The 45,533-nt window shown below is 66.7% G+C and carries 36 protein-coding genes (1 of these 36 only partly in view); 25 read left to right on the forward strand and 11 right to left on the reverse strand.

Annotated features, from left to right (window positions below):
- The 8 genes from DFR29_RS23995 to DFR29_RS24030 form a co-directional block, all read left to right on the forward strand.
- Window positions 1–212, forward strand: the final stretch of a protein-coding gene (locus DFR29_RS23995) for a response regulator (protein ID WP_133821175.1). 769 nt of this gene lie to the left of the window's left edge; the window shows 212 of its 981 coding nt (coding positions 770–981); its start codon lies beyond the left edge, outside the window; the stop codon is at window positions 210–212.
- A 37-nt stretch (window positions 213–249) separates the two neighbouring features.
- Window positions 250–1,110 carry an NAD-dependent epimerase/dehydratase family protein gene (locus DFR29_RS24000; protein WP_133821176.1) on the forward strand — a complete coding sequence of 287 codons (861 nt, stop codon included), beginning with the start codon at window positions 250–252 and terminating at the stop codon, window positions 1,108–1,110.
- Window positions 1,111–1,408: 298 nt separating this feature from the next.
- Window positions 1,409–3,604 (forward strand): Ig-like domain-containing protein, encoded by a 2,196-nt coding sequence (locus tag DFR29_RS24005; protein WP_133821177.1) that lies wholly within the window; start codon window positions 1,409–1,411, stop codon window positions 3,602–3,604.
- Window positions 3,605–3,634: 30 nt separating this feature from the next.
- Complete coding sequence (locus tag DFR29_RS24010) at window positions 3,635–5,533, forward strand: DUF1302 domain-containing protein (RefSeq protein ID WP_133821178.1); 1,899 nt, start codon at window positions 3,635–3,637, stop codon at window positions 5,531–5,533.
- A gap of 20 nt (window positions 5,534–5,553) precedes the next feature.
- Complete coding sequence (locus tag DFR29_RS24015; protein WP_208113701.1) at window positions 5,554–6,939, forward strand: DUF1329 domain-containing protein; 1,386 nt, start codon at window positions 5,554–5,556, stop codon at window positions 6,937–6,939.
- Between the two features lie 425 nt (window positions 6,940–7,364).
- Window positions 7,365–8,510: a WD40/YVTN/BNR-like repeat-containing protein gene (locus DFR29_RS24020; RefSeq protein ID WP_166654306.1), complete on the forward strand. Its 1,146-nt coding sequence runs from the start codon at window positions 7,365–7,367 to the stop codon at window positions 8,508–8,510.
- 88 nt (window positions 8,511–8,598) lie between these two features.
- Window positions 8,599–11,103 (forward strand): efflux RND transporter permease subunit, encoded by a 2,505-nt coding sequence (locus DFR29_RS24025; RefSeq protein WP_133821180.1) that lies wholly within the window; start codon window positions 8,599–8,601, stop codon window positions 11,101–11,103.
- A gap of 661 nt (window positions 11,104–11,764) precedes the next feature.
- Entirely contained in the window at window positions 11,765–12,979 is a 1,215-nt protein-coding gene (locus DFR29_RS24030) for a hypothetical protein (RefSeq protein WP_133821181.1), read from the forward strand.
- An 18-nt stretch (window positions 12,980–12,997) separates the two neighbouring features.
- On the opposite strand, the gene DFR29_RS24035 is transcribed toward DFR29_RS24030, so the two are convergent.
- Window positions 12,998–13,405 (reverse strand): VOC family protein, encoded by a 408-nt coding sequence (locus DFR29_RS24035; RefSeq protein ID WP_133821182.1) that lies wholly within the window; start codon window positions 13,403–13,405, stop codon window positions 12,998–13,000.
- Window positions 13,406–13,513: 108 nt separating this feature from the next.
- Between DFR29_RS24035 and DFR29_RS24040 the strand changes: the two genes are divergently transcribed.
- The 3 genes from DFR29_RS24040 to DFR29_RS24050 all read left to right on the forward strand — a co-directional run bounded on the left by DFR29_RS24040 (window position 13,514) and on the right by DFR29_RS24050 (window position 14,754).
- On the forward strand, window positions 13,514–13,723 hold the full coding sequence (locus DFR29_RS24040) for a VOC family protein (protein WP_133821183.1): 210 nt from the start codon (window positions 13,514–13,516) through the stop codon (window positions 13,721–13,723).
- Between the two features lie 109 nt (window positions 13,724–13,832).
- Window positions 13,833–14,372, forward strand: a complete 540-nt coding sequence (locus DFR29_RS24045; protein WP_133821184.1) for a DUF1697 domain-containing protein — start codon at window positions 13,833–13,835, stop codon at window positions 14,370–14,372.
- A 34-nt stretch (window positions 14,373–14,406) separates the two neighbouring features.
- Complete coding sequence (locus DFR29_RS24050) at window positions 14,407–14,754, forward strand: GFA family protein (RefSeq protein ID WP_133821185.1); 348 nt, start codon at window positions 14,407–14,409, stop codon at window positions 14,752–14,754.
- Between the two features lie 24 nt (window positions 14,755–14,778).
- On the opposite strand, the gene DFR29_RS24055 is transcribed toward DFR29_RS24050, so the two are convergent.
- Both DFR29_RS24055 and DFR29_RS24060 read right to left on the reverse strand, forming a co-directional pair.
- On the reverse strand, window positions 14,779–15,993 hold the full coding sequence (locus DFR29_RS24055) for a matrixin family metalloprotease (RefSeq protein WP_133821186.1): 1,215 nt from the start codon (window positions 15,991–15,993) through the stop codon (window positions 14,779–14,781).
- Complete coding sequence (locus DFR29_RS24060) at window positions 15,983–16,588, reverse strand: hypothetical protein (RefSeq protein ID WP_133821187.1); 606 nt, start codon at window positions 16,586–16,588, stop codon at window positions 15,983–15,985. Before DFR29_RS24060 ends, DFR29_RS24055 begins: the two co-directional genes overlap by 11 nt.
- 281 nt (window positions 16,589–16,869) lie before the next feature.
- Here DFR29_RS24060 and DFR29_RS24065 point away from each other — a divergent pair, with 281 nt between their 5' ends.
- Window positions 16,870–17,139, forward strand: coding sequence for a DUF2845 domain-containing protein (locus DFR29_RS24065; RefSeq protein ID WP_133821188.1), 270 nt, complete (start codon window positions 16,870–16,872; stop codon window positions 17,137–17,139).
- On the opposite strand, the gene DFR29_RS24070 is transcribed toward DFR29_RS24065, so the two are convergent.
- The 4 genes from DFR29_RS24070 to DFR29_RS24085 all read right to left on the reverse strand — a co-directional run bounded on the left by DFR29_RS24070 (window position 17,140) and on the right by DFR29_RS24085 (window position 20,370).
- Window positions 17,140–17,997 (reverse strand): leucine-rich repeat domain-containing protein, encoded by an 858-nt coding sequence (locus DFR29_RS24070; RefSeq protein ID WP_133821189.1) that lies wholly within the window; start codon window positions 17,995–17,997, stop codon window positions 17,140–17,142.
- Complete coding sequence (locus tag DFR29_RS24075; RefSeq protein ID WP_133821190.1) at window positions 17,994–18,491, reverse strand: Mpo1 family 2-hydroxy fatty acid dioxygenase; 498 nt, start codon at window positions 18,489–18,491, stop codon at window positions 17,994–17,996. The genes DFR29_RS24070 and DFR29_RS24075 overlap by 4 nt, the downstream gene beginning before the upstream one ends.
- A 77-nt stretch (window positions 18,492–18,568) precedes the next feature.
- The gene (locus DFR29_RS24080) at window positions 18,569–19,336 is read right to left on the reverse strand and encodes an oxygen-binding di-iron domain-containing protein (RefSeq protein ID WP_133821191.1); all 768 of its coding nucleotides are present in this window, start codon (window positions 19,334–19,336) and stop codon (window positions 18,569–18,571) included.
- Between the two features lie 137 nt (window positions 19,337–19,473).
- Window positions 19,474–20,370: a phosphoribosylaminoimidazolesuccinocarboxamide synthase gene (locus tag DFR29_RS24085; protein WP_133821192.1), complete on the reverse strand. Its 897-nt coding sequence runs from the start codon at window positions 20,368–20,370 to the stop codon at window positions 19,474–19,476.
- Between the two features lie 80 nt (window positions 20,371–20,450).
- On the opposite strand from DFR29_RS24085, the gene DFR29_RS24090 reads away from it, so the two are divergent.
- The 3 genes from DFR29_RS24090 (at window position 20,451) to rpe (ending at window position 22,323) form a co-directional block, all read left to right on the forward strand.
- Entirely contained in the window at window positions 20,451–20,765 is a 315-nt protein-coding gene (locus DFR29_RS24090; protein WP_208113702.1) for a c-type cytochrome, read from the forward strand.
- Entirely contained in the window at window positions 20,762–21,565 is an 804-nt protein-coding gene (gene djlA, locus DFR29_RS24095; RefSeq protein ID WP_133821193.1) for a co-chaperone DjlA, read from the forward strand. Before DFR29_RS24090 ends, djlA begins: the two co-directional genes overlap by 4 nt.
- 89 nt (window positions 21,566–21,654) lie before the next feature.
- Complete coding sequence (rpe, locus tag DFR29_RS24100) at window positions 21,655–22,323, forward strand: ribulose-phosphate 3-epimerase (protein ID WP_133821194.1); 669 nt, start codon at window positions 21,655–21,657, stop codon at window positions 22,321–22,323.
- A gap of 7 nt (window positions 22,324–22,330) precedes the next feature.
- Here rpe and DFR29_RS24105 read toward each other — a convergent pair whose 3' ends face one another.
- Together DFR29_RS24105 and DFR29_RS24110 are read right to left on the reverse strand one after the other, a co-directional pair.
- Window positions 22,331–22,933 (reverse strand): class GN sortase, encoded by a 603-nt coding sequence (locus DFR29_RS24105; protein ID WP_133821195.1) that lies wholly within the window; start codon window positions 22,931–22,933, stop codon window positions 22,331–22,333.
- A gap of 23 nt (window positions 22,934–22,956) precedes the next feature.
- Complete coding sequence (locus tag DFR29_RS24110) at window positions 22,957–24,960, reverse strand: marine proteobacterial sortase target protein (RefSeq protein WP_166654307.1); 2,004 nt, start codon at window positions 24,958–24,960, stop codon at window positions 22,957–22,959.
- A 272-nt stretch (window positions 24,961–25,232) separates the two neighbouring features.
- On the opposite strand from DFR29_RS24110, the gene DFR29_RS24115 reads away from it, so the two are divergent.
- Window positions 25,233–26,402, forward strand: a complete 1,170-nt coding sequence (locus tag DFR29_RS24115; protein ID WP_133821197.1) for a serine hydrolase domain-containing protein — start codon at window positions 25,233–25,235, stop codon at window positions 26,400–26,402.
- Window positions 26,403–26,699: 297 nt separating this feature from the next.
- On the opposite strand, the gene DFR29_RS24120 is transcribed toward DFR29_RS24115, so the two are convergent.
- A complete protein-coding gene (locus DFR29_RS24120; protein WP_133821198.1) occupies window positions 26,700–26,879 on the reverse strand; it encodes a hypothetical protein in 180 nt (59 codons plus the stop codon).
- 337 nt (window positions 26,880–27,216) lie between these two features.
- On the opposite strand from DFR29_RS24120, the gene pdsR reads away from it, so the two are divergent.
- The 4 genes from pdsR (at window position 27,217) to DFR29_RS24140 (ending at window position 33,876) form a co-directional block, all read left to right on the forward strand.
- The gene (pdsR, locus tag DFR29_RS24125; protein WP_133821199.1) at window positions 27,217–27,906 is read left to right on the forward strand and encodes a proteobacterial dedicated sortase system response regulator; all 690 of its coding nucleotides are present in this window, start codon (window positions 27,217–27,219) and stop codon (window positions 27,904–27,906) included.
- A gap of 282 nt (window positions 27,907–28,188) precedes the next feature.
- Complete coding sequence (locus DFR29_RS24130) at window positions 28,189–30,225, forward strand: ATP-binding protein (RefSeq protein WP_133821200.1); 2,037 nt, start codon at window positions 28,189–28,191, stop codon at window positions 30,223–30,225.
- A 122-nt stretch (window positions 30,226–30,347) separates the two neighbouring features.
- Window positions 30,348–31,823 carry an anthranilate synthase component I gene (gene trpE / locus DFR29_RS24135; protein ID WP_133821201.1) on the forward strand — a complete coding sequence of 492 codons (1,476 nt, stop codon included), beginning with the start codon at window positions 30,348–30,350 and terminating at the stop codon, window positions 31,821–31,823.
- 247 nt (window positions 31,824–32,070) lie between these two features.
- Complete coding sequence (locus DFR29_RS24140; RefSeq protein ID WP_133821202.1) at window positions 32,071–33,876, forward strand: DUF885 domain-containing protein; 1,806 nt, start codon at window positions 32,071–32,073, stop codon at window positions 33,874–33,876.
- Window positions 33,877–33,954: 78 nt separating this feature from the next.
- On the opposite strand, the gene DFR29_RS24145 is transcribed toward DFR29_RS24140, so the two are convergent.
- Complete coding sequence (locus DFR29_RS24145) at window positions 33,955–37,305, reverse strand: VIT domain-containing protein (RefSeq protein WP_166654308.1); 3,351 nt, start codon at window positions 37,303–37,305, stop codon at window positions 33,955–33,957.
- A gap of 304 nt (window positions 37,306–37,609) precedes the next feature.
- Between DFR29_RS24145 and DFR29_RS24150 the strand changes: the two genes are divergently transcribed.
- From DFR29_RS24150 to DFR29_RS29410, 5 genes are all read left to right on the forward strand, one after another.
- Entirely contained in the window at window positions 37,610–40,444 is a 2,835-nt protein-coding gene (locus DFR29_RS24150; protein ID WP_166654309.1) for a DUF3160 domain-containing protein, read from the forward strand.
- Complete coding sequence (locus tag DFR29_RS24155) at window positions 40,420–41,841, forward strand: CapA family protein (RefSeq protein WP_208113703.1); 1,422 nt, start codon at window positions 40,420–40,422, stop codon at window positions 41,839–41,841. Before DFR29_RS24150 ends, DFR29_RS24155 begins: the two co-directional genes overlap by 25 nt.
- Window positions 41,842–42,005: 164 nt before the next feature.
- Window positions 42,006–42,584: an anthranilate synthase component II gene (locus DFR29_RS24160; RefSeq protein WP_133821206.1), complete on the forward strand. Its 579-nt coding sequence runs from the start codon at window positions 42,006–42,008 to the stop codon at window positions 42,582–42,584.
- The gene (locus DFR29_RS24165; protein WP_133821207.1) at window positions 42,581–44,740 is read left to right on the forward strand and encodes a tetratricopeptide repeat protein; all 2,160 of its coding nucleotides are present in this window, start codon (window positions 42,581–42,583) and stop codon (window positions 44,738–44,740) included. Before DFR29_RS24160 ends, DFR29_RS24165 begins: the two co-directional genes overlap by 4 nt.
- A gap of 137 nt (window positions 44,741–44,877) precedes the next feature.
- Complete coding sequence (locus tag DFR29_RS29410) at window positions 44,878–45,051, forward strand: hypothetical protein (protein WP_166654310.1); 174 nt, start codon at window positions 44,878–44,880, stop codon at window positions 45,049–45,051.
- The last annotated feature ends 482 nt before the right edge of the window (window positions 45,052–45,533 follow it).

Consider the following 45,533-nt stretch of genomic DNA (forward strand, 5'->3'; position numbering starts at 1 on the left):
TGATCAAGCCGGTGCGCATGGGCTCGTGCCGCCTCAGCGTCGATTCGGCCCTCGGCCGCTACTGGAAGCTCAAGCAGACGCCCAAGGCGGTACGCCGCTACGGCGTAACGCCGACCGCGGCCACCCTGCAGGCCCAGGCCAAGCTGCCCAACTCCCTGCTCAGCCGCATCCGCTCGCTGCCGGCGCGGATCTTCGGCGGCGTACGCATCTGAAGCGCGCGGCGCAGTCGCGCGCAGGCTGAGGCCGGCCATGCAACGCGTTCTGGTCATCGGCGGCAGCGGAGCGGTCGGCGGGTTCCTGTTGCAGCGCCTGGGCGCGGCCGGCCAATCCGTACTCGCATTGAGCCGCCAGCCGCAATTGCCCCGCACCGGCGTGCAATGGCTGCGCGCCGGACTGGCGCCGGACCTGGCCGTGCCCGCGATCGATGCGCTCATCTGCGCCGGACCGCTGGACGCCTTCGTCGACTGGCTCTGTGCGGCCGCACTGCCGGGCCTGCAGCGTGTCATTGCGCTGAGTTCCATGAGTGCAGCGAGCAAACAGACATCGGTCGACGCGGCCGAACGCGAACTCGCCGCACGCCTGGCCGCATGCGAACAGCGCCTGGCGCAGCATTGCCAGGTACATGACGTGGCCTGGACCGTGCTGCGGCCGACCCTGATCTACGGTGCCGGTGTCGATCGCAGCCTCAGCCCGCTCGCGCGCCAGGCGCAGCGCTACGGCGTATTCCCGCGTATTGCCGGCGCGCGCGGCCTGCGCCAGCCGGTGCATGCCGACGATGTCGCCGCCGCCTGCGTCGCCGCACTGGCCGGCGCCGGGGCAGGGCAGCTGTTCGAACTGGGCGGCGGCGAGCGCCTGAGCTACGCGCAAATGCTCGAACGCGTGCGCGCCGGCCTGGGACGGCGCACTTTGCCGCTGCCCTTGCCGATTTATCTTTTGCGCCGCATCGCCCGTTTGAGCGGCCGCGGCGGCGGAATGGTGCAGCGCCTCACGCAGGATTTGCTCGCCGACAACGCGCCGGCGGAAGCCGTGCTCGGCTATCGGCCACGCCCATTCCAACCAGGGCCTGAATGCTGGGCGGCGGTATCGCCGGAACGTGACGGCGTTCAATAAACGCGGCCCCGCAGCCACAGTCGCGATTCTGACTGGCTCAGCGCGGCGGCAGCCTCGGCGCGGCGGTGTGTGCGGGTAGCGAGCGGCGCGGGGCCGCCGCCTTCGCCGGCCCCGGTACGGGCTGCAAACCGGCGTATTGCGCTTTTTGTGAAAAGTGAACTAGGCGGCAAATCAGGCGAAATATGTTGCGCCGCAACAGCAAAACTGTCCCGGCCAGTTCGTTAAATCAACGTTGCCAACGAGCGTTTGAACTCCCTAAGATACGGAGCGTTGCGCATCCACCTTTAAGGAATTCCCTATGCAGGCCCGAAAGAGTTTGGCACTGGCATTGTCGTCTGCACTGCTTGCCGCATGCGGCGGCGGTAGTAACAGTCCCCGCGCCACACCGACGCCGCCGGCGAACAACGGCAACGGCACCCCCGTGACCGGCGTCATCGCGGCCCGCTTCGATCCGTCCAATGCCGATGCCGCGCAGCGCGTTATCCCGCTGCCGAACAATCTGCTGCTGTCGGGCACCACCGACCTGACCCTGAACATCCCGGTCGCCAATCCGAACAACTTCAACGATCCCCAGGTCGCGGTGAACGCGCTGGACGGCTGGAGCACGGTAGGCCCGGGCCAGGTGCAGTTCAGCGTGCCGCCCAAGACCAGCACCCTGGTTGCCGGCAGCACCATCCGCCTGTTCGAAGTGACCTTGACCGGTCCCGGCGGCGGCGTAACCGGCGTGGTGCGCGAACTCGCGACCCCGGCCGATTTCATCGTCGCCCCGGCGCCGTCCGACACCACCGCGCGCACGGTCGCGATCGTGCCGACCAAGCCGCTCAAGCAGCTGACCAGCTATATGGCGGTCGTCACCACCGGCGTCACCGACGCCAACGGCAACGACGCCACGCCGGACCAGACCTACTTCCTGTCCAAGCGCACCGCGCCGCTCTGCGTCAACGGCGCCTCCACCGAACCGCTGTTGCCGGCGGCCACCGCCTGCGCCCTGGAGCCGCTGCGCCAACTGACCAATTCGCACCTGGCTGCGGCAAACAGCAAGGGCATCACGCCGGACAAGGTCGTCGTGAGCTGGGTCTTCACCACCCAGTCGATCACACCGGTGCTGCAGGCCGCCGTCGGCAAGGTCGGCCAGTCGCCGGCACCGCTGACCCGCGTCGCGCCCACGGGCAAGACCATTGGCGATCTCAATCTCGGCCTCGCGCCGATCGCTGACATCTTCATCGGCACCATCGATCTGCCGTATTACCTCAAGGCACCGGCCAACAGCACCTTGCCGGCTCGTGCGGCTGCCGTGCTCGGCGGTTTCTGGCAGGCGGCACCCGGCGCCTACGTGCCGCCGTTCAATGCGGCCGGCCTGTCGCCGACCTCGACCAACGTCACCTTCGCCAATCCGTTCCCGGTCGCGACCAAGACCGAGACCGTGCCGCTGCTGCTGACCGTGCCGAATGCCGCCTCGGGCAAGACCCGTCCGGCCCAAGGCTGGCCCATCGTGATCTACCAGCATGGCATCACGCGCAACCGCACCGACGCGTTCGCGATTTCGCAGACGCTGGCTTCGCAGGGCTATGCGGTCATCGCGATCGACATTCCGCTGCACGGCCTGCCGCCGGGTCATCCCTTCAATATCGAATCGACCCCGCTGGCCGCGACCGGCGCGCACGAACGCACCTTCAATGTCGATCTTCTCAAGAACGACGGCACTGCTTGCCCGACCGGCCAGTCCGTCTGCGAAGACGGCATCCCCGATCCGTCTGGCGCGCACATGATCAACCTGGGCAGCCTGCTGACCTCGCGCGACAACCTGCGCCAGGGCATCGTCGACCTGTTCTCGCTGGCCAAGGCCATACCGACCATCAGCTACGACGGCGCCGCCGGTGCCGATTTCGACAGCTCGCGCGTCCAGTTCGTCGGCCAGTCGCTGGGCAGCATCCTCGGCATCAGCTTCGTCGCGTTCGAACCGACCATCAACACGGCCGTGTTCAGCGTGCCGGGCGGCGGCGTCGCGCGCATGCTCGATGGTTCGGCCACCTTCGGTCCGCGCATCCGCGCTGGCCTTGCGGCGGCTGGCGTGAATGCCGGCACGCCCGACTTCGACCGCTTCCTCGGCGCAGCGCAGCAGGCCATCGACGGTGCCGATCCGCTCAACACCGCGTTCGCCCTGGCCGGCAAGCGCGTGCTACTGCATGAAGTGGTCGGCGGCGGCACGGTACTTCCCGACCAGGTAATTCCGAACACGGTCGCCGGCGCTCCGCTGGCCGGCACCGAGCCGCTGATCCGCGCGCTGGGACTGGCCTCGATCACCGCGACCACGCAGTCCGCTACCGGTGTGCGCGGCGCGACACGCTTCATCCAGGGCAACCACGGCTCGCTGCTCGATCCGAGCGCTTCGGCAGCGGCAACGGTAGAAATGCAGAAAGAAATGGCGAGCATGCTGGTCAGCGGCGGTACCGCAGTCCAGGTGAGCGACACCTCCGTCATCAAGACGCAGTAAGCGACGACCAGGAACTTGGGGAAAACCAATATGAAGAAGAACACCAACTTCCGCGCCGGCCTGCGTCCCATGGCCGTGGCCGTCGCCGTAGCCCTGAGCGGCGCGGTCATGGCACCGGCGGCCCAGGCTTTCGAGTTCGGCAGTTCCGACGGCTTCCACGGCACGGTCAATTCCACCCTGACCTACGGTGCGGCCTGGCGCGTGTCCTCGCAGGACGACAACCTGATCGGCAAGTCGCAGTTCAATCCAGCCATCAGCCAGCCGCCGTTCGCCCTGGGCAGCCCGGAACAGCGCGCCGCCCGCGGCCGCTACTCGGTCAACGGCGACGACGGCGACATGAAGTACGACGACGGCGACGTGTTCACCAACGCGGTCAAGGCCACGGTCGAGCTGAGCCTGCTCTACGGCGCCAACAGCGGTGCGTTCTTCCGTGCCTACAGCTTCTACGACTGGGAAAATGCCAACCGCTACGACCTGTCGCACGAGGCCAAGGAAAAAGTCGGCAAAGATACAAAAATCCTCGACGCCTTCGTTTTCCACAACTTCAATATCGGCAGCAAGTCGGCCTCGATCCGTCTCGGCCAGCAGGTGGTGAGCTGGGGCGAAAGCACCTTCATCCAGGGCGGCGTGAACGTCATCAATCCGATCGACGTGTCCAAGCTGCGCGTGGCCGGTGCCGAGCTGAAGGAAGCCTTCCTGCCGGTCAACATGCTGTGGGGCTCGGTCAACATCACCGATTCGCTGTCGGCCGAAGCGCTGTACATGTTCGAATTCGAGCAGACCGAAGCCGATCCGGCCGGCACCTATTTCTCGACCAACGACTTCGCCACGCTCGGCGGCAGCTACGTGATGCTGAATTTCGGCACCATTCCGCAGCCGGTGATCAACCCCGATTTCTACTACGGCTACTGCTTCGGCAATGGCGGCACCGACAATCCCAACCTGCCGCCGCAGCTCAAGCCGGCCGCCTGCGGAGCGGCCGTGCCGCGTTCGCCGGACCGCTTCGCCAAGGACTCGGGCCAGTACGGCTTCCGCCTGAACTACCTGGCCGACTGGCTCAACAACTCCGAGTTCGGCTTCTATGCGCTGAACTACCACAGCCGCCTGCCGCTGCTGTCGGGCACGGCGGTGACCAGCACCAACGTCAACAGCGGCCGCTACTTCGCCGAATACCCCGAAGACATCCGCATGTATGCGGTCAGCTTCAACATGCCGCTGGAAGGTCCGGGCGTCGCGTTGCAGGGCGAGTTGTCCTACCGGCCGAACCAGCCGCTGCAGATCGACGACGTGGAATTGCTGTTCGCCGCCCTGAGCCCGCTCAATGCGGTGATCCCGGCGCCGGGCCTGCGCTTCGGCAGCCAGCTCGGCCAGTTCGCGCCGGGCCAGGAAGTGCGCGGCTGGGAACGCCACAAGGTGTCGCAGCTGCAGGTAACAGCGACCAAGGTGTTCGGCCCGGGCAACTTCGTCGGCGCCGACCAGATCTCCCTCGTCGGCGAAGTCGGCTTCACCAATATCTGGGATCTGCCTGACCCCTCGGTCATGCGCTACCAGGGCGACGGTACCGATACCGGCGGTGGCTACGACGTGACCTCCGGCGCGCTGCGCAACCCGCAGACCCAGACCGACGGCTTCCCCACCTCGTTCTCCTGGGGCTATCGCATCGCCGCACGCGCCGACTACAACAACGCCTTCGGCGGCGCCTTCACGCTGTCGCCGCGCATCGCTTTCAATCATGACGTCAACGGCATCTCGCCGGGTCCGGGCGGCAACTTCATTGAAGACCGCAAGTCCGTCACCCTGGGTGCCGAAGCGAACTACCTCAACAAGCTGGCCTTCGATATCAGCTACACGAACTTCTTCGGCGCCGGCGCCCTGAATTTGATCAGCGACCGCGACTTCGTCGCGTTCTCGGTCAAGTATTCGTTCTAAGTTCTGCGGGAGGGAAATACATGACGATGCTCAAAAAGACCAAGACTGCGGCCCTGGTGGCACTGGCTCTGGTGTCGACCGCGGCCCTGGCCAAGGTCAGCCCGCAGGAAGCGGCCAAACTCGGTGTCAGCGGCACGCCGCTCACGCCGATGGGGGCCGAACGCGCCGGCAACAAAGACGGCACCATTCCGGAATGGAAGGGCGGCATCACCTCGCCGCCGTCGGGCTACAAGGTCGGCGACCACCATCCCGATCCCTATGCCGACGACAAGCCAACGCTGACCATCACCGCGGCCAACTACAAGGAACAGGGCGACAAGATCGGCGCAGGCCAGATCGCCATGTTCGAAAAATACAAGAACTGGAAAATGGTGGTTTATCCCACCCGCCGCAGCGCGTCGTATCCCGCCCGCACCTACGAGACCACGATCAAGAACGCCAGCACCGGCGAGCTGGTCGATGATGGCGAAGGCGTGGACAACGTGGCCGAAGGCGTGCCGTTCCCCATCCTCGACAAAGATCCGGTGAAGGCCGGCTACGAGGCCGTCTGGAACCACAAGCTGAAGTTCAAGGGCGTGGCCGGCCTGCGCTGGGCCAACCAGGCGGCACCGACCGCCAGCGGCGCGTATACGCTGACCCGCATCAAGGAAGAGCTGCTCGGCCTGTACTACAAGCCCGGCAACACGCTCAAGGACATCAACAACATCCTGATCTACTTCTACCAGGAAGTGGTCGCGCCGCCGCGTCTTGCCGGCCAGGTGCTGCTGGTGCACGAAACCCTGGATTCGAAGAAAGAGCCGCGCCAGGCATGGGTCTACAACCCCGGCCAGCGCCGTGTGCGCCGCGCACCGAACGTGGCCTATGACAATCCGGGCACCGCGTCCGACGGCCTGCGCACCAACGACCAGACCGACATGTTCAACGGCGCGATGGACCGCTACGACTGGAAGCTGGTCGGCAAGAAGGAAATGTACGTTCCGTACAATTCCTACAAGGCGCACAGCGACAAGACCAAGGTGGAAGACCTGGTCAAGCCTGGCTTCATCAATCCCGACCTGCTGCGCTACGAACTGCACCGCGTCTACGTGGTGGAAGCCACGCTCAAGGCCGGCCAGCGCCATATCAATCCGCGCCGTACGTTCTACATCGACGAGGACAGCTGGCAGATCCTGGTGATGGACCACTACGACACCGCCGGCAAGCTGTGGCGTTATTCCGAAGCGCCGAGCGTGAATTACTACGAAGTGCCGCTGATGTGGTCGACGCTGGAAACCCATCACGACCTGAAATCCGGCCGCTACATCGTGTCGGGCCTGGACAACCAGGAGGCGATGTACGACTTCTCCTACCAGACCACGCCGGACATGTTCACGCCGCAATCCCTGCGTCAGCGCGGCTTCCAGTAAGCCGTAGCACGATGCCGTATCGATCAGCCGCCGCCGTTCCGGGGCGGCTGATTTCGTTTGCAGCACGGCAAATTCCCGTTGTCGTGCCAACGCATGCGCCATGCCGGCCTGCGCCGGCATGGTTGCGCTTTTTGCGCTGCTGCCGGGGAAATTGAAAAAAACGTGCAACGGCCAAAAAGCATTCCGCGACAGCGGCGGATTGCGCTAAGGTGAAGCAGCGGTAAACGCAGGTGAAAAGCGACACACGCAAGCGCCGGCACAGCCAGGCGCTGCAGACGAATACCGGCCGTCGCCATCGATGCGGCGGCAGCTCGGAACGAGAGGGCGCGGCCAGGTTCGCGCCTGCGACGGGAAGGAACAGCAAGCAGCCTTCCCCACAGACTGCGAGGGGCGTGCAGATGGGACGTTTGGGTAGAACTGGGGTGATGTCGTGGCGCCGGCTGTTGCTGGCATCGGCGCTGCTCAGCAGCATGGCCGTCGCACAGGAATCGGCTGCGCCGGCCGCGGCGGCAGCGCCGGCGGCAGTAGCAGGCGCCAGCGCGGGCAGCGCCGCAGCGCCTGCAGTGGCCTGGCCGGAGCCGGTCGGCAGCAAGGCCGAGATAATGCCGCTGGTAACCCAGTCGCTGCTGCTCGATCTGGTCGAGTCCGGCAATCGCGCCATCGCCGTCGGCGAGCGCGGCGCCATCGTGATCTCCGACGACCGCAGCAACTGGCGCCAGGTCGCCGACGTGCCGACGCGCGCGACACTGACCGCCGTCAGCGCGGTCGGCAACGCCGTCTGGGCCGTCGGCCGCGATGGCGTCATCCTGGCCAGCAGCGATGCGGGCGAGCACTGGCAGGTGCAGCGCAAGGATCCGTGGCAGCCGCCTGGCGCCGACGCTGGCCCCAGCGATGCGCGCCATGGCGCGCCACTGCTCGATGTGTTGTTTCTCGACGAGCGCCACGGCTTTGCCGTCGGTGCCTACAGCCTGTTCCTGGAAACCAGCGACGGCGGCGCGACCTGGGGCGAACGCAAGATCCTGGCTGAAGCCGCTCCTGCCGCCGCTGCCGCCGGCGGCAGCGGCAAATGGACCTTCTCCCGGGAAGAACTGAAGATCGAGGACGAAAGCGAGCCGCACTTCAACGCGATTGCACGCACCAGCGACGGCTCGCTGCTGATTGCCGGCGAACGCGGCAGCCTGCTGCGCTCGCGCGACAACGGCGCCAACTGGCAGCGCCTGAAGCTGCCCTACGATGGCTCCATGTTCGGCGCGATCGGTTTCGAAGGGCAGCGCGTGATCGTGTTCGGCCTGCGCGGCCATGCCTTCGAAACCGACGACCTCGGCGACAACTGGAAAGAGCTGGCGACCGATACCGAACTGAGCCTGCTCGGCGGCACCAAGCTGGCCAACGGCGGCGTTGCCCTGGTCGGCGCCAACGGTCTGGTGCTGCTGCGCCGTTCGGCCGGCGAGCCGCTGCGTGCCGGTGCCATTGATCCGGCCGGTGCGCTGGCGGCAATACTCGGCATCGAGGGCGGCGGTGCCTTCCTCGTCGCCGGCGAGAACGGCATCGCGCGCTACCAGCCGCGCTGAAGTCCGGCAAAGTAGACAAGTCTAGAACTCCAGAATTATCCGCTGCCGCCGCACTGTGGCGGCCGGACGCAAAGCACGAGGGGACGACATGGCGGGTTCGATCAAGGCGGTAGACAATCCCAGCGCATTCCACCGCTTGGCCGAGCGCGCGATCTTCGGCAACCGCATCGTCGTGCTGGCGCTGTTCGCGCTGGTCACCGTGGCGATGTGCTGGTTTGCCGCGCAGCTGCGTGTCGACGCGGGCTTCAAGAAGCAGATTCCGCTGGCGCACGAGTACATGCAGACCTTCCTCGACTACGAGAAGGAGTTCGGCGGCGCCAACCGCATCCTCATCGCGGTGATGGCCAAGAACGGCGACATGTTCAGCCAGCCGTTCATGCAGACCATGGAGCGCATGACCCAGGATGTGAAGACCATCGACAACGTCGATGAGGCGCGCATCCGCTCCATCTTCACGCCCAACGTGCGTTTCGTCGAAGTGGTCGAGGACGGCTTCGCCGGCGGCAACGTCATCCCGCAGGACTTCACCCCCAACGCCGAAGGCTTCGAAGCGACGCGCGAGCAGTTCGCCACGATCAAGGCGAATATCGAGAAGGCCAATATCGTCGGCCGCCTCGTGGCCAAGGATTTCTCCGGCGCCATGGTCTGGGCCGAACTGGTGCCCGAAGGCGGCGAAGGCCAGGTCAAGCTCGACTACCAGAAAGTGGCCGCGCAGCTGGAAGCGATCCGTGCCAAGTACGAGAACGACGCCACCAGCGTCCACATCATCGGCTTCGCCAAGATGGTCGGCGACATCAGCGATGGCGCGCGCTCGGTCATCCTGTTCTTCTTCCTGACCATCGCCTTCACCTGGATACTGCTGTTCCTGTATTCGTCCTCGGTCAAGCTGGCCTCGCTGACCGTGTTCTGCGCGCTGATCGCGGTGCTGTGGATGCTCGGTGCGCTGCGCCTGCTCGGCTTCGGCATCGATCCGATGAACATGCTGACGCCGTTCCTGATTTTCGCCATCGCGGTCAGCCACGGCGAGCAGATGATCAACCGCTTCCGCGGCGAGATCTTCTTCGGCGGGCTGGAAGAAGGCAGCGTCGAAGAACTCAGCCAGCGCCGCGGCGTCGATGCCCAGACTGCCGCGCGCCTGGCCTTCCGCATGCTGCTGGTGCCGGGCTCGGTCGCGCTGATTGCCGGCTGCATCGGCTTCGCCACCATCCTGATCATCCCGATCCAGATCATCTACGAGCTGGCCATCACCGCGACCGTCGGCGTCGCCATCACCATCCTCACCGACCTGGTGCTGCTGCCGGTAATGCTGTCTTTCTGCAAATTGCGCAATCTGGAAAAGAAGCGCCAGTACCGCCTGCGCCAGCTGACCCAGTTCGACAAGATCTGGTCGCTGCTGGCCAAGTTCAGCCGTCCGGTGCCGGCGGCCATCATCATCCTGATCGGCCTGACCATCTGGTTTTTCGCCAAGCAGTACGGCCACCAGGTGATGATCGGCGATGCCGAGAAGGGTGTGGCCGAGCTGCGTCCCGAAGCGCGCTACAACAAGGACGCCGTGCTGATCAGCGAGAAATTCGCCCTCGGCGTGGACATGCTCAACGTGATCGCCGAAGCGCAGCCCTCGGCCTGCACCACCAGTTATCCGGTCATGGAAACCATGGACCGCTTCGCCTGGCACATGCGCAATGTCGAAGGCGTGGAACAGGTGATGACCCTGCCGATGGCGGCCAAGATCGTCAACGCCGGCTGGAACGAAGGCAACCTGCGCTGGCGTGCGCTGCCGCGTGATCCCGACACCTTGCGCCTGGCCACGCAGGGCTTCGAGACCGACTCAGGCCTGCTCAACAGCGACTGCAGCGCCATGCCGATCATGATGTTCCTCGGCGACCATCGCGCGACCACCATCGACCGTGTCGTCGCGGCGGTGAAGGACTTCCGCGAAAAGAACGGTGCCTGGGCCGGCGGCAATGCCAACGTGATGAAATCGCTGACCGAGCAGGCTGCGGCCGCCACCGAAAAAGGCGAAACCTTCCATAGCGACCAGATCAACCTGCGACTGGCCACGGGCAACGTCGGCGTGCTGGCGGCGATCAACGACAAGGTGCGCGAAGTCGATGCGGTCATGCTGTATCTGCTCTATGGCGCGGTCTTCCTCATGTGCCTGCTGAGCTTCCGCAATCCGCTCGCCGCGCTGTGCATCGTGCTGCCACTGGTGCTGGTGACCGAACTGGGCCATGCGCTGATGGTCAAGCTGGGCATAGGGCTGAAGGTCAACACGCTGACCGTCGTCGCCCTCGGCGTCGGCATCGGCGTGGACTACGCCATCTACATCTTCGCGCGCATGCGCGAATCCATGCAGGCCGGCGCGCCGCTGACGGAAGCCTATTTCGCCGCGCTCAAGACCACCGGCATCGCGATCTTCTACACCGCGCTGACCCTGGCCGTCGGCGTGGCCATGTGGATCTTCTCGGAACTCAAATTCCAGGCCGACATGGGTCTCATGCTCACCTTCATGTTCGTGGTGAACATGTTCGCTGCGCTGATCTTCCTGCCGGCGCTGTGCCGCTGGTTGCTCAGGCCGTTCGAGAAAACCTGACGCAACGGCGGCGGTGCAAACTGGCCGGTCGAAGGCCCGGCAGAATAGCGGCGGTGCAGATTCGTAGGGTGCGATGAGCAACGCGAATTTCACCGCCGCCAAGCGTGTGTCATACGGCACCTGGTTGCCGGCGGCACGGTCCGACGCGCGATCCGGTGGTGAGATCCAGCGACGCGATCCGGTGGTGCGAAGCCACTGTTTTTGCAGCAAGGTCAGGCGCCCGGCTGTCGCCGTAAAGTCGCATTACGGCTTTCGTAGCAAATCCAGCCTGCCAGGATGGCGCCTGGGTGCCTGCACTATCCTCTTGTCGCGTACGCTCCTGGGGCTTGGCAGCTCCGTGGCGTCGCCAACACCAGCCGTTCCACCGCCAGCCCTGCGGCGTAAGCGTCAACACCTTGCGGCGCAATTCGCGGCGCTCATCGCGCCCTACGTTTTCGGCCAAGTTGCTGCAGTGCGAGCCGATCGCCGGATTCGATCGAATCCGGTTGCGGTCTCCGTATCTTCGCATTGCGAAAAACGCGCGGAAATGAATGTTGTACAGATCGTTGCGGCCACCGCTTCCAAGCGGCGGTGAGAGTCCGCTCGCGCTAGCGGCACTATCTGTGTCCGCCCGCTGGAGGTGCGCCAGCCCGACGGTATCGTCGTGGCACGAAGGAACCCTATGCCAGACCGGTTTTCGCAGACGCTTGCCCGCTTCTTTCTGCTGACGCTGCTGTCGGCCTTGCCTGGCTTTGCTGCGGCAATGGAACCGCTGATCGGCTGCCGCATTCCCACCAACGATGCGGTGTCGGGCCTGGTCGCCGGCAGCGACAATACCGTTATCGCGCTACGACCGGACGGCCGTCCGGTGATCGCTTACTTCGATCCGCCGCCGGCCAACCTGCTCAAGCTGTTGCTGTGCGACGATCGCGAATGCACCAGCGGCACTACGCGGCTGATCGAGGCCAATGCCGTGGCTTCCAGTGTTGACCTGAGCCTGGTGCTGAAGCCCGGCGGCGAGCCGGTGCTGAGCTACTACAACAAGCTTTCCGCGCCGCAGGGTGCGCGCGTTTACGTCTGCAGCGATGCGGACTGTTCCAGCGGTGCGTCGCTGCCACTGACCAGCGGCGTCGGTTTCGGCATTACCACGAATGTATCCCTGTCGCCGGGCGCGCGCCCCTTCGTCACCCTGTGCGATCGGCGTAATGTGGTGGACGACCTGGTTGCCTGCCGCTGCGGCGATTCGTCCTGTACGAATGCACAATGCCGCGTCGTGCATGACGCAGCGCCTGCCGGCCTGTACTCCGACACGCTGTGGCGCGCCGACGATACCGCGCTGATCGCCCATGTCGGCTACTCCGGCGCGAATGTCTACCAGTGTTCCAATGCCGACTGCTCCAGCGGTGTCAATCATCTCGTGGTGCCGCCGACTTCGGGCGGTACTGGCTACTCGGCCATCGCGGCGCGTCAGGATGGCCGTCCGCTGATGGTGTTTGGTGCATTCTATGGTTCGGACCCTCTCCAGCCGGCCGTTGCCATGCTGGCCGACTGTGCCGACTCGAACTGCACAACGGCGACGCCACGTGTACTGGATGCGACCCAGCGCTATCTGCGCATCGTACGCATGGCCATGCGTCCCAACGGCCGCGCGTTCATCGTTTACGGCGAAGCCCAGGGGCAGAACTCGCTGTACTTCCACCAGTGCCTCGACCGGAACTGCAGCAGCGGTCGCAACGGCATCGTCACCGCAGGGGCGGAATACGGTCACGACCTCGCCATGCGCGACGACGGTGTCGCGGTTGTCGTCTATCGGCCGCGGAATTCCGGCAAGATCAAGCTGGCCTTCTGCTCACTGCCCACTGACCTGATCTTCTTCGACGATTTCGATCCGCGCTAATGCTGTGCCGCCGAGGCTTCAGGGCGATGCGACGCTGGCGTAGCCTTCGGCGCTGAATTCGATCAGACAGAAGCCATGACCGAACGGATCGGCGAAGCGTGCGCTGCGGCCCCAGCCCGCTGTGTCGACGTCGCTCTCGGCCAGGGCGCCGGCCGCCAGCGCCCGTTGTATTGCCGGCTCCAGTGCGTGCACGACAAGGTCGAAATGCAGCGGTGTCCAATGCCGTGCATAGTCACGCTGCTGCGCGCCGGCGGCCATGCTGCCGGAAGGTTTGTGTAGCAGATAGATCGCGATGCCGGCGCCGCTCAGTTCGGCAACCTGATGCCCGAACAGGTGGCGGCTGAGCGTTAGGCCCAGGGCCTGGCAGTAGAACGCCGTGGCGCGGTCGAGATCGGGTACGTCGATATTGAGCAGCAGTCGGGTCATGGCGATGGCCGGTTGCAGTGGCCTTGCAAGCTTATGCTTGCGGCCATTCGCTCGGCCATTCGCTCGGCCTGCGGAGCTTGCGGCAGTTTTGTCCGCGCAGGTATCGCCATGCCGACGCATCTCCTTTCCGTCACGCTGCTTGTGCTGGCTTCGCTGGCGTTCTGTATCGGCTGCCGCGACCTGGATGCGGCCTACTTGCGCCTGTGTGCGCGAGGCATCGCGGTCGACACGCCGGTGGCCGCCCACTACGGCATGCAGCAGCGGCGCCTGTGCGATCCCGGCGGTTGCGGCGTCTGCCTGCCATGGCGTGTGGCGTAATGGCCGTGGATTGAACAGCAGCTAGCGTGCCCCGGCGATCGCCGGACGCTCGGGGTGATCCGGCGGCTGACGTATCATCGCTGCTCCGTTCCGCCAGCGTCCTCGTCTTGTGAAATTCGCCGCTTTTTTCCGCAATGTAAACCTGGGCCGGCCGCATTGCCCGAGCAAGGCGCAGCTGGAGCAGGCCTTCCTCGATGCCGGTGCGGCGTCAGCCGCTTCGTTTCTGGTCAACGGCACGCTGGTCTATGCGGTGCCGCGCGCCGCCAGGGCTGGCCCGGTACTGGCGGCGGCCGTGGCCCGCCTGCAGCAGCAATGCGGATTGAAAGAGCCGGCGTATATCCGCCGTGTCGATCATCTGGCGGCTTTGGTCGGCGCCGATCCGTTTGCCGGTATCGACACGTCCGATGTCTACGAATGCTGCGTCAGCTTTCTCGCGCCGCGCGCGCCGGCCCTGCCGCCCTCGCCCTGGCGCAGCCGCCGTGGCGACGTGGACGTGCTGCATTGCAACGGAACCGAAGTCTTCAGCCTGAGCCGCACGATTGGCAACACGCCCGGCAGCCCGAACGCGCTATTGGAGAAAACCCTGGGGCTGCCAGCGACCACCCGCGCCTGGAATACCATAGTGCGCCTGGTGGCCAAGCACGGCTGAGCCGGGACTGTCATCAACCCAAGGAACCCATGCGATGAACTACAGTGGCAGCTGCCATTGCGGCAATGTGAAATTCGAGGTCGAGGGTGAGCTCAACGGCGCCATGGCGTGCAACTGTTCCATCTGCGAGCGCAAGGGCGCGCTGATGTGGTTTGTGCCGCGCGACAAGCTCAGCCTGCAGACGCCGGAACAGGATCTGGCCAGCTATACCTTCAACAAGCACGTGATCCAGCACCGCTTCTGCCCGAACTGCGGCATTCATCCCTACGGCGAAGGCACCGATCCGCAGGGCAACACGATGGCGGCGGTGAATATCCGCTGCCTGGAAAATGTGGATATTGCCGCCGTTCCGGTGCAGCAGTTCGACGGCCGCTCGCGCTGACCGGCCGGCGGCGCGCGCGGCCGGCTACTGGAAGCGTTCGCGAAAAATGACATCGGCCACGTTCGCGCAGCTGCCGCTCAGGCCATAGGCGGCACGTACGCCGGCCTGGTCGTCGCAGGTCGGATGCTCCACGTCGCTGATCTGGGGGTAGAGCAGGGTGGCGGGGTCGGTGGTCTGACCCAGGCCCATCATCAAGCCCAGCGCCGAACCCACGACACGGCGGAACTCCGGTCCGCCGTTGCGCAGCGGTCCGGGGTACAGCTGCCAATCGTGCCATTGCGCCGGCGGCACGGGCGCGGCGCAGACGCTGTCCGGATTCTGTCCATAGGCTGCGGCGATGCCGCGCCGGTCGTCGCAATGCAGGCTGGTGGCATTGCTGACGCTGGGCAGCATGATCGCTTCGGGCACCGTGCTATGGCCCAGCGCAATCAGATGGCCCAGCTCGTGCAGGGCGACACGGCGGAAATCCATCGTGGTTCCGTTGAGTGCGCTGTCGTAGATATCCCAGCTGTAGTTGCTGTTGAACAGGATGTCGGAGTCGACCAGTAGCATTGGCCCGCCGTTGATGCTGCTGCGGGTGCTCAGGGTGACGCCGAGTACATTGCTGCCCCAGGCTTCGCCGCACACCGTGGCGGAGAACGCGATGGCACTGATGTTGTTGTCGGGGCAGGGGTTGGAAACCGTGCCGTTGACGGTGAGGGTGAAATCGGTGGCCGTATTCCAGGCCGCGGCTGCTTGTGCAAAAGCCGCTGCATAAGTGCCGCCCGATGGCGCGCTGCCGGCAATACCTCCATTGACCGTGCGCGACATCTGCGGCCAGCGTTGCGCGACGAAATAGCCGTCGGCGCCGGGACCGATGTTCAGAAAGCCGTCGGCGTCGATCAGTCTGTACGGGCCGCCGTTGACGCTTTCGGTGGTGGTCTGGACGACACTGACCTGGAAGAAGCCGAAATTGTCACTGCAGTGGCTGCGGGCAAAACGCAGTACCGAGATCGTGTCGCCATAGCCGCAGCCGCTCGCATTGCCCGTCACCGGACGCCAGCTGAAGCCGCTGATCTGCTGCCAGAGCTTGACGGTATGGATGGCACCGGCCATCCACGCTTCGCCGCCGGGTGCGTTGCCGCTGAACTGCAGTTGCACCTCGTGCTGCGGTAGCGCCCAGGGAACCTTGATCACGTAGGCGCAGGCGTTGCCGCTGGCCAGGGCCAGCGCAGACATCAGCAGGGCCTTAGCGCGCATGGGCCTGCTCCCGCAGCTGTCGCACGTGGCTGGCGAAGTCGTCCAGGGCCAGCGCCTGTTCGCTCTGCGTCGCGCTGCCCGTGATCACACCTGCAGCGAGACCGGCCGACAAGCCAGCGGCGCCGCGGCTGCTGTCCAGGCCCAGCACCGGCATTCCCTGGGCAGAGAACACGCGTTCCACGCCGTTGGCGTCGCTGCGCAGCAGAAAGCGTCCCTGGTCCCAGCCCAGCAGGGGCACTGCCATGGGCAGTTGCGAGTTCTCGATGAAATAGATCGCCCGTTCGCCGGTGGGCGGAATATCGAATCCGGCGACCTGCTGCCGCACACTGCCGTGCTCGCCGCCGAGGAAGCGCAGTTGCAGCGTCTTCGCCGCGGCTCCGGCGAGTACCCGGTCGACGCGCAGGCTGAGCCAGGTATGCATAGGTCCGCTGCCGTCGCCGCGTTCGACCCTGCGGTCCATGACCTCGACCACGACGACGGTTTCGGCCTTGGCGGCCAGCGAGGCGAGGTCCAGTTGCAGTACCGAACTGGCCGAAACGGCGGTACTCATGCAAAAAGCGAGAATGGCGCAGCGCGCCAGCGTGGCAATGCCCATCGTCTTCCCCTTCGACGAACGGTGGAGGTGAGTGCAGCGCCGTGGCGCAGTGGGTTGACTATAGGGGGGCAAAGTGCACTCATCCACTATGCGGATAGGTATGTAGCAGCATCGCCTGCGCTGCGGAAATGTGGCGACGCCGCCAGGGCGTGCCACCCCGTGGCTGGCAATGCAATTCTCTCGGTATAGCCAGCCGCCCTTCAGACAAGCTTGCCTACTCTGCCAGCGTTTGCGACTACGCCGCCGGGGCGTTCACCCGGTCCAGCCTGGAGATTCCCCCCGTGCGTTCCCTGATCCTGCTCGTCGGCCTGCTCAGCGCCGGCCTTGCCCTGGCTTCGGATACCTTCCGCAGCGGCAATCGCGTCATTACCGTCGGCGACAGCGCCGCCAAGCTGGCCCAGGTCGTCGGTACGCCGACACTCAAGGAGCCGATCGAAAGCAAGGATGGCGGCCACCAAGGCGAGCGCTGGCAGTACGCGCTGGATGGCAAAACCGTCACGTTCGAAATCCGCGACAGCAAGGTCATTTCGATCGACGAGCGGCGCGACTGATCAACGATTCAGAATTTGCACCGATTCGAAGCGCGCCGCGAAAGCGGCGCGTTGTTTTTCATCGACGTTAATGCCGTCGAGCTCCAGCCGGCGTAGCGCGGTCAAGGCCGACAGGCGCGGCAGCAGCGCTTCGGCGGTCAAGCCGAGTGCTGCCGTCTTTGCAGAGCCGGTATGCCCCACGGATAGATATTCCAGGTGCGGCAGCTGCTGCAGCTGTTCGAAATCGTCGACATGCAACGGTGTCGCCCAGAGGTCGAGTTCGCGCAGTTGCTTCAGGCGCGCGATATGGGTCAGTCCTTCGCGGCCCAATGGATTGTTGGCGAGGAACAAGCGTTGCAACTGCGGGCAGCGTTCGAAGCGGGCCGCCAGCGCGTCATCGATACCGCAGTCTTCCAGGCTGAGCATTTCCAGCGTGGGCATGGCGAGGAAAGCATCCAGGGTCTGTGCGGTCATGCGGCTGTCGATGGCGTAGAACTCGCGTAGCGCCGGGCTGCGCGTAATCGCCAGCAGATCGGCTTGATGCACCAACCTGTCCCCACCGAATCGTTCCAGCAGGCTTGCGTTCTCGAAATTGGCAGGACTGCCACGAGGCGCAATTTCGTTTACATAGAGGCAGCGCAGGCCTGCAATCTGCAGGAGACGCTGCAGGGCTGCACGCGTGACGCTACAGAGGAACTGGGCGTTTTCCAGCACGGCTATGCCAAGCAGTGCGTCCGCCAGCGCCGCATCGAACAGGGGCTGTTGTCGCACACGCAGCCAGTAGAGTGGGCCGCGGAGGGCCAGTTCCCGCACAGCTTCCGGTGTCAGCGGACCACAGAGTTCGGCCGTTTCGCCCGACGCCGAGCCTGCCTGGGTCAATAGCGAACCCCGGCCCTGCGCAACAGCTTCGCCACGATCCACGCCGGCCCGATCAGCAGATAGGCCAGGTCGGTCAGGAATGACGGCCGCTTGCCTTCGATATGGTGGCCGATGAACTGGGCAATCCAGGCCACGACGAAGACGCCGATGGCCAGGTACAGCAGATTGGCCGGGCCGAGTTCGCGGAACAGCAGTTCGGTAATCACGCTGAATGCGACGAAGACCAGGAACATGGCCAGGCCGAGCATGCGCGACAGGCGCAGGTAGAAGGCGCAGGCTAAAAACATGGCCACGCCGGCCCAGAGTCCGGCCCGGCCGAGCAGGGCGGGCACCGGTACCACCCAGAGCGCAGCGATCACGGTCCACAGGATGGCCGGTACGCAGATCCAGTGGATCAGCACGTTGGTCGCGTTGCGGTGGTCTTCGGCGTAGTTGCCCAGCCAGCGATCGACTTCGCGGCGAGGGTCGGCTTGCGTGTGCACGGTGCTGTTCATGCGGGCTCCGCTGGCTGGCGACGGCTGGCCAAGCTTAGCGCGAACCGGCAGTTTCTGTACCCGTCAGTTTGGGGTGCTCAGGCGAAGACCGGGTCGTGCTCGTCGATCAGGTCGATGCCGCAGGTCAGGTTTTCGATCCAGTCGAGGAAGCGGCCTATCGTGACCGGATCGGCAAAGGGCAGGCCGTGCTGCGGCACTATCATCAGCGGCGCCAGTGCGCGCACCCGCCGTGCCCACAGCCGGCATACCTTGTTCGACGCCATGTAGCGGCGGTGGAAGCCGGCCATGGTCGGCACGTGGGCGTCGAAATCGCGCACCGGCAGGTATTCGGTATCGACCATGGATGCGCCCATGTCGCCGGAAAACAGAATGCGGCTGACCGGATCGTAAAACTGGAAATTTCCCACACTGTGCAGAAAGTGCGCCGGCACGGCGCGCAGGTGAGTTTTGCCCAGGGGAATGTCGGCGCCCTGGTCGGGCAGCAGCAGGTAGCGGTCGGCGCCGCTGTCCTTCTGGTAATGCGGCACGCCGTGGGGAATGAAGCGCCCCCACAGGCGCGAACAGACGATGGTCGCCGGCGAATACATCAGCCAGCGGTCGACCGAGCCGATGATGTCCGGGTCCTGGTGCGAGGCCAGCACATAGGTCAGCTCTTTCAGCGGCAGATAGCGCGCCACGGCCATGCTCAGCGGCGTATACAGCAGGGCTCCGCCAGGGTCGATCAGTGCCGACTGGCCGTTGTCGAGAATCAGGAACTGGTTGGCCTGTACGCCGTCGTCGCCGCGGACCAGGTCGTGGAAGGCGATACAGGTATGGCTGTCGTTGCGGAACAACTCGGTCGGCATGGCGGTCGCGGCGGTAACGCACGGGCGGGTGCGCCGCCATCCTAGCCAGGGCATACAGCGGCGCCTTGATGCGGATCAATTCGCCGCCGCTGCCTGCCCGCCGCGGATGCGGCTACCGGCCGCTGCCGCTGTACGTCTCAATCGATGCTGATACCTGCCAGCCGCTGCAGCGCTTCGGCGTATTTCGCCGCAGTGGCCTGGATCACGGCGGCAGGCACGGGCGGGCCTGGCGCGGTCTTGTTCCAGTCCAGCGTCTCCAGGTAGTCGCGTACGAACTGCTTGTCGTAGCTGGGCGGGCTGATGCCGACACGGTATTCGTCGGTAGGCCAGAAGCGCGAGGAATCCGGCGTCAGCATTTCGTCCATCACGTACAGCGTGCCGTCCTCGTCGGTACCGAATTCGAACTTGGTGTCGGCGATCAGGATGCCGCGCTCGGCGGCATAGGCCGCGGCCCAGCGGTAGATGCGCAGGGTCGCTTCGCGCACCTGTTCGGCCAGCGGCGCGCCGACCTTGGCCACCATCGCGTCAAAGCTGATGTTCTCGTCGTGATCGCCGACCGTGGCCTTGGTCGAGGGGGTAAAGAGGGGTTCGGGCAGCTGCTCGGCCTGGCGCAGGCCGGCGGGAAGGGCGATGCCGCAGAGGCTGCCGCGGGCCTGGTAGTCCTTCCAGCCCGAGCCGATCAGATAACCGCGTGCGATCGCCTCCACCGGCACCGGCTTCAGGCGCTTGGTGATCACGCTGCGGCGGGCGTACAGCGCGCTGTCGGTGCCGGCTGGCAGGACCGACGCAATGTCCTTGCCGGTCAGGTGGTTGGGCATCAGGTGTGCGGTCTTGGCGAACCAGAAATTGGAGATCTGGCAGAGCATTTCGCCCTTGCCCGGAATCGGGTCGGGCAGCACCACGTCGAAGGCGCTGAGGCGGTCGCTGGCGACGATCAGCAGTTCCTGTGCCGACAGGGCATAGACATCGCGCACCTTGCCGCGGTGAATCAGGTTCAGTCCGGGCAGTTGGGATTCGCTCAAGGTCGTAGGCACTGCCAGGCTCCGCGGGAAAAGGCGCGCATTGTACCGGCGGGGGCAGCTAGAATCGCGCGGTTTCGATTCCGGTTTGTCCTATGCCCCGTTTAATTCTGGCCGCGCTTGCCGCTGCCGCCTGCCTGTCTGCCCCGCTGCCGGCCCAGGCTCAGGCCCCTGCCAAACCCGCGCGCCTGGGGCTGTGCGCCGCCTGCCATGGCGAATCCGGCAGGGCGCCGATAAAAGGCACGCCGCACCTGGCCGGACAGGATCTGGACTACCTCAAAAGCGCGCTGGCGGCCTACCGCAGCGGCGCGCGCGATGTCGCCGTGATGCGCGCCGCGGTCGGCGCACTGAGCCAGGCAGAGCTGGACCAGCTTGCCGCCTGGTATGCGCAACAACCGCCGGCACCATGAGCTGGCTGTACAAGCTGGTCGGTGCAGTGCTCGGCTTCGTGCTGTTGCGCCATCCGCTGGGCGCGCTGCTCGGCGTGATCGTCGGCCATGTATTCGACATCCACCGCAGTGGCAAGCGGCCACGCGTGATTGCGCGCAGCTTCGTCGATCCGCTGTTCGGCCTGATCGGCGCCATGGCCAAGGCCGACGGCCGGGTTTCCGAAAGCGAGATCGCCGCGACAGAACAGCTGATGCAGCGCATGGGCCTGAGCACGCTGCAGCGGCACGAGGCGATCAACTGTTTCAATGCGGGCAAGATGCCGGGCTTCGTCGTCGAGCGCGCGATCAACGACCTGCGTCTTTGGTGCCTGGGCCGGCGCGACCATGCCTATGTGCTGATCGACGTGCTGCTGGACGTGGTGTTTTCCGACGGCAACGGCACCGAGCCGCGCGTACAGCTGTTGCGCCGGCTCTGCGCCAGCCTGGGCGTGCCCGAGCGCGAGATCGCCGTGCTGGCCGCGATGAAGGGCCATGCCTGGCCGGGTGCGGAACATGTGTATACCTATACAACTTCCGAGTCCGCGCGCAGCGCGCCGCCGCCACCGCGCCAGACCGGCGGGCACGATCCCTATGCCGTGCTCGGCGTGGAGCGCGGCATCGACGAGCGCGGCCTGAAGCGCGCCTGGCGCAAGCTCATGAGCGAACACCATCCGGACAAGCTCGGCGACGTGCCCGCGCCGCTGCGCGAACGCGCCGAGCAGCGCGCCCGCGACATCAACACCGCCTACGAGCGGATCAAGGCCGAGCGCGGCTTCCGCTGAGCCTGCCGCCGGTGCGCGGCCGCGGTTCCACGGTTGCAGCCGGGCCGGGTACACTTGCCGCCCGCGCCGGTCAGCCAGTCCTATCCGCCATGCCCCGTCAATCTGCCGTCATTGCTCCGTCGATCCTTTCCGCCGACTTCGCCCGCCTGGGTGAAGAAGTGAACAATGTGCTGGCGGCCGGTGCCGACTGGGTGCACTTCGACGTGATGGACAACCATTACGTGCCGAACCTGACCATAGGTCCGCTGGTCTGCGAGGCGCTGCGCAAGCACGGCGTGACCGCGCCCATCGACGTACACCTGATGGTGAAACCGGTAGACCGCATCGTGCCCGACTTCGCCAAGGCCGGGGCGACGTATATCTCCTTCCACCCGGAAGCGTCCGAGCATATCGACCGCACCATCCAGCTGATCCGCTCGCATGGCTGCAAGCCCGGCCTGGTATTCAACCCGGCCACGCCGCTGAACTACCTCGACCATGTGCTGGACCAGCTCGACCTGGTGCTGATCATGTCGGTCAACCCGGGGTTCGGCGGCCAGAGCTTCATTCCCGGCGCGCTGGACAAGCTGCGCCGCGTGCGCGAACTGATCGACCGCAGCGGCCGCGACATCCGCCTGGAAATCGATGGCGGCGTTAAACCCGAGAATATCGGCGAGATCGGCGCCGCCGGTGCCGACACCTTCGTCGCGGGCTCGGCCATCTTCGCCAAGCCCGATTACGCCGAAGTCATCGACAGCATGCGCGCTGCGCTGGGCTGAGACGCGCTCAGCGTGCGGCAAGCGCCATCGCGCGATTGTCCGGCAGCGCCTCGGCCTGGACCACATAGCGCAGCGGACCGCCTGCGACCCAGTCGTCGAACGGATAGCAGGTCACCAGCAGCAGGTGGCCGTCCGTGCCGTCGGCGGCGATGCGCACTTCGCGCGCATCGACCACGCGGCGCCCGCTGACGCGGTAGCGGTGCGTGCCGCGGGTGTCGTCGATCTCGATAGTTTCTCCAATTTCCACATGGCGTAGAAATTCAAAATGCGTGTCGCGATGGCCGCTGATCACGCTGGTACCGGCCTGGCCCGGCAGCGCGCTGGCTTCGTTCCAGGCCGGGCCGAAAGCCAGGCTGCGGCCCGAATCGCCGGCCAGCACGATCTGGTCGACCGCCAGGCGCGCCACGCGCAGGCGCAGCAAAGGCCGCGTATCGGCCCAGGGCCAGGGCTTGGCGCCGGCTTCGCCGGCCAGGCTGCGCTGCCAGGCGCGTTCCAGCAGATGCTGTGCCAGCCAGGCCTTGGCGTGCAGATAGCCGGCATTGCCGATCAGCACACCGGCCAGCAGCAGCAATAGCCAGCGGCCCAGGCGGCGGCGTTGTTCGTGTTTCATATCGGCCTCGGCGCTGCGGCGGTTCAGGCGCAGAGGCGGCGGCGCGGTGCGCGCAGCAGCCAGGCCAGGCCCAGGCAAAGCAGGCCCAGCGCCAGCCAGGCTTTGGCCGAGGTGGCGGTCTGGGCGAAACCGAGGCTGCCGGCAGGGTCGGCATTTTCCACGTTTACCGATTGCAGCGCTTCGCCGGCGTTGCGCTGCGGCGTCTTGTCCACGGCGACCAGGCTGGTGAAGCGGCTGACCAGGCCGTATTTCAGCGCCGTGGCGAGAATGTCCGGCTGCAGCGTGGCCGAGGCCGCACCGCCGCGCAGGTCGTCGTCGAGCGCATCGATCTTGCGCTGTGCCCACAGCCGGGCAATGCCGCTGGCCTGGCCATGCAGTTCGAACGGGATTTTCTGTGCCCAGGCCGCGCCGGCGCGCTCGCCGCCGAGTTCGATACTGCCGCCGGTCTTTGCCGCGGCATCGAGTTTCAGCACCAGTTGCAGCGGCTCGCCGGCATACAGATCGGGCAGCTGCGCCGGATAGATTTCGTACTGCGCCGGCAGTTTCAGCTGCAGGTTGCGCAGGGCCGGGCGGTCGAGCTTGTCGAACAGTGTCTGCATCTGGCCGGAAACCTCGGCCAGATCGCGGATGGTGGTGGCGGTACCGCGGCCAAGGCTGGCGGCGCGGCGCAGGAAATGCGCGTTCGGCGCGCTGCCGATACCGACGGCGAACAGGCGTGCGTCGTGCAGCTGCGACTGCAGCAGGGCGTACAGCGCATCGCCTTGCTCCACCGCGCCGTCGGTGACGAAGACGATCTGGCGCAGATAGCCCGGACTGGCCGGGGCGGACAGCGCCGTCTGCAATGCCGGCAGCATTTCGGTGCCGCCGTCGGCCTGCAGGCTGGCTACCCAGTCGCGCGCCAGCTGCACATCGGCTGCGCTGGCTGCCACCGGTTGCGCGAACAGGGCTTCGGTGACCGAGTTGAACTGGATCACGTTGAATCGGTCCTGCGGCGTCAGGTGCTGCAGGGCGATGTCCAGCGCGGCGCGTGCCTGCACGATGGACTGGCCGCTCATCGAGCCCGAGGTATCGATGATCAGGGTCAGTTCCCGCGGCAGTGGCGCCGCGGCGACCGTCGGCGGCAGCAGCATCAGCAGGGCGAACTGTTCGCCGTCGCGCTGTTCGCGCAACAGGGCCGCGGTCGGCTGGTCCGAGGGTTGCGGCGCCCAGCGCAGCACGAAATCGCGATCGGGCGCGACGACCTTGTCGCGCAGGCCGATGCGGCGGCGATCGCCTTGGCGGTCTATGCTCAGTTCATGCGTCGCCGATTCGACGCGGGCCAGCGCGACGCCGGCATCCAGCGTGGCGCTGATGCTTACCGTCGGCGGGCCTACGTTTGCTGCAGGCATGGGCGCGACGGCGAGTGGCAGGGTGACAGCTGCAGGCAAGGTCTGTGCGGCGTCGGCTGGAATCTCGCTGCCGGCCTCCGGGGCGGCGGGGACGGCCAGGACGTCGCCGGAGCCGTAGCGGGGCGTATACGTCATCGGAAACACCAGTGAAAACTCGCCGTCGCGGTATTCCACCTGTTGCGAATAGCGGATTTCCACTTCTACCGTCTCGTCGGGAGCGACGTTCGCTATCGCGGTACGGAACAGATTGGCGCTTTGCGCCTCGACCAGGCTGGCCTTGCGCCCGCTGGCCACGGCCTGGGCGTATTCGCTGCGCGCGGCCTCCTTCTCGCGGATTTCGCCGACGATGACGCGACTGCCCACGTGCAAGGTCATGGCGTATACCGCCGCACCTTCGGGCAGCGGCAGCAGGTACTGGCCTTCCTGCCAGGCCATGCCGTTGTTCTTGAAGCGCTGCCTGACCTGCACATCGGCGACCAGGCCGTGGATCTGCAGGTCCACCGAGGTATCCAGGCTGGCGACGGCGCGGGTGCTGCCGTCGGCCTGGCGGATCTGCAGCGAGCCGGTATCGGCCTGCGCCGGCAGCGATGCGGCGGCGAGTGCGCACAGCAGCAGTAGCGGGAATCGGAGCAAAGACATGGGGCGTTTCCGTTGTGCAGACCGCGGTTGCGGCGGGTGCAGAATTGCCGTCCCACCTGCACAGGCAATTGCCGGTTGCGGCGTCATTGCTGGCCAAATCGGGCAATACAAAGGCAGCGCAAGGCCGGCGTTCCCGCATCGCGCCTGGACCGCACAAGAAATGCCGAAGGATGCTTTTCGCCCGGGCATTTCCCAGCTGAAGACATCGTGTGCCACCTGCGGGCATCGCCAGCCGTGTGCGAAAATGGCACTCCCTGATTCCGGCACTGACGATGAAGACACGCGGCCTTGTCCTGACCGGCCTGACCTTGCTGCTGGCCGTGTGCCTGCCCGCCGCTTCGGCGCCTGCCACCGATTTGCCCACCGCACTGGAAGCTGCCGCCGCGAAGATGATCGCGACGCCCCTGCTGCATTCGACCTCGATCGGCGTGATCTACCGGGGCAAGGAATTCCGGATACATCGCGGTGAGCTGGAGACAGGCAAGGGACAGGCGCCGGACGATACGACGATTTATGAAATCGGCTCGCTCAGCAAGACGTTCGCCGGCCTGCTGCTTGCCCAGGCTGTCCTTGACGGCAAGGTATCGCTTGACGATGAAGTGCAACGCTACCTGCCCGACGACTATCCGGCCCTGCATGAAAAGGGACGCGCCGTGCTGGTCCGGCACTTGCTGACGCATACCAGTACCTTGCCCGGCATGCTGCCGCTACCCGTCAACACACTCCTGGACGATTTCACCGCACACTCGACGCCGGCGCGCCTGAACATGGCTTATGCCGGCTACGACCAGAAGGCGTTCTGGCGCGACCTGCACCAGGTCAGGCTGGGACAAGGTCCGCTCGGCAAGGACTACGCGTATTCGAGCGTGGGCACGGAATTGGTCGCACATATCCTCGAGACGGTTTACCAGCGCGACTACGAGGCCTTGCTGAAGGACTACCTGGCGCGCCACGCGGGTATGCGGGATACCCGCCTGCGCCTGGACGCCGCCGCCTTGCCGCGCCTCGCGCCCGGCTATCACAGCGACAATCCAGTGGCGACTACGCCGATGCCGCAATTGCCCTGGGGCGCGGCGGGCAACCTGAAATCGACGCTGCCGGACATGCTGCGCTACCTGCGCCTGCAGTTGGGCACGGACGCCGCCGTGCGCATTTCGCACCAGCCGTTGCTGCGTTTTGCGGACGATTTCAGCATCGCCTACTTCTGGAACATCGGGCAGGACCGTCAGCTCGGCAGTTTCTATCGTCACCACGGCGGCGTGCCGCGCGCGCAAAGCTATCTTTATCTGGTGCCCAAGTACGAGCTTGGCGTATTCATCATCACCAACCAGAGCGGTGCGGACACCGCGCGGGCGATGGAGGCGGCGTTGGAGGATGTGTTCGACACGGTCGAGGTGCTGGAACGCCAGCGCGCCGCCGCGCCGGCGGCGCGTCCCGACTAGCGGGTCGAGGCGGTGGCTTGTTCCACTCGCGGAATTATATAAAAAGACAAATATAGGAAGTGTTATCGATCGGCGCGCCCCGATCGATGCGGCTCGATGGTGCGGCAGATAGCGCGTTCGGCGCAATTCGCCGCGCACGTCGCACCCAGCGTGGGTGTGGCCTGCGCAAGGTGCGGTGAGCGGATGCGAATGGCACCGTCGACGTGCTCGGACAATTCCGCCCTGTTGGCCGGCTTGCGGCGCCATTCGCGGCACTCATCGCGCCCTGCGCGGCGCGGTAAATCCGTGACGGTGAATCTACGAAACCATCCAGGTGGGATCATCGTGCGCCGCGGCGCGGCGCGAGCCGGCGCGTTGTGGTACGCCGCTGATCCAGGCGTCGGCACCCAGCCATTCGTCGCGGCGTGCTGTGTCGCTCTCGCCGGCATCGGCAGCGGCGGTCAGGCGCAGGAATTCTTCGGGCAGGCAAACGTCCATGGTGCAACCTTCGTCGGTAGTGGTGGGCCGATCCGGCCGCCTCAGCCGCCTTGCATTGCCGCGATCATGCCCAGCAGCAGGGCACCCAGCGCGAAGATCACGCGCAGGGGTTCGAAGCTGGATTTGAGTTCGGCATTGGGTTCGCTGGGGCGGGCTTGCATGGCAGTGGTTTCCGTATCGGTGGACGTAGTACAGCGCCGTTTCAGGGCGGCCTGCTGCGAAGTGCAGACATTCCAGCAGCCATTTCTGGCAATTCACGGGCAATTGCACCCTTGCCGTTGCGGCGGGCGAGGGCGGGCCGATACAGTGCGCTGCAACTACTAGCGAGCCTCCTGCCATGCCCCGCAGCATTGCCATCGTCGAAGACGAACCGCTGATCCGCGCCAACTATGTCGAAGCCCTGACTCGCTTCGGCTACGAAGTGCGCGGCTATGCCTCGCGGCCCGAGGCCGAGGCGGCGTTTGCGCTGCGCCTGCCCGAGCTGGTCATCATCGACGTCGGCCTGGGCGACGAGCCCGAAGGCGGCTTCGATCTCTGCCGCGCCCTGCGTACGCGCGCGGCAACCTTGCCCATCCTGTTCCTGACCGCGCGCGATTCCGACCTCGACGTTATCTCCGGCCTGCGTCTGGGCGCCGACGACTATCTGACCAAGGATGTCTCGCTGCACCAGCTGGCCGCGCGCATCAGTGCGCTGCTGCGCCGCATGGATGCGCTGCGCAAACCGGTCGAATCGGAAAGCGTGATCAGCCACGGCCCGCTCAAGCTGGAACAGGAACGCATGCGCATCACCTGGAACGGCGAGGAAGTGCCGCTTACGGTGACCGAATTCTGGATGGTCCATACCATGGTGCGCTTCCCCGGACATGTGAAGAACCGCGACCAGCTCATGCGCGAAGCGCAGGTCGTCGTCGACGACGCGACCATCACCTCGCACATCAAACGCATCCGCAAGAAATTCCTCGCCATCGATGCCAGCTTCGATGCGATCGACACGGTGCATGGCGTCGGCTATCGCTGGCGGCCGTGAGTCCGCGGCGTTGAAATTTCGCTGTCTATTTGTGGGGTGCGAACACCATCCCCACCCAACCCTCCGGCCCGTTGGGCGTTCAGGACGATGAGAGCCTCCGGCTCTACACCATCGTCCTTCACCGCCTTGAAGGGGAGGGCTAATGCGTTGCGCCTCGCCCTTGAAGGGTTGGCTGATGCGTTGCTCCCTCCCCGTCACGGAGAGGGCTGGGGTGGGGATGGTGTTCGCGACGCTCTCATGCATCACGCCAACGCCCTAGTGCCGGCAAGGCCTGCCTGAGCCATGACCCTGCGCCGCAAATTGCTGCTCGTGGCACTGGCCATGCTGGCCCTGCCCTGGGCTGGCTGGCAGTTCGTCCGGCAGATGGAAGTGCTGCTGCGGCAAGGCCAGGAACAGACCCTGATCGCCTCGGGCAAGGCGCTGGCGCGCAGCCTTGCCGCCATCAACGCTGAACTGCCGCCGCAGGGCGGCGCGTTGTACGTGCATGCGCTGGAAACGCCGCTGCAGATCGACGGCTACGCAGACGACTGGCTGGAATTGCGCGGCTATTCGCAAAGCCTGGGTCCGCCGCAGGATGCGCAAAAGTTGAAAATGACACTGGCTGCCGATGCGGCCTGGCTGTACCTGCTCATTGAAGTGCGCGACAACACGCGCCGCCGTGCCGACGCGCGCGACGTACAGGTGCAGCAGGCCGATCGCATCGAGCTGAGCTTGCAGCGCGGCGCGGCCGAGCGCAGCTATCTGATCGCCAGCGCAGCACCGGGCTCGGTCGACGCGGTCGCGCGCGGCGCCGAAGGCGGCGGACTGCCGCTGACCCTGAGCGGCGAATGGCAGGAAGACGCGGCCGGCTACCGGGTCGAGCTGCGCCTGCCCGCAGGGCAGAAACCCGAGCACCTGTCGCTGCGCCTGGTCGATGCGGGCAGCGGCGCCGACAGTGTGACCGCACTGGAAAGACTGCCGCTGCTGGGCTACTCCGCGGGCCTTGCCGATGAATTGCAGCAGTTCGCACCCGAGGCTACCCGCGCGCGCCTGGTCAGCGACGAAGGCTGGCTGCTGGCAGAAAGCGGCGAGCTGACCTTCGCCCATCCGGATGCCTCGGCCGAGCAGCCCTCGGCCCTGGCGCGCTGGTCTTACCGCTGGCTGATTGCGCCGGCGCTGCAGGGCACGCCCAGCCTGGCGCAGCGCCGGCCGCGGCTGGATGCGGCCGAGCTGTGGCAGGCCCTGTCCGGCCTGCCTTCGGCGAGCTGGCGTGCCGGTGCCAGCCAGGGCGACGTGGTGCTGGTGGCGGCGCTGCCGCTGCAGATTCAGGGCGAAACGCGCGGTGCGCTGGTGCTGGAACAGGTCAACACGGCCTTGCCGCTGCTGACCGATGCCGCGCTGCAGCGCCTGGCCGTGATCAGCGTGGCGGCGCTGCTCGCCGCGGGCGGCGTGCTGTTCATCTTCGCCACCTGGCTGTCCATTCGTATACGCCGGCTGCGCGACGGCGCCGAGCGCGCGCTGGCCGCCGACGGGCGCATCCAGGGGCGCGTGCCGCAGACCGATTCGCGCGACGAACTGGGCGATCTGGCGCGCAGCTTCCAGCAGCTGCTGGATGCGGTAGGTGCCTATACCGACTACCTGCGCACGCTGGCCTCGAAACTGTCGCACGAGCTGCATACGCCGCTGGCCATCGTCAAATCGTCGCTGGACAACCTGGAACATCATCCGATCTCCGCCGAGGCGCGCGCCTACGTAGTGCGTGCGCGCGACGGTGTCGACCGGCTTACGCATATCGTGCGGGCGATGAGCGAGTCCAGCCGCATGGAGCGCGCCATCGCCTCGGCCGACGGCGAAGATTTCGACCTCGCCGACGTGGTGCGCGGCTGTGCCGACGCCTACCGGCCGCTGGCTGCACCGCGCCGGGTCGACTGCGATATTCCGCCGCGTGCCGTGCCCATGCATGGGGCGCCGGAGCTGATCGCGCAGGCACTGGACAAGCTGTTCGACAACGCGCGCTCGTTCACGCCGGAACACGGCTGGATCCGCATCGGCCTGGAGCCGACCAGCGACGGCGTGCTGCTGCGCGTGGCCAACCAGGGGCCGGAACTGCCGCTGGCCATGCAGGGGCGGCTGTTCGATTCCCTGGTCAGTCTGCGCGAAGGCGCGTCGCGCGGCGAGGCGCCGCACCTGGGCCTGGGCCTGTACGTGGTGCGCCTGGTGGCGGAACGCCACGGCGGCAACGCTGCCGCGCACAACCTCGCCAGTGGCGAGGGCGTGGAGTTCAGCCTGCGCCTGCGCGGCATGCCGCGCGAGCCGGCACTGGCGCGGCCGCGGCGCTGATCCGCGCTGCGGCGCCGGCCGCATGGCGGTTTGGAATAAGTGCTGCCTGCGCGCGGCCTTACACCCTGTCGTGGGGCCAGTTCTCTTGCTATCGTGCGCCGCCCTGCACTGCGAGACCTGCCGTGATTTCCCAGGACGAATTCGAGGCCTTGGCCGCAGACGGCTATAACCGCATTCCGCTGGTGCGCGAGGTACTGTCGGATCTCGATACGCCGCTGTCGGTGTACCTGAAGCTGGCCGACGGCCCGTATACCTACCTGCTCGAATCGGTCGAGGGCGGCGAATCCTGGGGGCGCCATTCCATGATCGGCCTGCCGTGCAGGCGCGTTTACAGCCTGCGCGGACATACCCTCACCGTGTCGGAACTGGGCGAGGTGGTGGAAACGCGCGAACTGGCCGATCCGCTGCACGACATCGAACTGCTGCGCCAGCAGTACCGCGTACCGCGCCTGCCGCAGCTGCCGGCGTTCACCGGCGGACTGGTCGGCTATTTCGGTTTCGAGACCATCGGCTACATCGAGCCGCGCCTGGCCGGCTGGGACAAGCCCGACCAGCTCGGTACGCCCGATGCGCTGCTCATGCTCAGCGAAGAAGTCGCGGTTTTCGACAATTTGAAAGGGCGGCTTTATCTCATTGTTCATGCCGACCCGGCCGAGCCGCGGGCCTATGCCCGCGCGGTGCGCCGGCTCGACGAGCTGAGCTTCCGCCTGCGCCGCTCCGGCACCAGCTATCCCGACGTGCTCGATCCCAAGCTGCTGGACGAAGGCGACTTCGTGTCCGGCTTCACTCGCGACGGTTTCATCGAGGCGGTGAAAAAAAGCAAGGAGTACATTCTTTCCGGCGATGTATTCCAGGTGGTGCTGTCGCAGCGCATGAGCGTACCGTTCCGTGCGCGGCCGGTGGACGTCTATCGCGCGCTGCGTTCGCTGAATCCGTCGCCGTACATGTATTTTCTCGATCTGGGCGGCTACCAGATCGTCGGTTCCTCGCCCGAAATCCTCGTGCGGCTCAAGCAGGGCCGCGTGGTATTGCGGCCGATCGCCGGCACGCGTCCGCGCGGCGCGACGCCCGAGCACGACCAGGCGCTGGAAGCCGAACTGCTGGCCGACCCGAAGGAGCGCGCCGAACACCTGATGCTGATCGACCTTGGCCGCAACGACGTCGGCCGCATCTCGCGCACCGGTTCGGTCGAGGTGACCGAGCGGTTCGTGGTCGAGCGCTATTCGCACGTGATGCATATCGTGTCCCAGGTCGAGGGCGATCTGCTGCCCGGCCTGAACTACATGGACGTGCTGCGGGCCAGTTTCCCGGCCGGCACGGTCAGCGGCGCGCCGAAGATCCGCGCACTGGAAGTGATCCAGGAACTGGAGCCGATACGCCGCAACATCTATTCCGGCGCGGTCGGCTATATCGGCTGGTGGGGCGACGGCGACACCGCGATCGCGATCCGCACGGCGGTGATCCAGGACGGGCGTCTTTACGTCCAGGCCGGTGCCGGCATCGTCTACGACTCGGACCCGGCGACCGAATGGGACGAGACCATGAACAAGGGCCGGGCCCTGTTCCGCGCGGTGGCGCAGGCGGTCGGCGGGCTTTGAGCCGGGTGTGCGGGCGGTTGTGATACCTCGTGGTGCAATTCGCGTTGCTCATCGCACCCTTGCGACGCTCGGGCAGGGCGCCGATGCGCGCAGCGAATTGCGCCACCGGTATCTGGCCGTAGCGGCCGGTCGTGTCCGCGGCTGTCCGCGGACAGACAGGCATGCCACAAAAGCGGTAATTTGCCAGCGGTAGCCTTTTGGCACGACCATTGCCATTCCCGCGACCGGACCCGCACAGGATTGCACCATGCACCGTACTCGCTTTGCCCTGCCTCTCCGTTCCATCGCCGTTGCCCTGGGCAGCGCCCTGCTGCTCAGTGCCTGCGCTACCTCGCCCTCGCACAAGAGCGGCAAGGAAGCCGCCGCCGCCAAGCCCGACTACAGCGCCGCCGTCAACGGCCTGGCGGATCGCTACGTCGCTGCGGTGATCGATTTCGACCCCACCGTGACCTATATGACCGGCGTGCCCGTGCCCTCGCACGACCGCCTGCCGCGCAATTCCGCCGACGAGATCGCCGCGTTCGCGGCCGTCGAAGACGAACTGCTGGCCGAGCTGGCCAAGGTCGACGGCGCCAGCCTGCGCGGCACGCCTGCTGCCACTACGTATGCCGTGCTGCGCGAATCGCTGGAAGCCAGCAAGGGCCTGCGCATCTGCCACCAGGAACGCTGGAGCCTCAGCCACATGGGCGGCTGGCAGCTGGGCTTTGCCGAAGTCGCCGACAACCAGCCGGTCGATACGCCCGAAGCGCGCGCCGAGGCGATCGCGCGCTGGTCGTCGCTGCCGGGCTATATCGACAACGACATGGCCAACCTGCGCCAGGGCCTGGCCACCGGCTATGCGGTGCCGAAAAGCGTGCTGGCCCGCGTGCTCAAGCAGTTCGACGGCATGATCGCGGCGAAGGCGGAAGACTCGCCGTTCTACGCGCCGGCCAAGCGCAGCGACGACAAGGAATTCAAGGCGGCGATGAAAAAGCTCGTCAACGAGCAGATCAAGCCGGCGCTGAAGAAATACCGCGATTTCCTCGTCAAGGAATACAAGCCCAAGGCCCGCGACACGCTGGCCCTCAGCGCGCTGCCCGACGGCGCCGCCTGCTACCAGGCCCAGCTGCGCTACTTCACCACGCTGGACCGCACGCCGCAGCAGGTGTTCGACCTGGGCAAGCAGACGGTCGAGGCGAACGAGGCGACCGTGGCCGACCTGGGCGAGAAGCTGTTCAAGACGCGCGACATCAAATCCATCATTGCCAAGGTGGACAAGGCCAAGGACAACCACTTCAAGTCGGAAAAGGAACTGCTGGAGTTCTCCCGCGGTGGTCTGGACCGGGCCAAGAACCTCAGTTCGGCCTTGTTCGAGCAGATGCCGGAACAACCCGCCGTGGTCGAACCCATGCCGGCCTATCAGCGCGGTTCGGGCATTTCGGCGCATTACATTCCCAGTGCCGATCCCAGCAAGCCGGGCGAATACCGCATTCCGCTGGAAACCTGGAAAAAGGAAACCAAGGGCGGTGCGGAAATCACCCTGGTACACGAGACCTGGCCGGGCCATCACCTGCAGATCGCCCTCGCCAACGGCCTGCCGGCGCGGCATCTGATCAACAAGCTGTCGTTCAATTCGGCCTATCTGGAAGGCTGGGGCCGCTATTCCGAGCGACTGGCCGAGGAAGCCGGCATCTACGAGACCGAGTACGCCAAGATCAGCCGGCGCATCTGGCCGGCGCGGGGCATGGTGGTCGATCCGGGCATCCATATGTTCGGCTGGACGCGCAAGCAGGCCATTGCCTACATCATTGCCACGGGCCGTTTCGATCCGACCACGGCCGAAGCCACGGTAGACCGCATCGCCGTGATGCCAGGCCAGCTCACTTCCTACGATTCGGGCGGCCTGGAAATCTTCGCCCTGCGCCAGGAGGCCGAACAGCGCCTGGGCGACAAGTTCGACGTGCGCCAGTTTCATTCGCGTGTGCTGGAGAACGGCGTGCTGCCGCTCGCGGCACTGCGTGAAAATGTGGAAGCGTGGATTACTGCCAACGGCGGCGCGCCTGCCGCACAGTAAGATCCCTGCGTGACATGAAGCGGCCCGGCCGCGGCGCAACCTGCTGGTGCAGGCGGCGTCGCAGCCGGGCCGCTGCGTTTACGGCGTGCCGACGGTGAAGCGGCCGATCTCGATCTCGCCGTTGACGTTCTCCAGCCGGCGTGTAACTGCGTCGCGCCTGCCCTGGCCGCTGTCGAAGGCGGTGAGGAATTCCAGCTGCACGGTGACCGCGCCGGTCAGTTTCTGCTGGCGGTTGCTGAAGTAGTTGGTCTTGACGATGTAGGTGCCGGGCAGGGCGCGCCGAATGGTGAACACTTCCGGGCCGTAGCCGCCGGTGAAGTCGCGGCTCAGGTGGCCGCCGCTGAGGCTGCGCGGATGGCTGTAGAACACCTTTTCGCCGCTGGGGTCGATCACCCACAGGTCGATGTCGGTGTTGTCGCTGTCCCAGCTCAGCACCACGCGCAGTTCCAGCGGCAGCGGCTGCAGCAGTTCCTTGTCGATATTCAATTGCTGTGCAAGCGCCGCCAGTGCAGCCTGTTCGGCAGCGGGCGCACGCACGATCACATCGTTCAGTTCGTGCACCGCGATCACGTCGAGTTCGGGAAAGCGTGCGTCCCAGCTGCGGCTGGCGACTTCCCATAGCAGCGTGACGGCGCGCGCCGAGTCGGGCTGCGGCTGGCGCGACAGCGCCAGGGCGAGATCGCGCCGGCTTTGTGGTTCTTCGCCGCGCAGCACCAGCACCTGTTCGAACAGCGGCACGGCCAGGTCGAAGCGCTGCCATTGCTGCAGGCGGTAGGCGAACACGCGCAGCAGCGGCGCGCTGTCGAAATCGATCTCGGCCAGGTTGGACAGCACGCGCAGGGCCAGGCGCGCGTCCTTGGCCTCGTCGCGGAAGAAGGTGGAGCAATCGAGGAAGAAGGCCGGCGTGGCCGCGTTGCTCGCACGCTGCTGCAGATAGGCGGCATAGGGATCGGCGGCGGCACGCAGGGCGGCGAGGTAGGGTGTGTTCGGATCCCATTCGCGCAGTTCGATGGCGGCCGTGTCGGGTGTGGCGGCCGCTGCGTTTTTGTCGGCGGTGGCAATCTCGGTTGGCTTTTGCGCGGAACCGCCGCCGTCGGGCTCGGCGGGTCGTATCGCCGGACTTGCGGCACGGGCAGCGGGGGCCGGCGCGGCGAGTGTTTCCGCGGCGGGCGCGGCGGCAGGGGCCGGGCGCGCCGCGCTCTTGGCCGCGGGGCGCAGCATCGACCGGGCGACGCGCGATTCACCACCGCTGCGGCCGCCCGATACGGCATCCGTATCGGTGCTGGCCACGGCGATCTGTTGCGTCGGCGGCAGTATGACGGCGTCCGAATCCGGCAGGCGCTGCAGCCGCGCGCGGCGCAGGCCATCGACCTGGAGCATCAGCGCCGTGGCTTCGCCTTCCCAACGCTGGCGTGCGGCGGCATCGGGTGCCGCGGCTGGCCAGGCCTGCTGCAGTTTTGCCGCCGCTGCGGCTATTGCTGCGGCTTCCTTTGCGCGCTGGGGTTCGCCGGCCAGTCCGCTCTGCGTCTGCCATAGCGCCAGTTCGCGCTGTGCCGCCGGCAGCAGCCGGGCTTCCAGCCAGGGATGCGGCTGTTCGTGATACTGGCGGAAGGTTTCCCAGTGGCTGCGCAGCTGCCACACGTTCAGGCGCAGTTTCTCGTCTTCGGAGGTCTGCGCAGGCTGTTTCTGCAACAGGTTGCGGTAGGCGGCAAGCAGTTCCGGCTCGCGCGGTTCGACCCGGTAGTGCACATAGTCTTCGATGCGGTCGAGCACCAGCATCGAGGTCTCCTGGGTCACCACGCTGTATTTTTTTGCCAGTTCCACAATGGATTCCTTGTCGCGCACCGGTGCCAGCTCCAGGTCGGCGATGCGGGCTACGGCCCACAGCCGCGGCACGAACTCGCCGTGCTGCGCATCGAGCTGCTGTGCGCTGCCCAAGGCGACGCGGCGCAGCAGCGTAGTGCCGTAGCCGTCGCCGAATTCGAGCTGGATTTCCGCATCCGCACTGCAGCGGCCGTACAGCGTGAACGTGCTGCCGGCCGGCTGCGGCGCGCTCGGCGCGAGATCGTCGCAGCGGCCGCGCTGTACGCGCGTGGCGCGCAGCGACCAATGCGGCGCGGCGAGCTGGCGCAGGGCCGCGGCCTGGTCGAGATTGAGCAGGTTGATCACGTCGCCTTCGAAACGCCGCGCCCAGCGTGTCAGCCGTGCCGCGTCGGCGGTCTGTGCCGCATGCACGAACACGACGCGGCTGGCGCCTTCGGCACCGCCCAGTTGCGGTTCGCCCACGCCGAAATTATTCAGGCCGTCGCCGATGACGATGGCCAGGTCGGCCTTCACCACGGCCTTGCCCTGCAGGCTGCCATAGGCGCTGGCACCGTCCAGCGGCAGCGCCTCGATGGCCTGGCGCAGGCCGTCGGCCTTGCCGGCGCGCAAGCCGAAGGATTGCGCCGCGTCGGCTTCGTTGCGGAAAACGATCAGTTCGATCTGTGCCTCGCGCCATTGCGCCAGCCAGGCCTGCAGGAAATCCAGTTCCAGGCCGCGATTGCGCGCAGCGGCGCTGCCGGATGCGTCGTAGTAGATGGCGATGCGTTTCGGCGCCGGGGCAGCCTGCCGGGCTGGTGCGGCGGATTGAATCTGCGCGGCGAAGAACTGCGTGGCTGGCTCGCTTGCCCCCGGTACGGCGAAGACGGCAACCGCTGCCGCCGGCTTGGGCAGTTCGAAGGCGAGCGGGCCGTCCGGGCGGAAATCGCGTTGTTCCAGGTCCGCAACGAAGCTGTCGCGCCAGCGCTGGAAGCCGAGCCTGGCGCCGGCAATCTGTGCCGATGGCGCGGTCTGCGTCTGTATCGCTTCCGCATGCACCTTGAACTGCGCAATGGCCTGGGCGAATTGCAGCGGCAGCACGTAGCGATAGGCCTTGCCAGTATCGATCAGCGGCTGGTCGAACGAGAGCTGTACCTGTTTGCTGCCCCGGGCCGGAATGGGATAGAGCCGGGTGCGGAATACATTGCCCTGGGTCAGCTCGGCCAGGCCCGGATCGATGCGGCGGCGCGTCGTCTGTTCGAACGCAACGCGTGCGGTCTCTTTTTCCACTACTACGCCCTGGCGCAGTTTGCCGTCGACTTCCAGCGCATAGCCGGTGATGCTCTGGCCCTCGGCCAGCGGAAATACCAGTTCGCCTTCGAGTACGCGCGCATTCGGATTGAAGAAGGTCAGGTCTACGCGCGTGCTGGCGACGAAGCCCTGCAGGCGGATATCGATGCTGACGTTCTGCAGCACGATGGGCTGCAATCCCAGCGCCGGGTCCAGCCACACCTGCGGCGGTGACGGTGGCGGTGGCGGTGGCGGCGCGATCTGGATCGGCTGACTTGCCTGGGCGCTGGCCGAGCAGGCCAGCAGCACGACGAATAATCCTTGCCACAACGTGTTCATGCGCATGCTCCTTGCCGGACGGTGAGGCGGGAACGCGGCGAACACCGGCGCGGGGTTGCCGCGGACAACGGTGTGCGAGGCGGGTGTCTGCGGCAGATTCCCCCGCCAGCGGCGCCAGCATAGCCCGGCGATTGCCGGCCTTGCGCCGTGCCGTTCAGCGCACAGGCGGCGTCGCGCTGCGGCTGTGTGCAGCGAGGCTTGCGCCGGACCGGCCCTGGCGCCGACCATGTGCCGCTGCATGGCCTGTCGTCCCGCGGGAACGCGGGCCTGCGCCCCCACCTCCATCCCTGGCGGCACCGCTGCGATGATTAGCCGATACCTGTCCATTGCGGCGCATGCGCGCTGCCTGCTGTTTGCCTTGCTTACGCTTGCCGGCCCAGGCATGGCCGACGATTCCATTTTCCACATGGCGGAATTGCCAGTGCAGGCGTCGCCGGATGCGGGCTCGCGCTGGAACCTGGCGGCAGGCGAGCAGGTCGTCGATTTCGATATCTGGCCGGACCGGCCCGTGGTCGTCGCACTGGTGCGCGGCGCCGACGGCAGTCACCGCGTGCGCGAGTGGCGCATCGGCGGCAGCGACGCAACGACCTTGCTGGACGTCGGGGCGGATCTCGTGCCGGCCAGCATCACGGTGCATCCGCTGGGCAAGAAACTGTTCCTGGGCGGACGCAGCGCAGAGCAGTCGGTCATCCTCGCGGCGTCGGCCGCCGACGGCTGGCAGCTGCAACGCATCCACGCCAGCGACAAGCCGCTGCGCCGCCTGCTGGTGTCGCCGCGGCCGTTCGTGGCGCGCTACGACGCGGCGAGCGGGCAGCCGCAACTGTCGTATCGGCTGGTCTTCGCCGAACGCCAGGCCGACGGCAATTATTCGACGCGTTCGGTGCTCGAGCAGGGGGGGCGCGACTATCAGATCATCGGTCCCGCAGCGCGTTATACCGAGCTGGATGACGTCGACGTACAGCCTACGCGCAACGACGTGGCCTCGGCCGTGCCGGCGGCGTTTCACCCGGGTGGACATATTCTGCTGTGGCAGGACGCAAAGGGCTGCTTCCACAAGCTGCCGTATGCGGGCATGAACTGGGGCGAGGCCGCGCCCGTCGCCGGCAAGCCCTGCGGCGGTTCGCTCACCGTCACGCCGAACGGCGTCGGCCTGCTGCACTGGAACAAGGGCCAGCCTGGCGTACAGCTGATCACCGAGCAGGGCCGCAAGAGCACGCCGCTGGCCGCGCAGTTCCGCTTTGCCGGCACGCCGTCGTCGGTGGCCGACGGCAAGGGCGTGGTCGGCCTGGTCGACGAAGGCACAGGGCAGGGCCTGGTCTACGTGCCGGTACAGGTGCCGCTGCACGATGTGGTGAATGCCTGGATGTACCTGGAAGGCGCCGACGACGAGCGCCGCTTCGGCAGCGACAGCGGCCTGTTCCGGCGGCTGCCGCACGAACAGTTGTACCAACTGTACGATTCGGAAAATTACAGTTGTGGAGGCTATGATTCCACCACGCCGACGCGGCCCTACCTCGTCACCAGTGACATCTTCTGGGAACTGATCGGCGCGGCGTACGAGGGCATTTTCATCGTCAACGAAAGCCAGCGCGGCATGCCGGCGTTCTGGATCTTCGCCGAGACCGCCGCCGCCGATCTGGCTGCGCGCCAGCCCGATTCGCCCTGGGCCAAGGCGTTTGCCGCCATCGTGCCGCTACGCGATCCGACTGCAGTGCTGCAGGGCGAAAGCGCGCTGATTGCCGCGGCCAAGGGCAAGGCGGTCAGCCTGGCCACCGGCGAGGAATTTGACTACGGCGAACTGCTGCCGCGCGGCCACTACGCCAGCGATCCGCAGCGCGCCGCCTATTTCAAGGCGGTTCACTACCTCACCGAACTGGCGGCAAGGCGTGAAGACACGGCCAGCCTGCGCCAGGCGTCCGCGGCGACGAAGGCCACGGCGCAGCGCTGGATAGCGACCTACCAGCCGTTCATCGCGCCCAGCCGCGCGCCGCTGGTCTGGGGCGATGGTGCTGCCGTGCCGGCGTATGCACGGCATGCCCTGGCTGCGCCGCAGGTGTTTCCGCTGTCCTGGGGCTTCGACAACGAAGTGCTGCTGTCCAGCGTGTATCACGCCGACTGGCCCAAGGACGAACAGATCGTCGGCGCCGATGGCGGCCGCCTGCTGCCGTCGGGGCTGGATCTCGCCGCGGCGCTGGGCAGCGGTGCGGCGCGTGCGCTGCTGGCCGAGGAATTCCGCCGCTATCCGCGGCTGGAGCCGGTCATCGATACGGTTGCCCGGCGCCGCCCGGCCAAGTCCGGCAGCGGCGAAGACCTTTACCAGGCCTGGCTGCAGCTGCTGGCGACGCAATGGTCGGACGCGGTGCACACGCCGGCCACGGCGACGTTCGGGCGAGAGCTGTGGCAGCGCAAGCGCCTGCAGACCGGGCTGGCCTCGTGGGCCACGCTGCGCCATGCCACCACGCTGGTGAACGAGCGCATTGCCGCCCAGTGCGGCGAAGGCGGCTTCGAGGCCATCGTGCTGCGGCCGCCGCGGGGCTATGTGGAACCGGATGCGGAATTCTTCGCCGCCAGCGCACGCCTGTTCGAGCAGATCGAGAAGTCGCTGCAGGGCCTGGGTGATATCGGCGTCGACGACCCGAACCAGCTCGGTGCCGATGGCCAGGCGCAGCGCGACGGCATTGCCCGGCGCCTGCAGGCGACCGCGCAGCAGGCGCGCCTGTTCGAGGCGATGGCGCGCAAGCAGCTGCGTGGCGAAGCGCTGAGCGAGGCCGACTACGAAGCGATTCTGCTCATCGCGCGCGTGGCCGAGCATCATCTGCTGGTGTTCAAGAGCCTGAGCAACAAAGACCTTGCCCTGTCCAATCCCGATCCGATGATGAAGATCGCCGACGTGGCCGGCGACGGTCCGCTGCTGATGGCGGCCGTGGGCCGGCCGCTGGAGTGGGACCAGGTCGTGCCGTATTTCGGCCGCCGCGCCATCGTCAAGGGCAGCGTCTATTCGTATTACGAGTTCAGCGCGCCGGCGCCGCTGCAGGACGCGCAATGGCGCAAGCAGGTCGACAAGCAGGCGAGACCGCCCTGGATCGATGCCCTCATTTCCGACAAGGGCCTGTCGTGTCCGGCCAAAGCACCGTTCTAGCGGCATTGCTTGCGCTCACCTCGCTGGCGCGGGCGGCAACGCCGGTGCGCGAGGACGTGCGCCTGCTGTTCGGCGGCGACGTGCTGCTGTCGCGCCAGGTGCAGGAGGAATGGCAGCGGCGGCAGACTTCGCCCTGGGCCGGCCTGTCGGCGCTGTTTGCCCAGGCCGACTGGGTTGGCGGCAATCTCGAAGGCGCTGCGGGCAAGGACAGCGCCTGCATTGCCGGCGAAAGCCCCTGTTTTGCCGTTGGCGATGCATTGCTTGCCACGCTGCCGCAAGCCGGCTTCAGCGCGCTCGCGCACGAGAACAACCATGCCGGCGACCTGGGCAGTGCCGGTCGCCGCGACACTTACGCCGCCTTGGCGCAACACGGCGTGCTGGCGCTGGATTTCGCCCGTTCGCCGCAGTTCTTCCGCCGCGGCGACTACACCGTCGCGCTGATTGCCGTGAGCACGGTGCGCGCGGCCGACGGCCAGCGGCAGCAGATTCCATCGGTGGAACTGGCGCAGAAACTGCGCCTGGCTGCGGCCTTGGCCAATGTCGTTGTGGTTTCGGTGCATTGGGGCCAGGAACTGGTCGACTGGCCGATTGCGGCCCAGCGCGAACAGGCCGCCTGGCTGGTCGGGCAGGGCGCCGATCTCATCGTCGGCCATCACCCGCATGTGGTGCAGGCGGCGGAGTGCATTGCCGGCAGGCCGGTATACTTTTCCCTGGGCAACCTGCTGTTCGACCAGAAATATCCCCAGTCCAAGCTCGGTGCGATCGCCGACTGCCGCCTGCGCGACGGCGCGCTGCACTGCGCCACGCTGCATACCACGACCCGTCCCGGCACGACCTACCCGACCCTGGCCGATGCCGCGCCCTCGCTGCTGGCCGGCTGCACGCCGCCGCTGCGCCGCGGCCTCGAACTGAATGGCGTAGCCGTCCGCGCGGAACCCTGGTCTGGTGCAACGCCGCCGGACACGCTGGCGCTGGAGGGCTGGAAGGATGGCAAGCGGCAATGGCGTTCGCGCCGCCAGCGCATCCTTTCGCTGCAGCCGGCAGCGCTGGCCGGTGCCGGCGAAGCCTCGCTTTTATTCACATTGGAACAACATGCCTCGCCACTGGACATGGCCAGCGGCGTGCGGCCTTACGTCTACGCCGTGGGGCCGCACGGCCTGGTAGCGAAGTGGCGCGGCTCTGCCCTGGCCTGGCCGCTGCTGGATGCGCTGGCCATGGCGGGACCGCATTCGGTGCCGATCTGTGCACTGCACCGGGGCGATTCCTTCGTCATGCTCGATCCGTCCACGCCCGCGACGCGGCGGGCGGCCTACCGCTGGAACGGTTTTGGTTTCAGTGGCGTGGACGGTCCGGCGACGGCGGCCTGCGAAGCGCTGTGGCCCTGGACCAGGCGCTGATGCGGGCAAGCAACGCGGGCTGCACGGCTAGCGCATACGCGTGGCGCCGGCGGCGGCTGTGGCCGGCCAGACCTAATTCATTTGCGCCCTGGCAGCGGCCTGAATAGGCTGTCGTTTCGCCTGCGCCAGACCACCCGTTTCGTTTTCAAGAGTTCGAGCGACTTATGCTGCTGATGATCGACAACTACGACAGCTTCACCTGGAACCTCGTGCAGTACCTGGGCGAGCTGGGCTGCGAGGTCAAGGTGATCCGCAACGACGAGTGGACGGTGCAGCAGGTAGCCCAGGCCCAGCCCAGCCATATCGTGATTTCGCCCGGCCCGTGCACGCCGAACGAAGCCGGCATCTCGTTGCAGCTGCTGGCCGAACTGAGCGAGCGCATTCCGGTGTTCGGCGTCTGCCTGGGCCACCAGGCCATCGGCCAGGCCTTCGGCGGCAAGGTCGTACGCGCCGCGCAGATCATGCATGGCAAGACCTCGCCCATCCGCCATACCGGCCAGGGCGTGTTCCGCGGTTTGCCCGATCCGTTCGAGGCGACCCGGTATCATTCTCTGGTTGTGGAAAAAGAGTCTTTGCCCGACTGCCTTGAAGTCACCGCCTGGACCGAACAGGCCGATGGCCGCATCGACGAGATCATGGGTTTTCGCCACCGGCAGCTGCGCGTGGAAGGCGTGCAGTTCCATCCCGAATCGATACTCACGCAGCACGGGCGCGAACTGCTGGGCAATTTCCTCGCCGCATGAGCGGTGCTGCCGTCTGGCGCCACTGCCTGCGGTTGGCCGCGGTTGCGTTCGCGGCCGCTGTGCTGCCGGCCGCCGGCGCGCCAGCGCCCGATGAGGCAGATACGCCGACGGCGCGCTGTCGCGAGCTGCAGACCCGGCAGCCGGCCCAGGCCATCGACGTGTGCGAACAGGCCTTTGCTGCGCTGGACCCCCGCGCCGATGCGGAACTTGCCGAGGAAATGCTGTTCCGCCGCAGCGATGCCCAGGCCGCCACCGGCGATTTCGCGGCGGCGGCGGCCACCTTGCAGCGGGTCGCGGGCCTGCCCGCTGCCGCCGTGCACTGGATGCGCGAATTCCGCCTGGCCCGCCGCAGCGGCATCCTCGCCTACCGCCAGGAAAAGTTCGGCGATGCGCTGCTGAAGTTCCGCCAGGCGCGGGAACTCGCGCTGGCGCACAGCGACGAAACCGCGCTGGCGCAGAGCTGGAACGACCTGGGCAATGCGCTGCGCCGCATCGGCGACTATCGCGAGGCCTTGAACGCCTATCTGTCCAGCCTCGAACTCAAGCGCCGCGGCAAGGACGAGCAGCTCGGCCCGCTGTACAACAACCTGGCCGACCTGTATCGCGACCTGGACGAGTTCGATACCGCGCAGAGCCGCTATACGGAAGCCCTGGCCGAGTACGAACGCTCGCAGCGTCCGCGCGAAGCAGCACATGCGCGGGAAAGCCTGGCTGCGGTTCTGATCAAGACCGGCGCGCTGGAGCCGGCCGGCCTCGCTCTGGACCAAGTCGTCGCCGCGTTCGCCTCGCTGGGCGCGCGCAACGATGAGATCCGCGCCCAGGTCGCCGTCGCCGCGCTCGCGCTGGACCGGAAGGACTTGCCCAAGGCGCGCACTGCGCTGGCCCGCGCCCAGGCGCTTGCGGTGGAGCTGAATCTGCCCCTGTCGGCCAATCTCGCGCTGCAGACCGCCAGGTTGTACCGGGCCGACGGCAATCTGGCCGCTGCACGCACGACGCTGACCGGCGCACTGGCACGGCAGTCCGCCGATGCGGCGGACCGTGCACCTCTGCTGCAGGCCAGCGCCGAGGCCGCGTTCGCCGCGGGCGATGTTGCCGGTGCCTATGTGCTGCAGCAGTCCTTCCACGAGGCCGATGCGCGTCTGCGCGACGCCGCGCACGATCGCCGACTCGAACAGCTGCGCGTGCAGTTCGACGTGGCCGAACAGCAGCGCGCCATCGACCGGCTGGCGGCGGAGAACCGGATCGCCGCGCTGGCTTTGCAGCAGCGCACGACGCAGTTGCAGCTAGGACTGGCCTGCGCGCTGGTGCTGCTGTTGCTGCTGGCGGGCGGTTTCATGCGCGCGCGCCAGCGCAGCCAGGTCGCTGCGGCGGTGCGCGAAACACGCCTGGCGGACGAGCGCGAGCAGTTCCGCCGCATGGCCGAATCGCTGCGCGCGGACAGCCGGCGCATACAGACATTGCTGGACCGCAGCCAGTCTGCACTGTTGGCGATCGACGCGAGCGGCGCGCTGGTCGCGCTGACGGCGGCGGCGGCGGCGTTGCTGGACCGCCCGCGGGAAGCGGCGCTGGGTACGGTACTGGCCGATTTCCTCGATACGGGCTCGCGCGAGGCCCTGCAGCAGGCGCTGGCGGCACTCGACGACCAGGACAGCCAGGTCGAGCTGCGGCTGCAGTTGCCCCAGGGCAGCGCTGTCGCGCGCTGCAGCCTGCTGCCTGGCGATACCGACATCGCCGTGCTGCACATCGTCGCCACCGGCGCCGCCGATGCAGACGCGGCCGACGGTGACAGTGCGACGGTCGCCGTGGACACGGTGGTCGGCGAACCCGCCGATACCGATGCATTCCGCCGCGAGCTGGTCGAGCTGATGGTCTACGCGGTGGAAACCTGGGAGCGCAGCAGCGGCCGCACGCGCATCGACCTGGCCGAGAAGAGCCGGGTCTGGCGCGTCACCATCGACGAAGGCCGCCTGCGCGTGCGCGCGATGGAGCGCTATCTGAGCCTGGCCAAACTGCCGCGCCAGCCGCGCTGGCGCGAAGTGCTGCGCACGGCCTATTTCGTGCTGTCCGAATGCCGCCTCGACGCGGCCGAGCGCGATGCGCTGCGCGAACGCGCGGAAGCCGTGCAGACCAGTTTGCGCCGCCGCGCGCTGGTCTGAAGTCCGTCACCCGCGCGGTCATCGCCGCGTTCACTTCCCCGGTTTGCGCGGCTCGCAGTTGGCAGAAACCGCCGAGGCCTTCCCTGAAGCCGTCTTGTTTGTGGTGGTCAGGTCCGTAGAAGGCCATCGACGTGGTAATGACGAGATTGATGCTGTCGGTGTTTAGCGAAAATGGATCGGCCGATGACGCCACGCCGTCGTTGAGGGCCATGCGCGTGGCGATGCCGAAGTCGTCGTCGAACTCGCCACAGGTTTCGATGCTGCAGGTAGCGCTCGTCGGCACGCTGCTGGTGCAGGCGTTGGGTGTGTGAGGGTTGGGGAATAGGCAGGCGGCGTAGCCCGGCAGATCGTCGGCGTTCCGGCGACCCTCGGTTGGGTCCAGCCGACCCAGCGCGGGGTCCCCGCACCCCTCGGCCGGGTCCGGCCGACCCAACGCTGGGTCCGCGCGACCCTCGGCCGGGTCCAGACGAGCCTCCGTCGGCGCCGGCCGACCCTACCGTGGGTGCTCGCGACCCTGGAGCGGGTCCGGCCGCCCCTGCGCAGGGTCCCGGCGTCCTTCGGTTGCTCTGCGCCGTCCCTGCGCAAGGTCTCGGCGCCGCGGCGTTGGGGCTGACCAACCCAGCGCTGGGTCTCAGCGTGCCTCGGCCGGGTCCGGCGGAGGCTCCGCTGGGTGCCGGCAACGCTGCGGTCAGGTGCGTTCCACCCGGCGCTGGGTGCCGGCGACGCGCCGTTCCGTCCCGCCGAGGCGGCGTAGGGTCGCGGCGCGGCGGGGTCGGGACCCGCCGGGGCTACG

Origin of the sequence: Tahibacter aquaticus, from assembly GCF_004363655.1 — a bacterium.
Taxonomy (GTDB): Bacteria; Pseudomonadota; Gammaproteobacteria; order Xanthomonadales; family Rhodanobacteraceae; genus Tahibacter; species Tahibacter aquaticus.

Coding starts and splice junctions, on each gene's coding strand:
- djlA (WP_133821193.1), top strand. CDS start 20,762: ATGAGCTGGCTGTACAAGCTGGTCGGTGCAGTGCTCGGCTTCGTGCTG.
- DFR29_RS24090 (WP_208113702.1), top strand. CDS start 20,451: ATGCCCCGTTTAATTCTGGCCGCGCTTGCCGCTGCCGCCTGCCTGTCT.
- DFR29_RS24105 (WP_133821195.1), bottom strand. CDS start 22,933: ATGAAACACGAACAACGCCGCCGCCTGGGCCGCTGGCTATTGCTGCTG.
- DFR29_RS24025 (WP_133821180.1), top strand. CDS start 8,599: ATGGCGGGTTCGATCAAGGCGGTAGACAATCCCAGCGCATTCCACCGC.
- DFR29_RS24035 (WP_133821182.1), bottom strand. CDS start 13,405: ATGACCCGACTGCTGCTCAATATCGACGTACCCGATCTCGACCGCGCC.
- DFR29_RS24015 (WP_208113701.1), top strand. CDS start 5,554: ATGACGATGCTCAAAAAGACCAAGACTGCGGCCCTGGTGGCACTGGCT.
- DFR29_RS24150 (WP_166654309.1), top strand. CDS start 37,610: ATGATTAGCCGATACCTGTCCATTGCGGCGCATGCGCGCTGCCTGCTG.
- DFR29_RS24160 (WP_133821206.1), top strand. CDS start 42,006: ATGCTGCTGATGATCGACAACTACGACAGCTTCACCTGGAACCTCGTG.
- DFR29_RS24140 (WP_133821202.1), top strand. CDS start 32,071: ATGCACCGTACTCGCTTTGCCCTGCCTCTCCGTTCCATCGCCGTTGCC.
- DFR29_RS24040 (WP_133821183.1), top strand. CDS start 13,514: ATGCCGACGCATCTCCTTTCCGTCACGCTGCTTGTGCTGGCTTCGCTG.
- DFR29_RS24080 (WP_133821191.1), bottom strand. CDS start 19,336: ATGCCGACCGAGTTGTTCCGCAACGACAGCCATACCTGTATCGCCTTC.
- rpe (WP_133821194.1), top strand. CDS start 21,655: ATGCCCCGTCAATCTGCCGTCATTGCTCCGTCGATCCTTTCCGCCGAC.
- DFR29_RS24010 (WP_133821178.1), top strand. CDS start 3,635: ATGAAGAAGAACACCAACTTCCGCGCCGGCCTGCGTCCCATGGCCGTG.
- DFR29_RS24050 (WP_133821185.1), top strand. CDS start 14,407: ATGAACTACAGTGGCAGCTGCCATTGCGGCAATGTGAAATTCGAGGTC.
- DFR29_RS24120 (WP_133821198.1), bottom strand. CDS start 26,879: ATGGACGTTTGCCTGCCCGAAGAATTCCTGCGCCTGACCGCCGCTGCC.
- DFR29_RS24030 (WP_133821181.1), top strand. CDS start 11,765: ATGCCAGACCGGTTTTCGCAGACGCTTGCCCGCTTCTTTCTGCTGACG.
- DFR29_RS24055 (WP_133821186.1), bottom strand. CDS start 15,993: ATGCGCGCTAAGGCCCTGCTGATGTCTGCGCTGGCCCTGGCCAGCGGC.
- DFR29_RS24005 (WP_133821177.1), top strand. CDS start 1,409: ATGCAGGCCCGAAAGAGTTTGGCACTGGCATTGTCGTCTGCACTGCTT.
- DFR29_RS24075 (WP_133821190.1), bottom strand. CDS start 18,491: ATGAACAGCACCGTGCACACGCAAGCCGACCCTCGCCGCGAAGTCGAT.
- DFR29_RS24115 (WP_133821197.1), top strand. CDS start 25,233: ATGAAGACACGCGGCCTTGTCCTGACCGGCCTGACCTTGCTGCTGGCC.
- DFR29_RS24060 (WP_133821187.1), bottom strand. CDS start 16,588: ATGGGCATTGCCACGCTGGCGCGCTGCGCCATTCTCGCTTTTTGCATG.
- DFR29_RS24020 (WP_166654306.1), top strand. CDS start 7,365: ATGTCGTGGCGCCGGCTGTTGCTGGCATCGGCGCTGCTCAGCAGCATG.
- DFR29_RS29410 (WP_166654310.1), top strand. CDS start 44,878: ATGACGAGATTGATGCTGTCGGTGTTTAGCGAAAATGGATCGGCCGAT.
- DFR29_RS24165 (WP_133821207.1), top strand. CDS start 42,581: ATGAGCGGTGCTGCCGTCTGGCGCCACTGCCTGCGGTTGGCCGCGGTT.
- DFR29_RS24145 (WP_166654308.1), bottom strand. CDS start 37,305: ATGAACACGTTGTGGCAAGGATTATTCGTCGTGCTGCTGGCCTGCTCG.
- pdsR (WP_133821199.1), top strand. CDS start 27,217: ATGCCCCGCAGCATTGCCATCGTCGAAGACGAACCGCTGATCCGCGCC.
- DFR29_RS24130 (WP_133821200.1), top strand. CDS start 28,189: ATGACCCTGCGCCGCAAATTGCTGCTCGTGGCACTGGCCATGCTGGCC.
- DFR29_RS24110 (WP_166654307.1), bottom strand. CDS start 24,960: ATGTCTTTGCTCCGATTCCCGCTACTGCTGCTGTGCGCACTCGCCGCC.
- DFR29_RS24000 (WP_133821176.1), top strand. CDS start 250: ATGCAACGCGTTCTGGTCATCGGCGGCAGCGGAGCGGTCGGCGGGTTC.